This is a genomic window from Butyricicoccus sp. AF35-5AC (genome assembly GCF_003477715.1).
Lineage (GTDB): Bacteria > Bacillota > Clostridia > Oscillospirales > Butyricicoccaceae > Agathobaculum > Agathobaculum butyriciproducens.
The window spans coordinates 56,797-114,467 of the sequence record NZ_QUDX01000004.1 but is presented as its reverse complement, the minus strand read 5'-3'; the positions used below and the strand labels follow the sequence as shown (position 1 = coordinate 114,467).

Below are 57,671 nucleotides of genomic sequence, written 5' to 3'. Positions count from 1 at the left end.
GAAGATAAGTTTCGTCCGCTTGCCGTACTCTGCCTCAGGATCAACCATCCCCCGGCGTACTGTTTGTGTAATGTGCAGCGTGCCGCTCATCGCGTCGTAATTACCCCAACGTGCAGCACAGACTTCACCCAGACGCATACCGCTGTACAATGCTAAGATAATACCTGCATTATTAAGCGACAGATCAGAAAACAGCCACTTTTCGAGCACTTTTTGATCGCTATCACTCATAATATTGTGTTTCTTCGAGCGGCAATGCGTATATACGGTCGCAGCAACCGGATTTGCGGGCATCATACCGTCCGCAACAGCACGCTTACAGCAAACATCCAGCACAACGCGCATATTTTTGATGCTTTTTGCGCTCAGCGCGCCGCCGGTCCGCAAATTGCCATGCAGGGATTCCTCGTTGAGAAAGTGCTGTACCACGGCAGTAGTCAGACTTTTCAAGGGCATATCACCTAATTTCGGCAGGATATGTTTGTGCAGGTTATCGTAGTAGTGCTCGTAGCCGCTCGGCTTGGCTACCGGCTTAACGTAAACCTCCAGCCACTGCTGCGACCATTCCCGTAAAGTTATACCCATGACCTCGCCTCCTTGCTCGGGAAAATAAAATCTCCCATGCGCGGTGCGTGATGATGTTGATCGATATACTGTGTGTACTGCGTCTGTACCTGCCTGCTCTGGCTGTCCGTCAAACGGATTTGTCTGCCGTTCGGAAAGGTCAGCCGCTGACACTCGAACTCGTAGTCTTTCCAGTGCAACATTTGCATATCTGCGAAGGAATACTTCTTCATCGTAATTTCGCCTCTTTCTATATGTGATTTTGAGCGAAAATAAAACCGTGCAGGCAATATAGAGCCTACACGGTGTCAAAATCATACAGCAGAAAGAAGTATAAATATAGCACGAACAAAGGTCTTGTGCAACCCTTAAAAAAAGGGTATACTAATACTGCGGTGCGGAGTTTTCCGTTGTGTAGGTGGTCGAGTCACCTGCGCAGGCTGTCAAGGGTGCCAGCTCTTGGCAGCTGCTGTTTTATTTTCTGATTGTATTATAAATAATACGCGCGCGTATATCAAGGAGTATTTTTGCCAAATATACGCACGCGTATATGTTGATTCTGCACATTACCTACAATAGGGGGTATCCACCATGGCATCTGAAGCACAGCGTCGTGCTAACGATAAGTGGCGTGAAAAATTTGATGAAATACGTTTTCGTGTGCCTAAAGGCCAAAAAGCATGGATTCAAAATCATGCCATTGCTCAAGGAGAATCAGTAAACGCTTTTGTAAATCGTGCTATTCAAGAGGCTATGGAGCGGGATAATGCTGCAAAGTAAATAAATCTCTTAAAATTCAAAACACTTTCTCTTAGGAGTTCTTTATGACGTATGATTCGTTTCTCAAAGAATTAGTGAGGGACCCCGAAACCTGCACTTTTTCAGCAGTGCACCTTCTACGTCCCTGCCGTTACACATACCGTAGACATATTAAATCATATAGATATTTCAAAATCTCAATGGCATTTGTTCAATAATTATGTTATCCTGTATACACTTAAATTTTTTAAGGCTGTGGCTCCCCTACTTTTAAGTTGCATTAGAGAGATGGGAGCGCTCAGATCTCCTTACCCACGAAGGACCTGTACGTTTAGATACAGGTCCTTTATTATACCACGGAATATCTAATACTCTGGTGTTTTACTTTTATCTACATTTTATATATACTGTTGGCGAACACTAAATTTGTCAAAAAAATTTTTTCTTTTCGTATTTGCTTACGAAAATTTACTTTTTATGTTTTATTTTAGAACATATTTCTTGTACCTATTTTCCTATATAAAGTTATAAATACACTATATTTTCGATTTTTCATTACCCTTTTCTCATATATTAGTTTTTTCATATGCCATCTCAAAAAGATTCTCGCACTGGTGCTGGCGTTTGCTTGTGCATTCACCATGTTCGCTGGTGCAGCGTTCACGGATTCGGCTGACATTAAGGTTGACGCTGAAGTCGTGGACACTCTGGTTGCTCTGGGCGTAGTAAATGGCTACGACGATGGCTCTTTCAAGCCCAACGGCACCGTAACTCGTGCGGAGATGGCGAAGATGATCTACGTCCTGCGCACCGGTAACTCTGACGCTTCGGCGTACAACGACGACAAGACCTCTTTCACCGACATTGGCTCCCACTGGGCTCGTGGCTACATCAAGTACTGCCAGTCTCTGGGCATCATTGCTGGTAAGAGCAACACCAAGTTCTGCCCGAACGACAAGGTAACTGCTCAGGAAGCAGCTAAGATGCTGCTCGTAACCCTGGGTTACGATGCTGCTAAGGCTGGTCTGACTGGTCCGTCCTGGGCTGCTAAGACCAACGCACTGGCTGACGAGAACGGCCTGCTGGAGGACGTTAACACTTCCTTCACCGCTGCTTGCCCGCGTCAGTACGCTGCACAGCTGATTTACAACACCATCGACACCCCGACCGTTGTATGGCGCGACGATGCTTACACCAACGTAACCCTGCTTGGCACTGACAACAAGACCGTTGGCGAGAAGTACATGGGCCTGCAGAAGTGGATCGGTACCTTCGAGGGCGACAGCAGCATCGTATCCGCTAAGGATGGCGAGATTACTGTTAATGGCTCTATCGATGGTCAGCACAAGACCATTACCAACAGCACTTCTCAGGTTTCTGCTGTAGCTGCACAGTTCAAGGCTGACTTCGACAACAAGTATGTTGGCGAGGAAGTTTCCGTACTGTTCAAGGACGGCAACACCGGTACCAAGAACCAGCCGGACGCTAAGGACACCATCTTTGGTATCTATGTAACCGGCAACACCAAGGTTTACAACATTGTGAAGGGCGATCTGCAGTCCTGCTCCGATGCTGGCAAGATCAAGTTCAACGATAAGAAGTATGATGTTGCTGCACAGACTTCTAACAATGACGTAATCGTTACCAATTTTGATGCTACCATCAAGGCTCAGGCAATTCACACTGCAATCGGCAATACGCTGGCTACTAACGAAGTTGCTTCTGCTGCTGATGTTGCTACCTACATTACCCGCAACTACAAGGTAAACTCTAACGATGCTATCAAGTTCGTTACCAACGACGACAACAAGATCGTTAAGGCTTACGTTACCACTTCCAAGTTCGGCAAGGTTTCTTCCGTAACTTCTTCCAAGATTGGCGTCGAGGGTCTCGGCACCAAGGATCTGGATGACTGCGTAGTATACGACGGCATCAAGGCTGGCGATCTGGTTCAGTACGTTGAGGCTTATCAGTCCTCCGAGCGTAAGAACATCATCACCAAGGCTGAGACCGTTGAGGGCAAGATCGAAGCATTCAAGTCCAGCGATTCTCAGATTCGTGTAAACGGCAACTGGTACAAGTTCTCTGCTAACACTGCAGTAGCAACTGATTTCACCAATTCCGCTCTGACCGCTAACGACGTAGATGACACCTACGAGCTGATCGTAGACGGCAAGTACTACGTTGCTTACAACAAGGTTTCCGGCTTCAACGATTACGCTGTAGCTACTCTGGGTAACACCGAGTTTGGCGATACCCGCGTTAAGCTGCTGAAGGCTGATGGTTCTGAAGTTACTACCACTGTTGACGAGAAGAAGGATGGCGCTACTCTGCCGACTAACGCGCAGAAGGCTTCCGGCGTTCTGTACGGTTACAACCTGAAGTCCAGCGATTCCAAGGTTGACCTGAGCGCTAAGGATTACACCAATGTAGCTTCTATCGCTTCTGGTTCCTTCAATGGCGATGCTAAGACTGTAACCTACACTGTTTCTGGTAGCGCCGCTGTTTCCAAGATCGTAGCTTCTGATGCTGCTATCTTCGTATACAACACCACCGATAGCAAGTGGAAGGTTTACACCGCTAAGGATCTGGGTAACTTTGCTCTGACCGCTTCTACCAACGTTCAGTACATCGTTGACGACAACAAGATCGTAGCTCTGGCAGTTAAGGCTGGCAGCTTCCCGACCGGCGGTTCTGACTCTACCGCTTACGGTTACGTTACCAACCGCATCGACACCAAGCTCGGCGATGACACTGTTGTTCAGCTGACCATCTGGAACGGCTCTGAGGAAGTAACCCTGAATGTTGACGGTTCTACCTGCTCTGCATACCGCGGCGACTTTGTTGAGTACCCGATCATCGCTTCCGATGCCAAGGCTAACAACTCTGACGTTAAGGTTGAGCCGGCAGTTTCCGGTACCGCGTCTGTAGGTTCTACTTACTTCCAGGTAGTTAAGGTTAAGACTGTTGAGGATAAGCGCATCATCACCACCACCGATACCGTTGCTACTAACGGTCAGGTTGTTGATGGCGTAGATACCGCTTGGACCCTGACTTCTGACACCGTTAAGATCGGCGTTAACACCGACGACAAGAAGAAGTCTGACAACAATACCGTTGTTGCTTACACCAAGACCTTCGGCGATGACTACGCTAACGCAGCTATCTTCTACGAGCACAAGAACGGCTACGATGAGATCAAGGCTATCTTCATTGATTCCGACAACAAGCTGCAGTCCTACGTTCAGGATTCTGGTGCAACCGCTACTGGCAACGCTGTTGCTCACACCGTAGCTGCTCCGGCTGCTGCTGTTACCGGCAATGGCCTGACTGCTAACGTTGCAGTTGATAAGACCTCTGCTGTACAGGGCGAGACTGTTACCGTTACCGTAACTGTAACCGGTACTGCTGCTGCAGCTGGTACTGTAAACGTTTCTGGTGTAACTGCTACTGCACTGAATGCTGTTGGCTCGATGACCAATGCTACCGTTAACGGTACTAACGGTATCAACGTTACCGCTGCTGTTGCAACCAATGCTACCTTCACCTATACCTTTGTTATGGGTGCTGGCAACGCAGCTCCGACTGTAACGATTGCATAATCGTGTGTTAAATCTCTGATTTAACAGTCAGAAAACCCCGAGGAAATCCTCGGGGTTTTCCTTTTGCCATTACTTAATGGCCAGGTAGGTATATACACAGGTATTCTGGTTCATGGCACAACTGGAGTTATGCAGGACCTCAAAGCCTTCATCGGTAATGCCCAGCGCAATGCGTTCACCGTACATAACCGGAGAACCATCGGTTGCCAGACCGCCGTACATTGCATTGCCGTAACTGGTGTAATATCCCTCGCGGAACAGCAGTACAGCCTTCGGACGATAGCCCAGTTTGATTTCACGGTTGGCCTGACCATCGCCGATGTAATGCGATGCGGTAATCTCTGCCTTGCAGGTCAGGACCTGTCCGGCCTGTTCCAGACGCTGCTGCAGGGTGGCATCCATATTGCTGCGCGTGTGGGCTTCCGCCTGTACCGAGTTCTCGATTGCAGTGAAGCGGTCGCGCACGTCCTGCGCCAACTTGTCGCCGTCCACACAGCCGCTCGGCAGCTTGCCCACCGACGCGTCACGCACCTGCTTCTGCACGTTTTCAATCGCGCCCTGAACGGTCTGCGCCGGCACGCCTGCGCTTTCGTGGTAACCCATCTTGGCCGCCGCAGAGAAGTCGATCAGTGCATCGCACAGCCCATTGAACGACTGACGCAGTTCCTCTGCCGAGGAGTCAAAGTACGCTTTCAGATCGCGTGCGGACATGTCCGGCTGGTCCGGCAGATCCACAATGCGCTTGCTGAATACCTGCTGACGATTTGCTTCGAATCCCATAAAAATTACCTCCTAAACTCGCATGGTGTTTTGATGTGAGTTATAGAATAGCCGATTTTTCTGAAATTGCAAGAAAAACTTTTGGATTTTTACGAATTTTTTTGAGAAAGGGAAAACCCCCGAGGAAAATTTCCTCGGGGGTTTTGTTATGCCTTTAGATCAGCAGAACTGATTAAGACTTCATCTCGTTGTTAACGTCAACAACGATCAGGTTGATGTAATCCTCAGTGGACTCGGAGTAAACGATTACGTTATCCTCCTTGTGGCCGTCTGCGTTTACATCCTCAGCAACCTCGATGTCGAATGCGCCAACGCCAACCTTGTCGTCGGAGTTAACGTACAGGATCGTGGTCTCGCCAGCCTTGATCTTGTTCTTGCGGCTCTTGTCAGCGTTGGGATCCAGGAAGGTAATAGAACCAGTGCCCTCGTCGTAAGAAGTAATCTGGGTCTTCGCGTAGTACGCAGTAGCAGAAGTCTTGCCAACCAGCTTGGTCAGGTCAACAGTGCCGTCGGAGTTGTTGGAGTACTCGAAAGCGGTACGCTTGGTGATGCCGGTGTTGAGGTCCTCAGACTTGAAGGTAACTTCCTTGGTGCCGTCCCAAGCCTTGATGAAGGTGTACTTGGTGCCGTCGATGGTCTGCTCATACGGATCATCCAGAGCGTAAGCGTAAGTGCTGTCAGAAGAACCCGGGATCTTAGAGGTCATGGTGATAACAGCAACCTGTGCGTATGCATTGCCGGAAGTCAGCTCGCCCAGAGCCTCAACAGAGGTCAGAGCAGTGGAGTTCCAGTTAGCAACGTCCTTGCCGGTAACTACCTTGTAGTCATCGGTCTTGTACTTAACGAATACAACAGCGTCGCTCTTGAAGAACAGCTTCTGAGTGTTGGTAGAAGACTTGTCGGTAACGGATGCACCTGCAACGTTGCCATCAACAGTTGCATTAGCAGCGGTAGCGTAGATGTCGTAACCATTGCGAACAGTGCCGGAAACCTTCTTCAGAGTGTACTTGCCCTTGGATACCTCGTAGGTAGCCAGCTTCGGAGAGCCCAGAGTTACCTTAGTACCGCCGTAGCCGTACTCAGAATCAGAATCCAGATCTACCGTCTTGCGGGAGCCGTCAGCGAACATAACGTCAGCAACCTTGCTGCCGCCCAGGCCAGATGCGGAACCAGTCTCGATAACCATTACCATGTCAGCAGTGCCGGCGGTAACAGTGTCAACGAACTGAACAAAGCCGTTAACCAGAACAAGCTTTACAGTAGCGTTAGAAGACGGCCAGTTTTCGATAACATTGGTAGTGCCAGCCTTGTAGTCAGCGGTGTACCACTTGCCATCGATCATTACCTGATCGTTGCCCTTAGTACCAGTAACCTTGCCTTCAACAGTCTCAGCCTTGGTGATCAGGCCCTTGTCATCAGCATAGTTGCCCTTGGAGGAGATTACAGCGTAGTCATCCTTTTTGATGTCGGACGGATAGTTGTAGTCATCATCCTTGCGAGCGCCGCCTGCATTGATGTAGTCGGTGCCAACATAGGTAACCTTCTTAACGGTGTAAGTGGTAACCTTCAGAATGTTGATCTTGCTGCTGTCAGTGTTGGAGATAGCCTGAACAGAAGAAGCCTTGCCGATGTTGTCGCCTTCGGAGTTCTTAGCAACCCACTGAGCGATAGTAGCGTCCTTAGCACCAGTTGCCTTGGAGTTCGTGGTAAAGGTGTTACCGTTATCGGTGGTGTACATCTTATCGCCATCTACATATACAGTGGAGTCAGATGCGATGGAGTACTTGGTGCCATTGATCTTCAGCTTGTTGCTATCCATCTTAACGTTATCCATTACGTTGGAAACAACAGTGTTGTCATCGGTCATGGAGTAAACGCCAAATACGTTGTCCTTGTCCTTGTACAGAACCTTAACCTTCTGATACTTCAGAGCGGAGTAGTCCTTGGTAACCTTGGTGAAGGAGCCCAGCAGCTTGCCATTGCTCTCGCTTTTGTTAACATCTACAGTCAGGGAGTAGGTGTTCTTGTCGGTGTCCTTGGTTACATCGTTCAGAATACCAACGGTCTTGTTCAGACCCATGTACTTCTCGCCAATGGTCTTGTTCTCGCTGCCATTGTAGTTGTACTTGGTGTAAGCGTCATCACGCCATGCAACAGTTACAGCATCAATAGCATTGTAGATGAGCTGTGCAGCGTACTGACGCGGGCAAGCTGCGGTGAAGGAAGTGTTTACGTCCTCCAGCAGACCAGCCTCATCAGCCAGTGCGTTGGTCTTTGCAGCCCAGCCTGCACCTACCAGACCTGCCTTGGTTGCATCGTAACCCAGAGTTACCAGCAGCATCTTAGCTGCTTCCTGAGCGGTTACCTTGTCGTTCGGGCAGAACTTGGTGTTGCTCTTACCAGCAATGATGCCCAGGGACTGGCAGTACTTGATGTAGCCGCGAGCCCAGTGGGAGCCAATGTCGGTGAAAGAGGTCTTGTCATCGTTGTACGCAGAAGCGTCAGAGTTACCGGTACGCAGAACGTAGATCATCTTCGCCATCTGCGCACGAGTTACAGTACCGTTCGGCTGGAAGGAGCCGTCTTCGAAACCTTCGATAACGCCCAGCGATACCAGAGTGTCCACTACGTCAGACTTAACCTTAATGTCAGCCTGATCCGTGAACGCTGCACCAGCAAACATGGTGAATGCACAAGCAAACGCCAGCACCAGTGCAAGAATCTTTTTGAGATTCTTCATAGGGGAATTCCTCCTTATAAAATTTTTCGAGTTTTCACTCGTCGCTTAGTATATTACCATAGTCAAACACAAGGGTCAAGCGCAGTTCACCATCCGTAACATGAATGTAACATTACGTGTAATATTATAACTGACGCCGTTGCATTTCTTAATGTCTACGCTATACTATATATAATAAGGAATATGATAGTGAAAGAAATTGCTCATAAAATACAGGCTAAGTAACCGTCAAACCTTCCACATATCCCACCGTGTGAGATAATACAAGTAGCGGGAAGCTTCGGAACGATCCGAAACAATCCAGCACTGTTTCGGGAGAGATGGCAATGGCATCAACAGAATTAAACATCAGGCACACATTGCAAAATAGACAGAACTCATAAAAGAATGCCGCAGCAGCGGATTGCTAGTTAAAACGTGGTGCAAGCAGGCCCAAATTACACCGAGCGCTTATTATCGGTGGGAGCGGAACGTGTTGGCAAGTACCGAAACGAATTGCCATTCGGAGAAAACGACTTTCGCAGAAGTGCCAGTGTCGAAACTGGTGAGCCGAAACATTTGACATCTTCCACGACGCTCCGTATCGGTGAAGCCAGTCTGGACATTTATGCCGGATGCGATATGAATCAGCTGAAACTGCTAGTTGAAATTCTGAAGGCTTTTCTATTGACAAACACAGTGAAGCACGTTGCTTGTTATCCATAATATGGTTCATACTGTTAAGCACGCAAATGCACAAAATGTTTTCAATTCTCGATAATTTTCTTTGAAAACACGATTTAACCCCGATTTTTAGATTTTTATATGCCATCTCAAAAAGATTCTCGCACTGGTGCTGGCGTTTGCTTGTGCATTCACCATGTTCGCCGGTGCAGCGTCTTACAGCGACAAGGCTGACATCAAGGCAAGCACCGCTGTAGACATGCTCTCTTCTCTGGGCGTAATCCAGGGTTACGATGACGGCTCCTTCAAGCCGAACACCACCGTTACCCGTGCTCAGATGGCAAAGATGATCTTTACGATCATGAATGGCGGTAATGACAACGCCAACGCTTACGCATCCCTTCCGACTGCGTTCACCGATCTGCCGACCGCAGCTTGGGCTCAGGGCTACGTACGTTACCTGCAGAACACCGGCATCATCGCTGGTAAGTCTGCTACCAAGTTTGCTCCGAACGATACCGTAACCGGTCTCGAGGCTGCAAAGATGGTACTGGTAGCTGCTGGCTACAATGCTCAGAAGGCTGGCCTGACTGGCGCAGCTTGGGCTCAGAACACCATGAAGTACGGCCAGCTGAACAACCTGTTCGAGGACGTTGACACCGACCTGAACGCTGCTCTGCCGCGTCAGTACGCTGCACAGATCCTGTACAACGCACTGGACATGGAGCGCGTAGTCTGGTCCAACGATATCGAGGACTTCAAGCCGGCTACCGACGTTGATGACGACAAGACCATCGGCGGCAAGTACATGGACCTCGTTAAGACCGATGCTGCTCAGCTTCTGTCTGTCGAGAAGACCTCCGGCAAGGACACCTACGAGATCACCCTGGGCAAGGCTGTTAAGTACGGCGATGGCGATCACACCAAGGCTAAGTTCGACAAGGTTCCGACCGATGTTGCTGATATGATTGGCCTGAATGTTAAGGTTCTGGTTAAGGCTAAGGCTAACGGCGACACCAACGTTTACGGCGTATACGCTGACGACGATTCCAAGGTACTGGCTTCCGGTACTGTTGGTACTCTGGACACCGTAAAGAACGAGTCCAAGAAGTTCAAGGTTGACGGCACTGAGTACAAGGCTGAAAAGGCTCTGGCTGATGTTCCGGTTATCTACCCGAACAAGGAGTCCGTTCCGGCTGCTATCGATACTCTGGGCGAAGTTATCACCACGAAGGACACCTATCCGGCTTACTCCATCAAGGCTATTGATCTGAACGGCAACAACAAGGCTGATCTGGTTGTAGCTGTTCCGACCGAAGTTAAGGAAGTAACCTACGTTGGTTCTTCTGCTGCTACCATCGGCGGCAAGTCCTACAAGTTCGACGATGCTGACATCTATGACGGCATCAAGAAGGACGACTGGGCTGTAATCGTTTCCGGCGACTTCACCTCCTCTGGCGATCCGATTATCTCCAAGGCTACTGTAGTTTCTGGCAAGGTTACCGGCGTTAAGACTGGTTCTCCGGACGAGATCAAGATTGATGGCAACTGGTACAAGAAGTCTACTTCTGTAACCACTTCTCCGTCTGTTGATGATGAGGTAGCGGCTGCAGTTGTTGGTAACTACGTTTACAACATCGACACCACCGGAGCTTCTTCTAAGAACATCCTGTTCGTTTCTGACAACAAGAAGGCTGAAAACAATCTGGGTAAGGATTGGACTGTTGAGGCTCGCGTTTACTTCACTGATGGTACCAACAAGAAGGTTATCGTAGATAAGGTTAATGGTACTGATGTAACTGATTCTGTTGATGCACATGCTCTGCAGAACAAGCTGTACACCTACGCTACCGATAAGGACGGCAACTACGAGCTGAAGAATCTGGTTGCTTCCGGTGCATCCAAGAATCTGGCTGGTTACGATAACTATGTTACCGCTACCGACACTACTCCGGGCAGTTCGGGCGCTCCGTTCACTGGCACTGACTATGCTAACAAGCGTATCAATGGCACTCTGATTGCAGACGATGCTGTACTGTTCGTTGTAGCTAACACCGAGATTAAGGTTATTTCCGGCAAGACTGCTCGCGACTGGGCTAACACCGTAGCAGTCAAGAATGTTGGTTTCCTGACCAAGGAATCTAACGGTATTGACTACGTCAAGGTTGCTGCTCTGGTTAACAATGGTGACAAGGTTGCAAACGCTGATGGCGACAAGATGTACGCTTATGTAACTGAGGATGCTTTCGAAACCAAGAAGAATGGCGACACCGTAACCGCATTCAAGGCTATCGTAGGCAACACCACTGAGGCTGTTGACCTGTACGAGGATGGCACTTCTCACGTTGGCACTGCAGCTGGTTCTGTAATCATCTACACCGTTGACGGCGACGAGATCGACGTTAAGACCGTTATCGCTGCTGGCACCAAGGCTGATACCGTAAACAGCACCGTATTCGCAAACGGCGCTTACGCTATCAAGGGCTTTGATGGCAAGAAGAAGGGCGATATGTCCCTCGTTGATGAGAAGGGCGCTGTTATGAACGTAACTCTGGACGAGGATTGCGTATTCATCGGCGTTGACGATGCTAAGAACGTTGGCACTGTTAGCGAGCTCGGCGCTGTTCCGACCTCTGCTGATAAGGACGAGTTCGACCGTTACGATCTGAACGCATACGTTGTATTCAACTCTGACAAGAAGGTTATCGCTGTTGTATACGATACCGTAAACAATGAGCTGAATATCACCAACGTTAAGACTGCTTCTACCGCAGCTGCTAAGGCTCTGTCCGTTACCACCTCTGCTGTAACTGCTACCGGTTCCGATACCAGCGCTGCTTTCACCGTTACCACCGATCCGGTTGCTGGCGATGTTAAGTGGGGCACCACCGTTACCGTAAAGGTTACCCCGACCACCGCTGTTGCTGCTGGCAACAAGGCTGTTGTAACTGTTAAGGCTGGTACCACCACCGTTGGCACCCTGACCTTTGCAGCTGGCGCTACCGCAGCTCAGACTGTAACGTTCACCATGCCGAACGCTGCAACCGCAGTTTCCGCTGCTGCTGTAACTTCCGCAGTTGCTGCTTAATTAACTCTCGTTAGTTAAAGGCATACCTAAACCCCCGAGGATACCTCGGGGGTTTTCCTAACTTAACAACAAGGAGCAAAATTATGAAATTCGATACCAATGACTTGGTTTATGCCTACCTTACCATGCAGGAAGCCGATAACGATATTGCAAAATTCGAGTATTACTGCACAGATGATGACTTTCTCGAAAAATATGACGACCTGAGCAAAAATCAGAAGAAACACTTCTTCGAGCTGCTGGAGCAGGCCATTGAAACCATCGAGCCCGTGGGGGAAACCGTTGATTATTGCGATCCAGAGGACCAGCTGGACGATTTGCGAAGATTCCATAATCAATTGGATACCCTGTTTTACGAGTTTGGGTAAATTCAAACCTCCCGAGATATTTTCCAACGTCACTTGGTGACATTGCGATTGATATGCTCGGGAGTATTTTTATTTGAGGTCAACCGTTGTCATATTACAATTAAAAACCCTCGATTCTGATAATCGAGGGTTTCTTTTTGCTATTCAGCTTACTTAACAAGCATAAAGTACGCCAGCACGGCGATACCGAGGATAATTCGATACCAGCCGAACACCTTGAAATCGTGCTTCTTGACGAAGGCCATCAGGAAACGGATGATGAGCAGCGAGGACACGAACGCAGTGATTGTACCGATGCCGAGGATCATCAGCTCGGTGGATGTAAACGCAAAGCCGAACTTGAGAATCTTGAGCAGGCTTGCGCCGAACATGACCGGAATGGCCAGGAAGAACGTAAACTCCGCAGCCACAGTACGCGACACGCCGAGCAGCAGTGCGCCGACGATGGTCGCGCCGGAGCGCGAGGTGCCCGGGAACACAGCCGCGATCAGCTGGAACATACCGATCATAAATACGGTCGGGTAAGTAAGCTCAGTGAGTGCGTTGATGCGCGCCGACTTGCCCTTATGCGCGTTCTCCACCAGAATGAATGCTACGCCGAACACAATCAGCGCGATGGAAACCGTCTGGTAATTGTAGAACAGCTCTTCAAACAGGTCGTTCCACTTGAGACCGACGATTGCCGCCGGAACGCAAGCGACCAAAATCTTGATCCACAGCTTGACGGTATCCATATTCAGCACGATGGATGCACCGCCGTGACGGCCCTTTCGCCGCTCAAACGGGAAAATCTGTCCCCAGAACAGGACAACAACCGCGAGTATCGCACCGAGCTGAATGACCACCTCGAACATGCTGTAAAACGCTTCCGACACGTTCAGCTTCACAAACTCATTGAGCAGAATCATGTGTCCGGTACTGCTGATCGGCAGCCACTCGGTGATGCCCTCTACAATATAAATGTGAAGTTGATCCGCTTGGAACAATCCGAAAAATCACGAAACCTGAAAAGCGTCTGGAATTTCATCTAAAATGACTTATCACTCCCTGGTTACCATAACATTAATTATTAAATCCAGAATCTAATTTATATCTTTGCAATTTAAAGTTGCAAAGATATAAAATTTCTGCTATACTATCATTAATAAATATGTTCCCCGCATAAGCGGGGGTGACCCGGCAGCGATAAGTTGTTATTTTCACAATGCATTTATCGTAAGTATCGGGGAGTGTAGACAACTTATTTTCCCCGCGTAAGCGGGGGTGATCCTTATGCTGATCCTAAACAGTTGTCTCCACATCAATTTCTCCCTGCGTCAGCAGGGTATTAAAAACGAAGAAAAGGTTTTTATAAACTGATATGTACCCCCTTTACTGGACACCCAGTAGAGGGGGTATTATTATGCGGTACACATATGAGTACAAAAGGAAATGTGTAGAACTGTATCGAGAAGGAAAATGGCCAGAAACGCCGGAAGGTGTTAGCGATAAATCCTTTCGGAATAAAGTGAGACTATGGGTAAGAGCAGAGGATAGCCGCGGTCCAGAAGCACTGAAACACAAAAATTTCAACAGGAACTGGACACCAGAAGAACGGCTGGAACTAGTATCCCAAGTAATATCCGGAAAATCCTGTGTGTCAGTGGCGATCGAGGCCGGTATTCAAGATAGATTATTGTATCAATGGGTTCAAAACTATAAAACAAAGGGGTATAATGGCCTGGTAGAAATGAAAAAAGGTCGTCCAAGTAAAGGGGTATCCCAAATGAAAAAGGAAGAAGCAAGGCCACTGAATGAATCCGAACGAGAAGAATTGATCCGGCTTCGGGCAGAAAACGAGTATATAAAGGCGGAGAATGAAGTTATAAAAAAAGAGATCGCCTTGAGAGAAGAGAGGCACGCAGCGCAACTCAAGGCGAGAAAGCAGCGATCATCAAAGAGCTGCGTGAAAAAGGATACCAATTGAAATATCTGTTGAAATCTATGCAGACGGCACGGTCTACCTATTATTTTGAGTTGAGCAAGGCCGATCAAGTTGCTGTTCGAAACCATTGCTTGGCAGATGAAATCAAAGACATTTTCTCACAGCATAAAGGCCGCTACGGTGTGCGAAGAGTATATCAGGAACTGATAAAGCGCAGCCACAAGGTCAATCATAAGCGGGTACAGCGGCTTATGCATACTATGGGGTTGGCAGGAAAGCGCCCAAGGGAAAAGTATCATTCCTACAAAGGCGAGGTCGGCAAGGTTGCTGAGAATATCCTTGACCGGGATTTCAGCACGACAACTCCTATGCAAAAATGGACTACCGATGTATCTCAGTTCGGTTTTTCGTGGGGGAAGTGTTATCTCTCTCCCATACTCGACATGAACACAAACGAAATCATTTCTTATGATTTATCTCAAAGTGCCAATATGGAACAGATCCAGAGAATGTTGGCCGGCGCCTTTACGAAGTTTCCCTCTGTAGATGGCCTGATCTTTCACTCTGATCAAGGGTGGCAGTACCAGCACGTGTACTTCAGGCAGGCACTTAAAGATCACAAAATCATTCAATCCATGTCAAGGAAGGGCAACTGTTACGACAATTGCATCATGGAGACTTTCTTTGGACGGATGAAAAACGAGATGTTCTACGGGCATGAAAAAGAGTATTCCTCTTTTGAAACATTTGCCAAGGCTGTTGACGGCTACATAAATTACTACAACAACGAAAGAATCCAAGAGAAAACAAAATGGATGCCTCCTACAAAATTCAGAGAGGCATCCATGTGCACCTAATTCAATTTTTCATGTGTCCAGAATTCTGGGTACATATCAGTTTTTATAAACTTTTTCTTCGCTTTATTTTTATATTTCCTTTAAAATAGCAAGTCTAACTACATTCATTCAAGCCTAAAGGCGCAGCTTTTGAGATACCTGCTCAAAAGCTGCGCCTTCCCTATTATTTAACTTTCGCACATACCGCTCTTATAATCTGACCACGCTTCATGCCCTCAATGCCTTTTGCACCGCGTCCCTTCTCTCTCAGCACACTAACGTCACGACACTGCGCATATCCGGAGTCTGACAACAGTAACACTGCCTGATCTGTATACAACACCTCCGCCAAGCGATCCGAACCTTCCACATACACCAAGCAAACGCCTTCTCCAACATGTCCTTGCGCTCTGAGCTGCGCCTTTTCTTCACTGTCCGCACGCAGCACAAGCAGCTTCCTCTGTTGAGAAACAGCTGTTAAACTACGCTTTGGCTGATAAACCAAACAGCAGCATAATCTATCGTCTGTACCTGTTTTCATACGCATACCTTTGGTCAGTCCACCGCCAATGTCTACGCGCTTGTACAAATCCGAAACATGCGTACGTAGTGCCTGTCCCTTTTCGCTAATCAGCAGAATATCATCAGTAGCCTTACAGAAGCAAGCTGCTGCCAGAGGTGCCTCGCCTATACGTACGACCTGCCGCTGGCCCTGCCATGCACACAGTTTGTCTGCTGGTAAGCGTACTATATCGCCATTTTTCGCTCCACAAATCAGCGAATCTGCATCCTTTTCACATGGAATCATGATACCGCCTGCTGCCAACGCTCTGCGGCATTCTTCCCACGCATCTGCCTGTAAAAATTCTTCTACACTGACCTCGGCTAGCAAATACCATGCCGTTCCTTCTCTGCTAATTACAATTTTATCCGCATATTGTGAAAACGGCAATATCGTTTTAACGCGGTCTATGGTCTTATCCGCAAAAATTTTCTCATCGCGGCGTGCCCTCTTTGTACCGTTATAAACGAATTCCTTTTTCGGCACTTCTTTTAAGACACCGCCTGGCAAAACTGCAATCAATGTATCTTCGCAAACCGCCATCTGCACTTCTTCAGACGAATCTGCAATCGGATCTCCATCCCCATTGGTGATTTGAGGCTTCCAATTGATCTGCAGATCGTCAATGGTCATCAATTCGCTCAGAGGATCATCACACTGCGCGATCATAACTGGCTTATCCGCCAGCTTTCCAGCTCTTACATTCTTTTCGGCCTCTGTCACAACCTGAGTCACTGCATTCACCATACTAAGCCCGCTCGGTCTTTGATACGGCAATGCGGTTGTCTTTCTTGCATCCTTCTTCATTAACCGGATATCGCCCTCAAGTTGAATCTGCATTGTGTCATACGGTTCCAGCGTGTCAATATAAAGATCAAACTCCTCGTCCTCTTGTGCGACCAAACGAGTCGATCCTCCGCATACTGCCGATTGACCCTTTTCAAGCGTAGTCTGCTCTATATCTGTCGCACCGCAAATATACCGGTATAACGGGCGCTGCATTAAAATATGCAGCAGTTCACGCTGACCGTCTGCATTGGCATAGTCAAATGCTTTTACATTAGGATCTTCGATTTTGTGACCCATCAGCACAGAAATTGCAGCCCGAGAAGCATCAGACGCTATTAGCTCCGTTGCAGCTTGATGCCGTAAAATGTAGGCTACTACTGTATTCTCGTACTCCACCCCTGCCTCTTTATCAATGGCCATCATTGCCTCGGCTTCAAAGAAAAAACCTTCTTCGACACCCACATCAATGCAAATATCCTTAAAAACGCGGTTCATTTCCTTTGCTGTACACCGTGTCAGCAGATTCGTACCTTGGCAAGCAAGCGGCATTTTGTCTATATCCAAGTCCGTATAGCCGTTTTCCTCCATGTACTCCTGCACCATACGCTTACGCTCTTCCAGCAGATCATAAAACTGCGGCAAAAGCGGCAAAAGTCTGTAACCGCTTGCGGTTTTACTGCCAGCTTTAACGGTTCTTGAGCTTTGCTCTTCTACTTCCCGTCGCTCTATGGAGTACAAATCATCTGCCATCTTACGGACATTTCCAAAGGACAAACCCGCAGCTTCTGATGTACGGCAGCCCAGCAAAAGCATGACCAGCAAAGCAATGCACTCTCCCTGCGTCGATGCCCGCTTGATCAACTCGTTATAAATTTTAATTTCTGCTTCAATCGTCAACGATTTTGGCCGCCACTTGCAAAGCTCAGCTGCTTCGCGTACTGCCAACAGCTGCTCCACAGTCAGCTGACTCAGGTCTGCCGGAATCACAAACGGCGCCAAGTCTCTGAACCGCATTGAGGAAAGTCCCGCTCGACATGCCTGCTCCACAAAGCTCACGAAAATACTCCGCGCTCTTTGATCCTGTGCATCACTGCCTTCAAAAATGTCAATTTTAGACGACCAAATCTGCTCCGCCGTTTCTTCTGTCAGCGAAGCATACTCAATGTCATTATAAATCTCAGCAATGTAATGGTAGAAAACACTATCATATGCCCTGCATGTGCTGTCAGCCCATTTGCGCGCATTCTGTATAGCCAAAATTACCCGCTCGTAAGCACCCCAAACGGTTAGTTTGCCATTTTTCGTTTTTTCGTTATATATTTTGCCCTTGCGTCTACTGCGGCATGGCTTAGTTCGCTTTGTATTATAACTACCGGTTTCTTTTCGCTGAGTTGTGAAAAATGCCATTTATTTCACTCCTTATTCTGCTGCTTTATATTTATATAATGACATTTTAGTAAATAAACGTCAATATAATTAACTCAAATTTCATTATGCAACATAAGGACCTATTGCAAGATACAATAGGTCCTTATCTGCAGGCATAAAAAAAGAGCCTCTCGGCTCACATATTACTATATTTTTTCAATTTTGATACCATGCTCCGTTTGAATTTGGACACTTGCCCCACGTTTCACCCGCAGATGCAGGTGCATGGCCACTTTCCATCTATCCCCCTTTTCCGCTAACAAATTATGGAATCTTGTAAGCTGTGCACATAGCGTTATCAGCGCAACCCTAGAATTGTAGTCCGCATACCACTCTTCGTACGTCTGACCTGCCTTACACCCCAATATCTTCTGTACTTGACCATCTGGCATACCGCATACAGCCCGGCAGTAATACTCAAAACTTGTACGAATTACGTCAGTTCGTGATATTTTCGCATATTCCGGTACTACTTTTTGCAGCAGCTCTTTTTCAAAAGCGCGCAGTTTCAACACATCCCATCGACGTCGATTTTCGTCTACAATCAGCGGAGCATCCACCTTTGCACCCGCTTCCAACCGCGACTTCAAAAGCACACTTAGTGCTGCTTGTGCTAAAGGGGTACACGGTATGCGCCGCAGCTTTCCGCTTTCACGCTCATATGGCTTCCACTCCGCAACTTTACCTCGATTTTGTACGGATTTTGCACCAATTTCGATATATATCACATCTTTATATCGCATCAAATCGCCAATATTTAGTCCACACAGCTCTCCTGTCTTTACACCCGTGGTCAGATGAAGCAGCACGGCCGCATACCTTATATCTGTCTTCATCCCCTCTATACATAAGTCAGTTAGCAGTCGCATCTCCTCAAAGGTAAGGATGCGCTGACGCATATTTCGATCCGCTTTTTCTACCTCGCTGCGCACCGTTACAAGCAACTTTTTTACCATATTTTCTTTTAAAAGTCTTTGTTCAACGGCTTCATCATACAGCCGATTCAGAGCACGCTTTAGTATGTCACCTTTCTCTTGGTTCGCGGCCACGGCTTTTACTGCGCGGAAAGTTACAGCTTCCATCTTTTCCTGTAGCTCAGGCAATGGCGGAAGCATTTTTACTGCCTGCCGCACCAACTCTCGATGCGCTTCATCACTCTTTCCGTATACGCGCTCTATGCTTTCTTCCGGCAGCACCAGAAGCAACAGCGTCGGTGTCGCTTTCTGCAGTCGACCAGCTCGTAACCACTCAAGCACCTGTCCACGATTCTTCCATATAATGTTTTCTGCAGCTTTTATGACAGCCTCAGCCTTCATACTCTTTGCCGTAACCAGTTTACTTACGCCTTCCCCATGCAGTATACTCCCATCTGGCTGCCTCATACTGATATAGCATCTAGCCTGCCCTTTAGTCGTCATCCCCATTTCTGTCACACGGAAAGGTACTCCATGCACCTTCACATTAGGCGAATTTTTGCATTTTCTCCCCACTATTCTCACTCTTTTCATGTATATACTCTCGAAAAATGGTATAAAAAATGACCAATAAGAAATTTACTTATTGGTCTTTCTCTTAACTTTTTTGATATACAAAAAGCTCCACTATCGCATCTTTTTGCGACAGCAGAGCCACTTTACCCACTTTTCGATAGTACTATTATACACCCGAAAGATTCTCTTGACAATCACCGTTTGATTCCAAGTTGTTCTACCTTTGTTCCACTTTGTTCTACTCCTGTTCTGCCTTTGCATATATCCAAAAACGATTAACTCCGAACCGCTTTGCAGCAAAACAATCCCGGAGCACAGACTCAACAAGCGGTGCTCCGAGAGCACGGCGTACCATTTCGTAAATTGTTCATATCATATCTTCCCGTGTTGTTTCTTCGCAAATTGTGCTGCCTGGAGGCAGGTCAATTTGCACAAATTCCCCTGAAATATGCTGCCTTACAACGGCTTTTCAAATGTCGTATTAGCAAGGTATTAGCAGGAACCCCTTGTGACAGAGGGCTTCCAGGGGTCATTTCAAAATGCTGTTAGCACAGATGGAGGATAATCTTATGAGCACCAACACACCCAACGAAAAAGGAACGCACCAAAGCAGAACATACACCGTGAGTGACATCGCAGCCATTCTCGGTATCGGCCGCGCTACGGCCTATAAGCTCGCCAACTCCGGAGCGTTCAAGACGATCCGCATCGGCAACATGATTCGTATCTCTAGGAAGTCCTTTGAGGATTGGCTGAAGATGGAGGAAGAAACCGAGTAAGAATAGCACTAGCACTAAAGAGGACCATGGTAGTTAAACCTATGGCCCTCTTTGCCTTTAAGGTGGGAGTTGTCTAAATCATAAATTGCAAGAATTTTATTTTCCAGCAAACTCGACTATAGCTAATCAAGAAAAATACAATTTATGCGTATTGGGAGCAGGAAGCTTTGTACGAACTCCGTCAAATGAATACTGTCCTAAATGCTGCCCATTTTTATCGAACACTTCAAATCCACCACTTTCAAAATCAAGCGACAAGTATGTTGGTGTTCTTGCGAATTTGCTATATATCGTTCTCAAACTCTTTTGCTTTTTTGAATTAAGCATACTCAAATGATTATTTTTACTGTATCCGTTACGAAAAGCTACCTCATCTCCAATTTTAGAGATGAGGGCTTTTCTGTCTTCAATATGCCGCCTTTTTAAAAAGTCGACATTCCGTAAGGAACAATAATGCTTATTAAGAAACAACTCATCAAAGGCTTGATTTATCATGATCGAGGCTATTTGACCACTACAATCTATCTCAGGATTAGAAATGGGAGTCACTCAAAGGTAATATACAAGAAGTATTTCCTAATAAGTCATTAACTTGATATATACTTGAATTACAAATGCGGTATTTTTTGCTCTGAGATACATCAAACAGCACATAATTTGTTCCGCTTGGATTCAATGAACTACGAAAACACAATCCATCAAAAATTGTCTGGTCGTTAGAGTCTTTTAAGTGTTTTATGTATTCGCTGATGTATTGTGTAGCTAAATAGTACGATTTTCCTCCATAGTTAGGTTGACCAAAATATCTGGATATTTCATCATAATCTACCCAATCAAAAGGATCCGACTTATCAGCTTCTAAAGAAGATGGTTTTATAAAGCTGTAAATTATTACGTCTTCAAGTAATTCGACCTGAGCAACGCTAACAAATTGAGTTGGAATTGGACGAACTTCTAATACGGCTGTTTGAATATCATTTGCCGCATAGAGATAACTGATACCATCAGGGTTTATTCTCCCAGGGGACGCGGTTCCTTTAGGTGGAGCATCAGATCCTTTTTCGTCGTATCCCCAAAAAGATATTTTGGAGTACTTTTCTAAGAGTTGTTCGTGTCTTTCCTGCCAAGGGGGTAAAGCCTCCGGATGATTTTTAACATATAGGCAGAATTTTATCCATTCTTCGTCGCCACCGTTTACATCAAATGTAGGAACGACTGCCTGAGCTAAAGAAAACCACTCAGTAGTTATCTTTGAAAACAGCAAATTTTCATCTTCCTTGCTAATCAACCGGCAACGATATAATGTGCTTCCCTTTTTTAAAGTACATAAAGATACCTTGGATAGATTTTTAATTGCATCGCACAATTTGCTCTCCGGAAAAAATCTATTTGAAAGACGCAAATCAGATTCCAATTTATTAAGTAGTTTCCGTGTGTTTGTCTGTTCTTGAAGATATAGATAAAACAAAGCCATCATGTATTCATCATCAAGAATGTTTTTATCTGCGTCCATACAAGTACTCCCTTCGCCAGTCTATTTTAATTTTAGACAAAATGTAAAGAACAATCAAGGAGGTAACAGTTTGAAACTTGTGATCTGTGAAAAAACGAGTGTAGCAAAGAGTATCGCATCAGCCCTGGGTGTCACATCCAGGACCGATGGCTATTTTGAGGGCGGCGGCTGGCTCATTTCCTGGTGCATCGGGCATCTGGTGGGGCTAGCAGACGCAGCCGCCTACGATGACCGCTATAAGAAGTGGCGGTATGAGGACCTTCCCATCCTGCCCGCCCCCTTCCGCTATGTGGTGTCCGAGGAAAAGGCTGACCAGTTCCACACTCTCCGTTCCCTGATGGAACGCCCCGATGTGACAGAACTGGTCAACGCCTGCGACGCGGGGCGCGAGGGTGAGCTGATTTTCCGGCTGGTCTATGAGGCTGCCGGATGTTCCAAGCCTTTCTCCCGCCTCTGGATTTCTTCGATGGAGGACGCGGCGATCCGAGAGGGCTTTTCCGACCTGCGCCCCGGTGGGGACTATGACCCGTTGTATCAGTCGGCGCTTTGCCGCCAAAAGGCGGACTGGCTTATTGGGATCAACGCAAGCCGCCTGTTCTCTGTCCTCTACCACCGCACCTTGAATGTGGGGCGGGTGCAAACGCCCACCCTGGCGATGCTGGCCGACCGGGACAGCAAAATCGTCCTGTTCCGCAAGGAGAAATACCATCATGTGCGCCTGACGTTGGAGGGAGCTGCGGCGGTTTCTGAAAAAATTCCGGCCATGGAGGATGCCCAGGCCATCCGGGACGCCTGCGACGGACAGCAAGCCGTGTGTGTATCCCTGGTGCGGGAGAAAAAGACGGAGCAGCCGTCCAAGCTGTACGACCTGACCACCTTGCAGCGGGAGGCAAACCGGGTATTCGGCTACACGGCCAAGCAAACTCTGGACTACGCCCAGTCGCTCTATGAAAAGAAGCTGCTGACCTATCCCCACACGGACAGCCGGTATCTGACGGGCGACATGACGGAAACCGCCTCCGTGGTCCTGCATCTGGCGGCGCGGGTGCCGCCCTTCGACGCCTGCCCGAAGTTTTTTCCCGATGTTCTGGCGCTGGTGAATGACAAGGAGGTATCTGACCACCACGCCCTGATTCCCACCCTGGAGCTGGAAAAGGCGGATGTTCCTGCGTTACCTGTGGGCGAGCGCAATATTCTTCTGCTGGTCTGCTGCAAGCTGCTGTGTGCGGCGGCGGAGCCTTTCGTGTATGAGGCGGTCACAGCCGCCTTTGATTGCGGCGGCCACACTTTCACGGCAAAAGGAAAGCAGGTGCTTTCCCAGGGCTAGCGTGCCATCCAGGAGGTGTTCCGTTCCTCCCTGAAGGAGAAGCCGGAGGATGAAGATGCCGAGGGTGTTCTTCCCGCCTTGACCGAGGGGCAGGTCTTTGAGCCGGTCTCCGCCTCCGTCACCGAGCACTTCGCTTCACCTCCCAAGCCCTACACCGAAGTTATATGCTATGAAAGGGGGATAAGAAATCGCCCATAGAAAGGAGATGTCTTAATGAAAGCAAGGAAAACCGATAAAGGCAAAATAACCGCATTATATGAGCGGTTGAGCCGCGACGACGACCTCACAGGCGACAGCAACAGCATAATCAATCAAAAGAAGCTGCTTGAAGATTATGCAAGGGAACATGGCTTTACGAATTGCGTCCACTTTACCGATGACGGCTGGTCTGGGGCAAACTTCGAGCGTCCGAACTGGAAACGCATGATTGCGGGAATTGAAAGCGGCGAAATCGGCTATGTACTGGTAAAGGATTTAAGTCGTGTCGGCAGAGATTATCTGCAAGTGGGATTTTACACAGAAGTCATGTTCAAGGAGCGGGGCGTCCGTTTTATTGCCATAGCAAACGGAGTTGACAGCGACAAGCGCGAAAGCAGCGAGTTTGCCCCGTTTTTGAACATTATGAACGAATGGTATGTGCGTGACAGCAGCCGAAAAATAACAAGCGTTCTCCGCGCAAGAGGAATGTCCGGCAAGCATACAAACAGCCATTGTATCTATGGCTATAAGAAAGACCCCAACGACAAAGACCACTGGATTATCGACGAGGAAGCCGCCGAGGTAGTACGCCGGATTTACCGCATGGCGTTGGAGAGCAAAGGTCCGTATGAAATTGCCCGTATCCTTGCTTTGGAAAAGGTTGAAAGGCCGTCCTATTACCTTGCACAGCGCGGCGTGGGGAAACATCAGTCTAATTTTAACCCCGCTGAACGGTACACATGGCGCGGCGGCACAGTTGCCGATATTCTGTCCAAGCCGGAGTATATGGGGCATACAGTAAACTTCCGTACCTATAAAGAAAGCTACAAAGACAAACGCTCCAGAACGACACCCAAAGAGGATTTAGTCATTTTTGAAAATACGCAGGAAGCCATTATTGACAAGGAAACATGGGAGCGCGTCCAGAGCTTACGAAAAACAATACGCCGGACGGACACCATAGGCGCGGCAAATCCTTTAACGGGCTTGATGTTTTGCGCGGATTGCGGGGCTAAGATGTATAACCACAGGGGCGGGGCTGGACTGGCGCGGGACTGGGCGGGGCGACCCAACGGCAGGAAGCGTCCAGAACGCGACGAGTACAACTGTTCCCGTTATGATTTAGGCAACCAGCACTATGATAGATATTGCACGACGCACCTTATCCGCACAGCCGTTGTAAATGAGCTTCTGCTCGAAGCTATCAAGGAAGTATGCGACTACGCGCTGAACAATGAAGCGGCATTTATGGAGCAGGTCTGCTCTGCTTCCAGCGAGCGGCAGGCGAAAGCGGCAAAGGCAATCCGGCAGAGAAAACAGCGCAGCGAGAAACGAGCCGACGAATTGAGCCGCTTAATCCGCAAGCTCTATGAGGACAATGTAAACGGCAGACTTTCCGATAAGCTCTTTGAACAAATGCTGCATGATTTTGAAGCGGAATTAGAGAGTTTAACCGAGAGCGTTACCCAAGACGAGCAGGAGCTTGACCGTATAAGCTGGGAAACCGTCAACGCTGAAAAATTTCTTGCCCTTGTCAAAAAATATACGGATTTTTCCGAGCTTACCCCCGCCATGATAAATGAATTTGTTGAAAAAATCCTTGTCCACCAAGCAGAGGGAAAAGGGGCGAGCCGCACACAGGAGGTTGAGATTTTCTTTAACTTTGTCGGCAAGGTAGAAATCCCCCATGAGGAAATCGTACTGACAGAGGAAGAAAAAGCGGCATTGGCAGAGCAGGAACGGCGCAGAGCAAAAAAAGCCGAATACAACCGCCGCTATATGGAGAAAAAACGCAGACAATGGAGAGAACAGCGGGAACGGGAGCAGGAACAAAAGCCCCATGAACTTCCCCCTGTCGCAGACAAGAAAGGAGAAAAAAGCGCATGAGAAGATTGATTGACAATGGCACTACCCCGCCCGCCAGATTGCCCCATATCGGACATTACGGACACTTGCGGAAATCCTATCTTGAGGGCTACCGCCCCGACCTCTATACCGCCCTTGCCGCCAGTGAAAAGTTGTATGAGCATTGTGCGGAGATCGACGCAGCAGCGCGGAGCCGGATTGACCTTATCATGCCGCAGCTTGCAAGGAGCGCGGGAGCTACCGAAGCACTCAAAGCTACCGACCCCATGAAATGGGTGGGACTGATGAACGCTTGCAGGGCGCAAGCGGAGGAAATCGCCAAGTTTGAGCTAATCTATGTTTGACGGTCAAGAACCGGAAAAAACAGAAATCTTGCGATAACAGCCGCCCCAACGAACCATTCCCTGTCTGAGCGGTTTCTATTTGAAAATCCTCATTTTCCCCAAGTCAAGAGCCGGGAAAAACACCCGAAAAATGCCCCTATTGCGTAACAGGGGCGCAGAAAGGAGAGTTTATGAAAACAGGGCTTACCAAGCAGGAAAAGACCACCGATATATGGTTTGACGAGAAAGACACCCTTATCCATATCCGCACCCACAACACCGCCTTAAAGAAGCGTCTGCTTGCATACAGCCGCCGTTATCCGGCAATCTGCCAGCAGACGGACACAGACCCGGAAACGGGCTGCATGGAGTTTGATATTGCAAAGGGGCGTTTCTCTTTCCGTCTGACCGCCCCATACAGCAAGGAACGACGGAAAGCCGCCAGCGAAGCGGCAAAAGCTACTGCAAGCAATCTCCGGCGAAGTGTGATATAATTTTTTTGAAAAAGTTTGAGATTTGATGTAGTATTCGCCGCTAAAACCGTAGTATATAGGTGAAGCCAGAAAGGAGGCGGTGCGATTGATAGACGATGAAAAAATCATAGAAATGTTTTTCGAGCGTTCAGAACAGGGCATACGGGAATTGGACATAAAATACGGAAAAGTCTGCCACAATCTTTCCTACCATATCGTAGGGAGCAGACAAGACGCGGAGGAATGTGTAAACGACGCTTATTTAGGCGCATGGAACGCCATTCCCCCGGCGCGGCCTAACCCGCTTCTGTCCTACATAGTGAAAATTGTTCGGAACATTTCACTCAAAATCTATTGGAGAAAGGAAGCTGCAAAACGGAGTAGTCACTATACGATTGCTTTAGAAGAAATCGAAGCCTGTATCGCAGACCAGAAAACCGTTGAAGATGAAATTGAAGCCAGAGAGTTAGCCCGTATTATCGAGGACTTTTTGGACACGCTGACCGTTGAAAATCGCGTTATCTTCATGCGCCGCTATTGGTTTTCCGATAGCTACAAGGATATAGCCGAGCTTGTGGGACTTTCGGAGAAAAATATCTCCGTCCGGCTGACCCGTATCCGCGAGAAGATGAAGCAATACTTAATTGAAAGAGAGGTATTCGTATGAACGCAAAGAAATTCTCCGACGCTATGAGCGAGCTTGATACAAAATATGTTGACGAAGCACTCAACTACAAAAAGAAAATGAAAAAGCCTGTGTGGATAAAGTGGGGAGTTATGGCAGCCTGTCTTTGCCTTATAATTTGTGTAGCTACAATTCCTCGTTTACTTAATGGCTCTAATCCCCCTGTTTCTGGAGATTTGGCTCCTATGGTTTATGTAAATAACAAGTTGTATCAATATGCTGATAGTCAACCCAGTCTTACAGACAAAGAAAGCCAGTTCATTTATTTAGGGGAAATCGAAAGCAAAGTTAGTTCATCACAAGAGCCAAAAGAAAATTTCCAAGCTAATGACGATATTGTAGGCGCTAAAGTATATCAATATGAAAATGATATTGTGATTTTAATTGATGGTAAATATTTCTTATATAGTAATTTGGAAAATGCAGAAAATGAAACAGTTGAATTTGAAGGACAGTTATTTAACAAATCGGACTTATCCGAAGAAACCCTTAAATGGCTTGAGTGGTATAATTCATTACCGCCAGAAAAACAGCTTACTGTCAGTTCAATTCCAGCCGAGCTATATATTGATGACGGTGCCGGAACGGTTGACGCAGACCAAGAAAAATAACTTTGATTGACACCCACAAGGGACAGCCGAGAAAATCGACTGTCCTTTTCCATGCCTACGGGCAGAAAGGAGCGACACCCATGACGAAACCGAGAGAGAAAACCCGCGAGGAGTTGCAAGCCGAGATTGAGGACGGAAAGAAGAAAATCCGGCAGTTTGAGAACCGGGAAAAGATGTTGCGGCAGAAGCTATCCAAAGAGGAACGCAGAACGCGCAGCCACCGCCTTATTGTCCGGGGCGCGGTCTTTGAAAGCATTGTGCCGGAAGCAAAGGACATGACCGACGAGGAAGCTGCCGCGCTTCTCCGGCTTGCACTGACGAGTGAGCCGGTACGGGAATATCTGAAAAAACGAGACGAGGGAACGACAAGCTGAAAATCCCTTAGGAACTAAGGGCGCACTTATACACCCTTGCGGGCGTGTGCGCTCTGCCGAGGGCTTGTCGGCACAGAGAGAAAGCAGTTTGCTTCCCCGTCTGACCGACATTGGCGGCTTTGCCGCAACAAGGGGCTGCACCCCTTGCGCCGCTTCGCGGCTATCCCTGCACACCCGCAAAAGCAGTACACCCGCCGTTGGCGTCTGTACCATTTTTGCGGGTTTTATTATCCTATCCGGGAGGTGATACCCATAGCCATTTACCATTGGAACATCGGCATTGTGAGCCGAGGAAAAGGCAAATCAGCCGTTGCCGCAGCCGCCTACCGAAGCGGCGAAAAGCTGACAAACGAATGGGACGGAATGACCCATGACTACACCCGCAAAGGCGGCGTTGTCCATACAGAAATCATGCTGCCGCCCCACGCGCCACCCTCATTCTCTGACCGTTCAACCTTGTGGAACAGCGTGGAGCTTTACGAGAAAGCCGGGAACGCCCAGCTTGCCAGAGAGATTGACGCGGCGCTCCCCATAGAATTATCCAGAGAGGAACAGATCCGGCTTGTCCGGGAATACTGTTCCTCTCAATTTGTTTCCAGAGGAATGTGCGTTGATTATGCCATTCACGACACCGACAGCGGCAATCCCCATTGTCATATCATGCTGACTATGCGACCCCTTGACGAGCGCGGCACATGGGCAGCGAAGTCCAAAAAGGAATATGACCTTGATGAAAACGGGGAGCGCATCCGCTTGCCAAGCGGCAGATACAAAACCCACAAAATTGACCTTACAGGCTGGAACGACAAGGACAACACCCTCTTGTGGCGCAAGGCGTGGGCTGACTATACCAACGACTTTTTGGAGAGAAACGGAAGCCCGGAGCGTATCGACCACCGCAGCAACGCCGAGAGAGGAATTGACGAGATACCCACCGTCCACATGGGCGTGGCGGCTTGCCAGATGGAGAAGAAAGGTATCGCCACCGAGAAAGGCGAACTGAACCGCAATATCCAAAAGGCAAACCGCCTTATCCGGGAAATCCGGGCGCAGATTGGGAAGCTCAAAGAATGGATTGCCGACCTGTTCAAAGCGCGGGAAACCGCCCCAGAACAGCCGCCGCAATCTCCCAACCTCGCAAATCTGTTGATGAAGTATTTGAGCGTTCAGAGAGAAAAGAGCCGGAAGTATTCACAGCGTTGGCAACAACAGCACACAGCCGATGAACTGAAAACCATAGCGGCGGCGGTCAACTATCTTTCCGAGCATGGTATCTCTAATCTTGATGAGCTGGACGCTTCTCTTTCCTCTGTCAGTGATGAAACCTTTTCTATCCGGGAGGGAATGAAAGCCGCCGAGCAGCGCATGAAAGAGCTGCAAAAGCTAATTGAATACGGGAAGAACTACACAGAGTACAAGCCCATTCACGATGAACTGAAAAAGCTGAAAAACGGCTGGACGAACAAACGGGATAAGTATGAGGAAGCCCACCGCGCCGAGCTGACCCTATGGAACGCGGCAAGCCGCTATCTCCATGCAAATCTGACGGATACAAAGACGCTGCCTATCTCCAAATGGAAACAGGAATACGCCGACCTCAAAGTGCAGAGAGATACCGACTACACCAAGCTGAAAGCTACCCGCGCTGATGTTTCCGAACTTCAAAAAATCCGCAAATGCGTGGATATTGCGCTCCGCGCCGACCAACCGGCACAGACGCAGACCCGCACCAAGCGGCAGGAACAGGAGCGATAAAGAAAAGGACGGGCAAGCTACTTTGCCTGTCCGTCCTAAATGTTTTCCGATAAAATGGACGCTATTGATTCCTAATATTAAAACCAACTTGCTCTTTCGTCCCTAAATTCGGGCAGGTCACTATGCTCATAAGGATTATAATTATTCAAATTGCAGCCAAACTCTTTCAATGATTTTATTTTATTATCCTTTGTCCATTCAACCAGGGAAATTCCATCAAATTCCTCTATGCTCCCATTGTTCATTTCATTTTTGAAATACCACTCCACAATCGTCTGATTTCCTTTGTGGAAAAATTGTTTGATTTCCCAAGCAACGACTTTGACACGAGTATTCCATTCCTGAAACCAGTGTTTTACGATTTGACGGTTATTATATTTTGGACTCCAACTTTCAGTATAAATTACATCTTCTGCAAAAATATTATCAATACCTAAATCCTGTTTTGTAAGCCACATTTCAAACCATAAGTGAATAATTCTTTCTCTTTCATTCACAATCCAGCACCTCACTAACTTCCGATTTTTCGGTTTCATTCTACATCAAAACTATGAACAATTCAACCACAGAAAGAGAGGTATCAGCCATGTATTACACCCAAGAACAGATAGACCACGCCAACCAAGCCGACCTTGTTTCTTTCCTGCAATCACAGGGCGAGCAGCTTACCCGCGCCGGGAATGAATACCGCTGGAAGCGGCACGACAGCCTGACCGTCCGGGGAAACAAATGGTATCGCCACAGCCAAAGCAAAGGCGGCGGCCCCGTTGATTTTGTCATGGAGTTTTTCGGCAAGAGCTTCACCGAAGCCGTTGAACTGCTGACAGGAGAAAAAGGCGCAGCACCGCCAGACCGCCCTTGCCCCACGCCCCTCTCCGACTTCCGACTGCCACCCCGCAGCCCCGACAACAAAACAGCGAGGGAATACCTCACAGCCGCCCGTCACATTGATGAAGATGTGTCGGGCTTTTTCTTTTCCAACGGGGATATTTACGAGGAAGTCGCCCACCACAACGCCGTATTTGTCGGGCGCGACGAAAGCGGCATACCGCGATACGCCCACCAGCGCGGCACAGCCGGGAGTTTCCGGCTTGATGTGAAAGGCAGCGACAAAGCCTTTAACTTCTGCTACCGTGGCGAGGGCGAAAGATTGTTTGTCTTTGAAGCCCCCGTTGACCTGCTCTCTTTCCTCTGCCTGTTCAAAAAGGAGTGGCAGAAGCAAAGCTACCTGTCATTGGGCGGCGTGGGCGAGAAAGCCCTGCTCCGCTTTCTCTCTGACCGTCCGAACATCAAGACCGTTTATCTCTGCCTTGACAGCGACGAAGCCGGAAACGACGCTTGCAGCCGCCTTGTGAAGCTCATGCCGGAGGGCTTGACCGTCCATCGGCTTATCCCTCTTTTCAAGGACTGGAACGAGGTGCAGACGCGCCGGGGAGAAATCACAGACGGGAAGTATCTCCGCGAAGCGGTCTATGGATTGAAAGAGCCGCCGCAGGAAGAAACCGTTGAGATTATCCGCATGAGCGAGGTTGACACACAGACCGTCGAATGGCTGTGGGAGCCGTATATTCCCTTTGGGAAAGTGACGATTGTGCAGGGCAACCCCGGCGAGGGAAAGACCACCTTTGCCCTACGCTTTGCCGCCGCCTGCACCACAGGCGGGACGCTTCCGGGCATGAAGCCCATACAGCCATTCCAAGTGATTTATCAGACCGCCGAGGACGGACTGGGCGATACCGTCAAGCCCCGCTTGATGGAAGCAGAAGCCGACCTTGACCGCGTACTTGTGATTGATGAAGCAAAACGGGAGCTTACTCTGTCCGACGAGCGCATAGAGAAAGCAATCGTACAGAACGGGGCGCGGCTGATTATCCTTGACCCCATACATGCGTACATGGGAGAAAAAACCGACATGAACCGGGCAAACGAAGTGCGCCCCATGTTCCGCCGCCTTGCCGATGTTGCCGAGCGTACCGGGTGCGCCGTTATCCTTATCGGACATCTCAACAAAGCTGCCGGAGGGCAGAGCGCATACCGGAGCTTAGGTTCTATCGACTTCCGCGCCGCAGCAAGGAGCGTCCTGCTGATCGGGCGCGTGAAACGAGAACCGAATGTGCGCGTTATCGTCCATGACAAATCTTCCCTTGCGCCGGAGGGCAAGCCCATAGCCTTTTGCCTTGACCCGGAAACAGGCTTTTCGTGGATAGGCGAATACGACATCACCGCCGACGAGCTGCTGTCCGGCGCGGGCGGCAACAACGCCACCAAAACCGAACAGGCTGAAAGGCTGATACTTGACCTGCTTGCAGACGGGAAAGAGCTTGCCAGCGAGGACATTGTAAAAGCCGCAGCCGACGCGGGGATTTCTGCCCGTACTGTCCGGGCGGCAAAGAAAAACCTTGACGGGCGCATTACCTCAAAGCGCATTGGCGCGGCATGGTATCACGCTCTTAAAAAGTGAAACGGCAAAATCCAAGTGGCAAAACCCAGATACCTTGCCACTTTGCCACTTCGCCACTTCAACCTCAAAACCACCGCCCCATGTATGACCGCATGGGGCTTTTCTCATGGAAAGGAGAGCCTATGAACAACGACACCAGCAACCGCAGCACCCCCGCAACCGCTTCCCCTCTGACCGTAAAGGAAGCCGCGCCACCTGTAATGATAAAGAAAATCGGAAAGACCACCTACCGCGTCAAAATCCATTTCAGTGAAACGAGCAAAGAAACCATGAGCGACAAAATCAAGCGTCTGATTTTGAATGACAGCGAAAAAAGTTCTTAAACACCCTTGACAAAACGTATCAGAGGACACCCTTCTGTCGGCCATGGAGAATGCGGGCAAAGAAGATATGCCGGACGAGGCAGAACGCAAGGGCCTAGGCCCCCCGGCAACCAGGGCGGCCATTATCGAAAAGCTGGTGTCCGGCGGATTTGTGGAGCGCAAGGGCAAGAACCTGATTCCCACAAAGGCAGGCGTCAACCTGGTCACGGTGCTGCCGGAGCTGCTGACCTCTCCCAAGCTGACAGCGGATTGGGAGCAGCGGTTGAACGAAGTGGCAAAGGGCCAGGTGTCGCCGGAGGACTTCATGGACGGGATCGAGGCAATGGCGGCGGAGCTGGTGCGGAAATACTCCCACATTTCCGAGGATGGGCAAAAGTTGTTCCAGCCGGAGAAGGAAACGGTGGGCCTCTGCCCACGCTGCGGCAAGCCGCTTTATGTGGGCAAGAAGAACTTCGCCTGTTCGGACCGGGCCTGTCAGTTCGTCATGTGGAAGAATGACCGCTTTTTCGAGCAGCGCGGGAAGGTTTTTACTTTCAAAATCGCCGCCGCATTGCTCAAAGACGGAAAGACAAAGGTCAAAGGGTTGCGCTCCCTGCGTACCGGGAAAACCTATGACGGGACAATCGTTCTGGCCGACACCGGAGGAAAATATGTGAATTACCGCATCGAGAAATAAATTCAAAATCGCAATTCTCCAAACCTAAAGTGACCTGTATATTTCACCTTGTGCTATTCATGACAAAGGCAAACTCTGTTATAATGATGTATGAAAATAGAATTAGGGAGGATGCGTAATGCCTTTATCAACTGAGATAAAAGATGCAGTATATCAATATTGCAACAATCATTTAGCAGATGAAGCATGGTATAACGGTGAATTTGAATTTATAGAAGATCAAGCCTTACGCAAGCGGCTTATTGAAGAATTCAAGGGTATAAGATTTGCTTACAAACTCTACGAAGGAATTGAAGCAAAAGACGAAAATCTTATCTTTGAAATTCGACATCAGATATTTTCATACGCCACAATATACGAAGCCGTAATTCATTCCGTATTATACACTTATTATGAAGATACCCCGGAATTTCATGAGTTACAATACCATTTTGCTCCAGCGAAAATAGATATACCAAGAGCAAAATTGGCTACGCTAAAAAAGGAACTCACTCATAACGGTGAAGAAATCCTGACTTATCATATACAAGAACGAAAAAAAGAAGATACACAGATCAGGTTTGACGATAAGTGTAAAGCGGCTGAAAAGCTTGGCCTTCTACATAGCTTTATTAGCAATGATGGCAGCACAATTGACTTGACTTCCGAAATCATTGAGATATATGGCTATAGAAATGCAATCCATCTTGTTGCAGAACAGCGGAAAGGTATCGAGTACGAACTTGAATTAAGCAAGCGTGCATATCGCCGTATGCGTCCTTTTATCGATCAAATTAAAGAAAAGTTAAAAATGGACAGAAAAGGCATCTATGCGGACTAATACAGTCTTTTCAGAGAAGCAACAAATTAATACCATTCTACTACTCATGAGCAGGAAACACACAAAGTTCCCTGCTTTTCTTTTACCCATTTTCAGAAAGGATGATGTCTTTGAGCAAAACCGAACCCAATTTCATGGAGCATTTGAAACCGCTGCTACCCGCAGGCGGTGACGCAAGCGAGCTGGAGACAGCGACCCAGGCGCTTGCCGGACTTTCCCCCGAAGACCGTAACCTCTTGGCCGCTGTGCAGGAGTCTCCCTTCCGCCTGACCACCCTGGAACAGTTCCGGGAGTTTCCCGCTAACACGGAGTATTTCATCCTGGAGCCCAACATCCGCAAAGTGGAGGATGTGGGCTGGCGCTATCTGGCACAGCATTTGGACGTCCTTCTGCCTCCGGCGCTGCTGGACGCCATTGATCCCGTTCCCTTCGGCAACCACGCCATTCAGGAGGAACAGGGGTGCTTCACCAGCAAAGGGTATCTCACCCTCTCCGGCGACGAGTGGGAGCATGAGCGCCCCAGGGAGAGGCAGACGGAAAAAAAGCCCTCCATCAAAGAACGGCTGGAACAGAGCCGGAAGGAATGTGCCAACCAGAGCAAGGCGCAGCCCCATCGGGAAAAGCCTGCGCCGGAGCGATAAGGAGGTGTCGCTATGCCCCATTATGACTATGACAAAGAGTATCCCTTTGCCGCTTTCATCATCAACCTGGGCAAATACAACGAGGGCGCCCTTGTGGGCGAATAGGTGAAGTTCCCCACCACGGCGGAGGAACTGAAAAAAGTCTTTGAGCGTATCGGGATTGGGTCGAAGGACGAATTTGGGCAGATCTATGAGGAATGGTTCATCACGGACTACGATTGCTATGTGGACGGCCTCTATGACCTGCTGGGCGAGTATGCCAACCTGGATGAACTACCTGGCCTCCAAACTGGATGATATGAGCCAGGATGAATATGAGCGGTTCCAGGCTGCTATGGAAATCGGCGACCACACGGGCAGCATCCAGGAGCTTATCAATCTGACGGAAAACCTGGACTGTTACGACGTTTATCCCGACATCCACGACCACGACGATCTGGGACGGTATTACATTGAGGAACTGGACGCCATGCAGGTGCCGGAGCATCTGCGCAACTACATCGACTATGAAGCCTACGGGCGGGACATCGCCCTGGAGGAAAGCGGCCAGTTCACCGACCTGGGCTATGTACGGGATACCGGGGACCGCTTCGACGAGGTGTACGATAGACACCGGGAGAGCATCCCGTGGGAGTACCGAGTCACCGTTACACAAGAGGAACAAGAATTTCTGGACGAAAGTGCAAAGTCGGATATGGCAACCGACCTTGCCTATGATATGGACGAGTTTTTCCGGCAGCACGACCCGCAGTATGCCGCTGAGTACCCGGAGGAACATGCGGCGAAGGAAGAAATCTACGAGAATCTGATGGCCGAGCGCATCTCCGCCCTAGACGAGAAGCTGGCTGCCCTGGGGCAGACCCAGGAGGACTATCTTCCTTCGGAGATTGGGAAGTTCAAGGGCGCCACCGGCTATGAAGAATTTCTGGATATGGACCCCCAGGTAATCCGGGAAGCCATCGAAAACCCGGATCAGTCCCATGTGGACGAGATGCTGGCCTTTGCGGAACAGGCAAACCTGGAGTATAAAGCGGAGTTGTACGGGCAGCAAGCGGCGTCCACCCCGGACGACCGGGAGACCGGTGAGACGGTGCGGACTCCCAGGGGCACCTTCCATGTGACGGATATGAGCCGGGAACAGATGGAGGCGGCTGGATACGGTTTTCACCATGAGTCCGAGGATGGGAAGTATCTCATCATGGCCAACGGCAGCCGTGCCTTTGCCATCCCCAGCGGATCCGCCCCCGAACATACCGCGCCGGAGAAGTTGACTGTTCTGGTGGTGGAGCCTATGAAGGAACCCTATGTGAAGGAGATCGACCCCGGCCTCCATGCGCTGCAAGCGAAGGTGGGCGGTGATATTGCCGCCTCCTATCCCTTTGACGATCCGGTTGGGCTGGTGCTGAACGATGAAGGCAAGCTCATTGGTCTAGACCTGAACCGTTCCCTCCGGGACGAGCATGGGGAGATTTACGACATCGTGGCAGGCACCTTCCTGGTTATGGGCCTGGGGCCGGAGAGTTTTTCGTCCCTGTCCCCAGACATGATCCAGAAGTACACCGAGCAATTCAAGCGGCCGGAGCTGTTCGCCAGCATCAACGGGCAGATCGTGTCCGTCCCCGTGGAGCCGGAAAACCCGCTGCGCACGGCAGAAATGACCCTGGAGGACGACTATGGGATGATCGACGGGATCATCAATAACGGCCGCCGTGGGGAGGAATTGGAGAAAGCCCAGGCCGAGGCGTGCAGGACCACGCCGGAGAAAAAGCCTTCCATCCGGGAGCGGCTGGAGGACGCGAAACGGGAGTGCGTGGAACGGAAAGGCCCGGAAAAGCCCGCCCCGCAGAAGAAGCCCCCGGAGCTGGGCGACTTATGAGCCGGAGCAAGAAATGGCGTCTGGAATGGTCGTTCTTCCGGGGCAAGAATGGCAGGCGCCAGTATAATAAGCTCTGCAAAGGCTGTGTCTATCCCTGCAAGCAGAGCTTCCGGGCAGTGGTGGTGTCCTGCCCGCACTATCTTTCCCTCCGTTCCCAAAAGTGCAGAAATTAGGGTTCAAAATGGGCGAAGAAACCGCCTGTGCCGGCTTTCCCGTATAGGGACAGTATGATTTCCCATATGGGGCGGTAGGGCGTTTCTGCATAGGAAAAATGCTGGATTTATACCTTTTGTAAACAAGAAAAGAGCGCCGTCATCGGATATTTGTCCGGTGGCGGCGCTCTTTGTGTTTAGAGAGTTATTTCAGTCTAAACTTGCATATAGCCCATATGTGTTTTTGCGATAACGCTTGAAAACAGTCCTTTGATATGTGCGATAAGTAATTTGATCGGCAAAATTTTTAATACCTTTCCAATTAAAAAGACTTTCTTCGGGTTTATTTCCACTAGGAGAACGCTGCTCTAAAAAATCACATATTAACTGAGTCGTTACAGCAGACGGGAATAGTTTTTTCCCCTTACCACCGACGGCTTTGGTTTTTATATCATTAATAATGTCACTCATTTTCTGGCGTAGCGTTATCGAAATGTATGGGCAATTATGAAAAATTAAGACATACCAGAACTCTACTTGCATCATCGGTTCTTTATCTGATATTCTAAGTATTTGCCTTTCGACAATATTTTCAACTTTTTTTGATAGTTCATTAAAAAAGGGCTGATAATACTGCGAATAGAGCAATAAATTTGCCCAAATAATTGGGTCATTGCATTCTTCGGCGGCTTGAATTAAATGGTTTTCTGTTTTGGTGTCAAGCACAATATTATATTCGTAAAAAAAAGGAAACCAATCACATAAATCAAATACATTTCCCGAGCAAAAAACAAATGAATACCTATTAATTGTTCTACTTAATTTTGTGTGAGCTTTATCGTCACCTTTAAAATCAATTTCACTATTCATGTAAGCAATAATGGAAATGATTTTTCGGGCTTGATCAAATGAAGGGTAAAATGCGTATACATATAGGGCCATATCAATTAAGAGCAGTGCCTTACCTAAGCGCTGCTTGCCAAAGAGCGTATACCCATTTTTCTTTTTACTGATATTGTTTAGCAATGTTGATAAAAGAAACGAAACAATAGTTCTCCTATTTTCAGAATGTTCTTTAACCAGAACAGCAATTTCATCTTTTATTCTATCTACAGAAATAAACTCTGTCTTTACTATGAACTGCTCATCTTCAGGCAATTTATCGTAATCAGATTTTTTCCCTTGATGGAAAAAGTTTCTAATAATATCAGACAATTGCCTGGTTTTTTCAAGCCATTCTTTGGGGACACAAGGCGTACTTCCTTTTGTCAACTTCAACTCATTTAAGCGTAGCAGGTATCGTTCGCCAATCATTTTATATTTGGATAGTATTTGTTCAAGAACCTGTGGTTGATTGGCAAACAGAAAAATATCATCAACATATCGAAATGCAACATAATCGACATTATAGATAATGTTTTCTTTAGATAGGGAAACGGAGATTACATTATCAATATGCTGCAGTAAAACTTCAGCCATCATTCTAGAAAACTCTGGACCAACAACAATGCCATTTGATGACCGCCCGTTTATATTTTGGAGTATTCGATCTATGGTGACAAGTAAATGAGAGTTAACGGCATCTTTTGCATCAACAACATTTCTTTCTATAATCCATGTAAATGCGTGTGTATATATGCTGTCAAAGCAAGCCTTATAGTCGAGTTTTGCATAATATTTGTATTTAAAGTTACACATTCGCCATACCCGTGAATCAGCAAAAGAATTTATTGATTCAAAGGGCCCTATTTTGAAATAATTTCCAGCTTGTTGAATAGCTCCACGTCCTGCACGAAAGGATTGGTCTTGAAAGTATTGTGTTACTCGTCCAGACTTTGCCTTATAATATAAATCTGTGCTTTTTTTGTGATAACGAATGGAATAGTCATGATGCTTTTCAAAATAGTTCAATATTTCCTTTTGATAGCATTCGATAAAAAGGAACAAGTTCAAGGCAGAAAATGGTTGAATAACACTCATTTCTCTCATTGTGTCAGTTCCCTTAAGAATTTTGTATTTTAAAGGTTTTGTGCTCCAGCCATTTTCAAACATTCTAGAACTGCTCTGAGCTTTATTTTGTTTGATTTCTTGGATAAGCGCGTCTAAAATCTTTTGGTTCTCTTTCTTTAAAAGAAATGCGTAAAGTTGAGAAAAAGAAAATAATTCCGATATTTCAACAGGTAGTAAATCTGTCAGAATATAGTCCAGCTTATTCCTTTCTAAGCCACTCCACCCCATTGACTTTTTCCTCCATCTTTTTTATTATAAGAGAGCAGACAAGTTGTTTGCAGTGCAGAAATGCACACACATCATCGGCACAATGCTGAAATCAGCCTTGCTGAGGAAGGACATTGTGTTTAGAACATAGCTGCGGCAAATGTTCCGGAACGGCAAGGGCAACCTTGCCGTTTCGTCATTTAGTATCCGACCCGAATTTTTATTAAATAGTCCCTTACAAGTGTTCCATAGCCCCGTCGTTTGCCATTTGCATCAGTGCTGTTGATTCCAACCTGCTTGCATAGAGCCACGAGAGATTTATAGTCATACCCAATACGATCAACAAGCAAAATCGTTTTATTGGCTTTCATGTTCCCATATAGATTATAGCCACAATTTAATTGGGCGCCCCCCATCAAAAAATAAGGTTTATCAATCTTTGCTCTGTCAAACGCATCGTCAATCATATTCTTCAAATACTGTTCTGTATTGGTCTCGACAAGCCCAGTATCTAGAAAATATCGAAGTTCGCCATAATTCGAAATAAATCCTTTTACTCTCCAGATGTTTGAACGAAAATGTTTTGTCATATAAACTTCGCGTGAGGAGAATGCAGCTATTCTATGCCGTAGTAACTCCATTTTATTATAATCAGGCGATGACAGGTCTGTATAAGAAGCAATCAATTTATCAATGCGATCTTCATATTTTTTTCGCTTATCATCAGTAATGCCATATTTAATTTCAATTTTGGCTTTACCATTCGCTGAAAGCCAAAATTCATAGCCAAGAAAGTCTACAGAGCAACTTCCTTTTAATATGTTTCGGCGAGAAATATACTTGAATTTTTTCTTGTTAAATTTTGTATGGCATTTTGGCGCTTTTATTGTTTGATCATGAAATATTTTTAAAAGAACGGTTTCCAGTTTCTCTTTAACTTCAGTTTCCTCCATGTGCTCGTTTAGAATCAGAATGCTATCATCTATATACCTTTCATAATATATAATGCCGTTAGAAAAGAACATCTGTTTGACAGCTTCATCAAAGTATCCAGCTATAATTTCCGCGATTGCATTTGAAGTACAAAGTCCCGCATACGCATATTTAGTTGAATAAGCGAAAACCTTTATCAGGTCAATCTCGTGCCGATCAAGAATATTATATTTTAAGTATTTTTCAAAAACATAAATAGACGAAACAGAATTGAAGTAATCTTTAAAATCAAATTTTACAATTGTAAAATCCGACATTTGAATTGCAGCAGAGAAAACACTGAAAAGCGTCCGAGTTGTTTTGTTTCGATTAGGATATTTTATTTTAAATGCTCTATCCAGAATTTGTTTGATGCTTTGACATAGGATATTTTCAGGTGAATATAAATTATCATATTGTTTAACCAACCGCTTTTTACCGCTTTGATTTAACATAAGTGACTTCGAGTTTTCAAAATGGAAGGTAGCGTCATTAAGGGCGCTCTTTATATCCGAAATAATCTTTTCTTGTTCCGCAGCAGATTTATACGGGGTGTCTTTATCAAGGGCTATAGTTCTTTTTACAGCGCGCTCAATCTCTTTTTCAATGCTCATTTTTCTTTCCCCCATGTAAAAATGTGCCCTGCAAAAACCTGGCAGGGCACATTTAATCATTGTACAGCTACCTTTGGCAATTGACGCTACTACACAATAGCAATTTTCTATTGTAAGAGGATTTTATGGATATTCTATCATATTATGGAGAAATACTCAACATAAAGCAGATATATGCAGCAGGATATAAAAACTACTCTAGGCCGGTTATGTGCTCTCGTCGATGTTCTTGATTCTGCTCATCAGACCTTTCCAGCAGTGAGTCCACATTCTGGCGGAGGGTGTCATATTCCTTTTCCTCCCGCCGTATTTTGCGAAGTTCCGCTTGCAGAGCGGTCTTGTGGGCGGCAAGTCCATCCAGTTCTGCTTTCAGCTTTTCGGAGGAAGGAAGTCTGGCAAGTCCGGCCTTCTTGATCTCTCTGGCTGCCGCCTCGAACAAGATGATTTCGCTCTCAAACCCGCGAAGAAATTTTTCCTTATCCTTTGACACCTTATATCGGTCATAGACGGGCTTCAGTTTGCGGTAGGTGTCAATCTACTTGCCCAGGAGGTCAAGGTCGGCAATCTGCTGTTCCGTATCCCGCAGGCTCTCCTTGGTGCGGATGGAGGCGGCGGACACGGCGTCGCACCGTTCCACCAATTCCTCATAACTGCCGATGCCGGGGACTGAACCCACCTTGACAAAGAGAGCCTTCGGGCAGCATAAGGCAGACGGATACGATCTGTCTGTGTGGAGCCGGTCGGCCGGTGCGCCATGACCCTGTTGCAAGTCCGCAGGACGGGACCCCTACCAAACAGGTGAGCGACAAAACTAGGCCGCGAAACAGGTGTGGCAGCCTGTGGGCGAGGATACACAGACAGGATAATGAGACTCCCGCGTTGAACGCCCTCAAAGCATTGCGCGGCGCACCCATCAGCATGGGCCGGGGTGAGATTCCCGTGGAGCTGCGGCCAGCAGCCATCCGTTTTTTGCCTCTTTAATTTTCAGATAAATCTTCTGCTTTTCTGTTTACAGATAGTTCGTAAACTTTTCATTAGCAGCAGACAAACCCGAAACGGCGCGGTACAATGAGTGTGGAAGTTATGAATGAACACCCTTTTGCGTGCCGTTTCTGACTGGAAAGGAGGCTGCTGTGTCAGAGATTCAGAACGGTACGGAGAAAAGGCCTTTGGAGTGCCGCACCTATACGGTCAATGACATTGCCGTGATCTTAGGTGTCAGCCAGGCACGGGCATATAGCCTTGTGCGGGAGGACCTTTTCAAAAGCGTACGAATTGGCAACGCCATACGGATTTCCAAGCGGTCGTTCGACCACTGGCTGGAGTCACTTGACCTGTGACACAAGAAAGGAAGATTCGTTATGGCATCCATTATCAAAAGAAAGAAAAACTATTCCATCGTCTACACCTATGTGGACGAGAACGGCGAGACCAAGCAGAAATGGGAAACCCGCACTTCCTACCAGGAGGCATTGAAGCGCAAGGCAGAGATTGAGAGTCAGAAAAGCTCCAACTCCTTCCTTCCGCCCACCAATCAGAATATTGCGGAGTTCCTGTCGGACTTCGTCTCCCTCTATGGCGAAAAGCGGTGGGGCGTGTCTATGTACGACAGCCAAAACTCGCTGATTGCCAACTACATCAACCCCATCATTTGGGATATGAAGGTGCAGGACATCACCACGCGGGTAGTGGATAAGTACATCCAGACTTTGCAGAAAACCCCTGCTGTGAACACCAGGACGCACCACGCCAAAACGGAGTTTGTCACCAACGCTACCATCGAAAAGATCATCAAACTTCTCCGCTGCGCCTTCAAACAGGCGGTTCGGTGGGAGCTGGTTGCCAAGAACCCATTTGACAATGTGGTGCTGCCCAAAGTGGAATACAAGAAGCGGGACATCTGGACCGCCGATATGATCCGCACCGCCCTGGATCCGTGTACGGATAGCAAACTCTATGTGGCAATGAATCTGGCCTTTGCCTGTTCGCTGCGCATGGGTGAGATTCTGGGGCTGACCTGGAGCAATGTCCACATCTCCGATGAAGATATTGCCGATGACAACGCCTATGTCTACATCGATAAGGAGCTGGCGCGGGCCTCCAAGCGGGCCATTGAGATGCTGGGGCAAAAGGACATCTACCATATGTTCACGCCGCTGTTTCCCAACACCAGCACCAGGATCATCTTGAAAAAGCCCAAGACCGATTCCAGTATCCGCAAGGTGTGGCTGCCCAAGACCCTGGCTTATATCCTGCGGGAATGGAAGTCCGCGCAAGACGAGCTTCGGGCGCTGCTCCGTGACGAGTATCAGGACTACGACCTGGTGGTGGCGTTGGCCAATGGCCGCCCCTGTGAGGACCGTATCATCCTAAAGTCGTTTGAGAAGCTACGGGAGAAAGCAGGGCTTCCAAAAGTGGTCTTTCACTCCCTGCGACATTCCAGTACCACCTATAAGCTGAAGCTCAACCACGGCGATCTGAAGGCCCCCCAGGGTGATACGGGCCACGCTCAGATCGATATGATTACCAGCGTGTATGCGCACATTCTGGACGAGGACCGCAAGATCAATGCCCAGAAGTTTGAGAGCGCCTTCTATGCCAATCCCGACCTACGCTCGGTTCGTCCCCCGGAGGAACCGAAGGAACCGGCGCCCGCCACATTGGATTTGGAGGCCCTGGTGGAACAGCTCCGCAACTCGCCGGAATTGGCCAACACGCTGGCCGCATTGCTGGCGTCGGCCCCATCCGAAAAATAGGGCAGGAAAATCGTATTAGCAAATCGGCGTTTTTTATTAGCAAGGCCGGAAAAATAGTTTGAAGCCAATTAGCAGGCATACAGCGGAAAATGTATAAAATCGTTCCGGCAGAGCGGCAAGAATGCTTCGAGGAAATGATAACAAAAAACGCTGTAAACCATCGAAAAACGGCTTACAGCGGTCATTTTTGGCACCCCCGGCTGGGTTCGAACCAGTAGCCTGTCGCTTAGGAGGCGACCGCTCTATCCAACTGAACTACGGGGGCTTATACAGAAATTATTCAATTTTACAGGGCTCCAGGATTCGAACGATTCGATTTTTAGGAGCCTTTAGATTAAATTTTCCAGTATTACTCTACCAGTCAACCGTGAATTTTTGTCTCTTCATTATCCTTTATACGCGCGATAGAGGAACGCCACAATCTGTGCGCGCGTACAAGTGTTGTTCAGTATAAACAGGTATCGCCGATGCCATCAGCAATATCCTTCTCAACGACTCACTCGACCGCCCCGTAATAATAGGCAATCATTCAATATGTCGTAGAAGAAGTTCCGCACACTGGTCTTCCTTAAAGGCTGCTTTGGCGGTGACTGTGCCGTGCGCAATCGAGCAGTGCTGCTGCCATGATCGCATTCGCGCCACCTATGCATACAGTGTCCAGTTCTCCGCCTGTCAATAATCGCTAGTGCTTTTGCCATTGCTGTCGCCATCACCGGCATCATACCAACCGACAAAGACGCTGCCTCACCGTGTCGGCATAAGGTTCAGAGCAAGCGCCTCATAGATGACAGTCATGGTCTTTGACGTTACCTCACTGCTGCTGTTGGAATCGAAAGTACCGTGTAGGTGTTGATACATCCCCCGCTTAATAGTATTGGTTTTATATCTCCTTGACGTTTTTCGCCTGCTGCTCGAAGTATACTCAGAATTTTGATTTCAGGTATCAAAAAAAGCACCTTCACGTTGTGCATTTTTTTGATACCACTGCCTTTCCATACGACTTTCCACTTTCGGGGTCGCCTGCCCGGAGGTTTTCTAAGTGCTCTAAAAATACAAAAAAACCGCTGATTTCTTACGAAATCAGCGGTTAAACGTGGTTGCGGGGACAGGACTTGAACCTGCGGCCTCCGGGTTATGAGCCCGACGAGCTACCAACTGCTCTACCCCGCGATATAGATTTTATCGCAGCTCTCTTTCAGAGTGCTTATATACTATACCATAGGATAGCACAGTTGTCAAGCATAATTTTCAATTTTCTATTCGACAAATTCAGTCTTTTATCTTGCTGTCCTCCGCGGGCAGCAGATCCGGCAGCTCAAACCAGAAGCAGATACCGCCTTCGACGTTCTCCGCGCCGCAGGCGCCGTGCAGGGTATCCGCTATGGCGCGGACAAGCGACAGACCGATGCCGGTGCCGCCGGCCTCTCGGGTACGGGCGCGGTCGGTGCGGTAGAATTTCTCCCAGATCTTCGGCAGCTCCTCCTCCGGCAGACCTTCACCTTCATTGAACACGGACAGGCGCACGCTGTTTCCGGTTCTTGCCGCCGAAATCTCAATGTGCTTGCCCTCGGGCGTGTAGCGGATGGCGTTGGACAGGTAATTCATCAGCACCTGATCGAGCAGATCACCGTCCGTGCGGACCGTAATATGCGTGTCCTCATATTCCACGGTCAGACCTCGGTTTTCACACAAAACAGCGGTTTTTCGCACCGCTTCCGCACAAAGTGCATGCAGATCAATATCCTCGTCGAACGTCTGCTCTGCACCCAGCTCCAGCCGTGAAAGACTGAGCAGCTGCATGACCAGCTTGTTCATGTGGTCGGCCTCATCGGCGATGGTGTCACAGTAGAACTTGCGGTCCTCAGGGTCATCGGCCACGCCGGCCGTCAGGCCCTCAGCATAGCCCTGAATGAGCGCGATCGGCGTTTTCAGCTCATGCGACACGTTCACGATGAACTCCTGCCGCATATTGTCGATACGCTCCTTCTCCTCGATCTCCTGTGCCAGCTGATCGTTGGACTCCTTCAGCTCACCGATCGACTGCTCCAAATACGCAGACAGGCGGTTGAGCGACTGTCCCAGCTGGTCAATCTCATCGCCGTCCCCCTTGCCGGTGTACTGCATAGAGAAATCCAGCTCACTCATCCGGTCAGCCAGTCCCGCCATTTGAATAAGCGGGCGCGTAAACTGACGCGAGATAACATAGCCGCACCCCAGACAAATCAGCAGCGCACAGCCGCCGGCAATCAGCAGAAACACCAGATTCAGCGAAGAATTCTGTTCGATATACGCATAGGGCATATATGCGATCAGATATTCACCGTGTTCCGCATTCAGCACGCCGATCAGACACAAATACTGGTCATTATCGCGCAGACTGATCGTCATAAAGCGGTATTCGTTTTTACCCAAATCTACCCAGTCACGATTCTGTACCACGGACGCCAGCACCGCAAAGCTGCGGAACTTCTGCTCCATGTGCCCAAAATCAAACCCTACGTCACCCTCCTGCATGGCAGACGAGGTAATCACATCGCCGTTATCGGTCACCACTGCCAGACGAATGGCACTGCGGCTCTCATAGCTGTCCAGCAGCGCGGCAACATCCGAGGAATCACTCGCGTAGCTGGTACAGATGCTGCCGTAGGCATCACGCAGCTCGCTCCGGCGTGTCATCATATAGTAATCCTGATAGAAAAACACGTTGAGCAGCACAAGAATACCGATAAACACCAGCGCGATAATGCTGATCGCAGCAAAAAACGTAACCCGGATTGACCGATGCTTCAGCTTCATACCTCAAAGCGGTAACCGTAGCCGCGCACGGTTTCGATCATGGTGCCGCACTCGCCGAGCTTGGCGCGCAGCTTTTTAACGTGCGTATCCACGGTACGCAGGTCGCCGAAGTAATCGTAACCCCAGACTGCATTGAGGATGCTCTCACGCGACAGCGCAATCGCACGATTGTTCTTGAAGTAGATAAGCAGCTCGTACTCCTTGGGGGTCAGGTCGATCGGCTTGTTCTCCACCATGACCTCACGGCGCAGCTCATTGACCGACAGCTTGCCAAGCTGTTCGAGCGGTGCACCGGCACGGCCTTCTCTTTTGAGCAGTGTGCGCACGCGGGCCGCCAGCACGATCGGCGAGAACGGCTTGGTGACGTAATCGTCCGCACCGCCTTCCAGGCCGCGCACCTGATCCGCGTCCTCGGCACGGGCGGTGAGCAGCATAACCGGCAGGTGGGTTTCGCCGTGCTCCTGCTCGCGCAGCTCCCGCAGGACTTCAAAGCCGTCCATCCCCGGCATCATCACGTCCAGAATGGCCATATCCAGTCCCGGACGGCGGTTCTCCAGAATATTCAGCGCTTCCTTTCCATCGGCGGCCTCGACGATGGTATGACCGTCCCGCTTGAGAAAGTCGCTGACCAGACGACGGATACGCGCCTCATCGTCTGCGATTAAAATAGTAGACAATATAATTCCACCTTACATTCTTATAATACCGCAAGTATACCGCCGGTGTTTGTTCGTTGTGTGAACAAAATCATGGGTTTTCAATTTTTGTTGAACGGGAGGTTGCTGCTTGAGAAGCGAACGGGTCTTGCCTACCCTACTGCTGCACATATCGGCTACTCAACGCAAAGGGCGGCGTAACAGCGCCGCCCAGAGGTTTTATTGGTTATTATACTCAGCACCGCCGGATTAGGCTGTATACAACTCGTAGCTATACGGAATCCACAGTGCGGGCAGACTGCTGTCGGCTGTTGCCTTGTGCATGGTCAGCTTGACGTATTTGCCGTTCTCTTTACCGGTATTCGGGTCGGTAAACCGGTACAAAAGCGCAGCATACTCATTATTATCGCCGAAATAATACTCGGATTTCTCATCCGGTTTACTGTACATGCCGCCCAGTGCAAGTATCGTCGATGCACACCAGTGCGGATTGCCGAGGGTCTCCGGATGGTCCTTCCAGTCGTTTTGCAGATTTTTCAGTTCATCATCAGTATAAACCGGCAAATCGAGTTTGCCATACAGCAGGTCGAACTGCTCCGCTGTGGCGCCATCGGTCGAATCCGCCAGATGCTCTACCTTTATCGGCTCTGTGTTTGTTATATCCTCGAAAGTTACACGATCCACGGCGTATTCTTTTACGTTCACCGGGAAAACCATACGGCTGACATAGACCTCACAGGAATTATTATCCGTATTAACAGCAACCTGATACGGCTGGTCATGCTGTGCGCCCATATGCAGGACCGCATAATGTGCACCGAGACTTGTCAGCAGCTGCGCACGGCGAACGGTACCGTCCTTATCCGTCAGGTCGTCGAGTACAAAATCCTCCGCGGTGATATTCTGCGCGGCAGTGAACATTTCCTTGTACTTGGCGGCAATCTCCTGATTGGACGGGTCATACTGCACATCGGACACATACGCCAGATAATAGGTCAAACCGTCCTTTTCGGCAAGCTGCTTGACCGGAGACGGATAGTTCTCCGTCCAGTTATCGCCGTATGTACTATGCAGAACAGCAGTCGCATCCGCGCGTAATGTCATAATTACACCGTCCTCGGTCGGGTCGCGGCTGTCATCGCCCATGGCGTTCTTCATGCCGAACAGGATACTGTCGTCCTCCGGATTGCGCTTGGCGTAGCCGTTATCAACGAAGGACTGCGGCAGCTTGAGGCTGTAATTCAGCGAATCGTTGTAGTAATCCGTTGAAGTAATATCGCTGTCCTCGTTCTCGTCCGCACTGTCGCTCCCGCTTGTATACACTGCGGTTGCCTTATGCTGAATATGGCTTGCGTCCGTGTATTCCAGCGTGACAGCATGGTAGAACGGATAGCTGATGGTACTCGAGAGCATCTCGCCAAGACTTGTCGGCACGGTATAGACCCAGCCATCGCCGGATTTCTGCAGCGTGATCTGCTCGTCGATCACACCGAACTTCGAGCCGTCCTCCCAGTTCACCAGCCGATTGGTGATTTCCACACCGCCGACAGGCTCGGTCTCAAATGTGAAGGTGATGGTATCGCCAACCTGCAACAGCGGTGTATCACCGCTCATAATAGCATCCAACGCATTGACACCGGCGTACAGCTTCTCTTTTCCGCTCTGCACTGTGATGTCCTCGGTGATACCGATTGGCTGCCAGTAACCTGCGTCTGTCTGCTCCATGACTACATAAGCCGGCGCGAGATTATCTCCAAATGTCAGCTTGACTTGCGCAAGCTGTATGCCGTCCGCGCTGTCGCCCTGCCACATCGTATTTGTGTCCTGCAAAAGCATCAAATAGGAGTCGCCGTGCAGCGCCATGCCGAAATACTGCATGGCCGCCTGTGCCGGATCGGCGTAGCCTCTTATCATCTGCGTATCCATGCTGTCGATGTACTGCGGCACGGTCGGCCACGACAGACCGGTCGCATAGTACGTCCGGAACAATTCGCTCTGCGTCATGCCGTCCGTACTGAGTTCGCGGATATAGCCGATCACCGAGCTGTTTTTGTTCTCGCGGATGGTCTGCACGATGTACGCCGAGCGAACATCGTCCGGTGCGCTGCTCGTGTATCGGAATACGACCGTGTAGTCCTGCTCGTCATCGGTGGGTACAAGCACGAAATCCGTTGCAGACGGCGAGGACGGACCGTATTTCCACGTCCACTGCTCACCGCCGGTCATAGCCATCTGCTGCGTGATAAGGTCTTTCTGACCGTCCGGCGTCAAAATCGGGAAGATATACTGTGCGCTCTTGTGCAGAACTGCGCGTGCGTACTGCTGCGCGAGATCCGCCGCCGTGCGGGAACGAACGCCGCTGCCGTCCGTCCAGTCCTGCGGCAGCCAGCCCTGACCGAACTGATTTATCATGGTGACAACAACCTTGCTGTTATCTTTAAACGTGAATGTCGCCTTGCGGATGTCGTTGTACGGTGCGGCATCTTGGTTGCTGCCTTCCACCTGACTGGCCGCCGGGAAAATACCGAGCAGCACTTCTGCTGCATTTACCGGGTCGCTGATATTGTAGCCGTTTGTGATTTTCCACTGGTTGCTGTCCGAGAGAAAATCCGGCAGACCGAGGTCATTCTCATACAACAGCTTAAATTCATCCAGAGAAGTCACGCGGCCGTTTTCCGGCACAATTTCGCTGTTCGATACGGCCCACTCTCCATCCTGTTTTGCAAAGGTCAGCTTTTGTACCACACGTCCGGGAATGGTTTCGCCCGGATTATCGCTGAACTCTCTATCCGTGATCAAATAGGTGTCTTTCCCGTCCAGTTTGACCGTATAACCGATATTTTCCGCCTCATTCGCCTGTTTTTGTGCCAGCTGTATACGCAGCTCTTTCGTTAGACCCTTATCGTTATCACCGACCGCGATCGTGCAGCTAAGCGAACCGACCAGTAGCACGATCATCACAACGAGCGCGACACCGCGTTTTTTGACCGACTTGTCAAACAGTCCCTCAAACCGGCGCATGAGCGTCTTTTTGTCATCACCGAAGCAGGACACCAGAGCCTTTCTCTTTTGCGACTGCGCAATAGCCGACCGCAGGATGGTCTCGCCATAGGCTCTGCGGTACGCGCCGTCGTGTCCGCGAACAACCGCGTCGTCGCACGCCGCCTCAATGTCCTCCTGCGCGAATCGCGCGATCAGATGCACCAGTGGATTGAACCAGTGCAGACAGCGTGCCGCCAGAAGCAGCAGCTTGAGCCACAGATCGCCGTGCTTGTAATGCGTCAGCTCGTGGCGGAAAATGAACACTGCATCCGTCCGGGAAATGCGCTCATCCGGCAAATACAGCGTCGGATGGATAAATCCGGCCAGCATCGGGCAGTCCGCCGCCGCAGATACCCGCAGTGGGATTTCCCGGTCAATAACCAGATCGGCGCACTGCTCCTGCAAAATCGTGTGCAGATCCGCGCGTTCGACCGAACGGGACTTACCTTTCAGGCTGCGTATCAGCCGGTAATAGCCAATCCCCTGCCAGAGTATACAGGAAATCACACCGGCCAGCCACAGCGTCAGCAGAATGTCGGTAATATCCACGGTCTTGACCGTGCCGGTGTCTGCCGCGCTGAGCATTTGCGCCTGCGTGCCCGTCACCCATCGGGCTGGGTTCTGCGCAACCGGCAGTCCGGCCTGCCGGAACGCCGTTTGGTCGCTCTGCACCACATAGCTGGTGCGCGGCATGACCTGCACCGGCGCCTGCGGCAGTGTCAGCTGCACCGGAACGAGCAGCCGCAGCGCGAGAATCGCCCACACCACACATACCATACGGGCCGGATAGCGTTTTTTCATCAGCCGCCGCAGAATGAGCGGCACGAGCGCCGCCAACGATACGGTCAGGCCGATCTGCATCAGATTGTTGAGCAGTTTTTCCGAGAATTGCAGCATAAGATCCCCTCCTTAGTGCGCCTGCCTGTCGAGGAACGCGCGCAGCTCGTCGATGTCCTGCTCGGTCAGTGCGCCCGCATCCGACAGACTCGCGACCAGATTTTTCACCGAGCCGCCGCACAGCCGGCGCAGAAAACCGACGCTCTCGCGCTGACGGTAGTCCTCCTCGCTGACGAGCGGCGTGTACAGGTTTTGCCGTCCCTCCTTCGTGCAGGAAAGAAATCCCTTGTCGCACAGGCGGGACAGGAACGTGAGCACGCTGGTCATTTTCCAATCCTTATCCGCGTGCTGCTGCACCTCGGCCGCCGTGACCTGTGTGCCCAGAGACCAGATTGTCTGCATGACCTCCAGCTCCGCATCGGGCAATCGCTTGTCATTTCGCATAGTCTAACCCTCCTTCTATTCTACAAATGTAAAACACCTTTTATTGCTTATATTCTACAATAGTAGAAGATGGTTGTCAATCCTTATTGCACAAATTCCCACAAAGTGCGCTGACATATACAAATTGTTTACATTTTGTAATTTTTATTGCGTTGACAGTGCTGTTTTTTTAGGATATGCTTTAATTAGATGAATTTGATTTATCAATTCGGCACGAATTTTTCTGCACCGGCTGACCGGGGTATGCGAACTGCGTAAGCGTGTTCGCCCCTAACGGGCGGGAGGTTTTTCGCTGAACCTCAGCGGGGGATTCGCCGCCGCTGCGGCGGGAACGTCGCGGCACCCGCCGCGGGGGCAAAAAGGAAGGGACACCTGCGGTTTCCCTTCCTCTTTGAACTCCTACCTTTCCCTTGTTAGATAGTCTGGCGCAGATTGCCGACATGTGACCGCTTCGAAAAGAAGAACGGCAAAGGATTTTTACTACCGTGTCGTTCTCAACCTGTTCACAGGGTCAGATACCGTTCTGCTACACAGGTCGGAGGGTCAACGCAGGCGCGACACAAGGTGAATTGCCCGAAGGGCAAGAGAGGGTCCCCTGGGGGATACCCGTGTCGCGCAACCCGTAGGCACGTTGTAACGCCCAGCACCTACGAATCTATCTGCTTAGTAGAATTTATCTGCGCAGGTGCTGTCTATCATAAACCGCTCACGAATCGTGCGGCACTGTCATCCCCCAGGGGACCTTCTCTTGCCCTTCGGGCAATTCACCTTGTGCCGCACCCAGCGGAGGTGAAACCACATATGTAGCAGAACGGTATCCGGCACTGCGTATAGGTTTCGACATGGGAGCACACTGTGCTCCCCTACGGTAGAAAAAATCCTCTGCCGTTCCCCTATCTCGCAGCGGTCACATGTCGGTAATCTGCGCCAGACCCTCCCAAAAGGAAGTGGGAGTTAAGAGGGTAGAAACCTTGGTGTCTACCCTCTTGCCCCGCCGCGGGACGCAGCGAACTCCCGTGCTCTGCTTGATTTCAGGCAAAAAACCTACCGTTCACAATCAAAAACCTGTTTTATATAAAACCCAAAGGAGTTACTTTCCCATGCGAAAAACCATTTCGCTCGTGTTGGCCATCTGCGGCACGCTGCTGCTTCTGCTGCTGTTCGCCACCGGACGTTTGATCTATACCCACGTTTACAGCCAGGACTTTTCCGACATAGCGGAAACCGGACCGCAATCCACCATCACCCTCACCGAGAATGACGTGGAGGTACCACAAACCGACGACAACCAGAAAACCGCTATCATACAGCTTCTCAGTGAGCAGACCTACACCGCCTATCCGCACTTTATCAAGCCCAGCCAGAACAAGCTGACTGCCAACCGCCTGACCGTGACTTTCCAGAACGGCAACTCGATCGGCGTAAATACAGACGGCTATGTGTTCGTCAATGGCAAGCTGCGCGCCATCAAGAGCGGTGACGGACGCAATCTGTACCACGATCTGTTCGTGCTGTTCTATCCTACGGCGAAGGAGTAACAGCATATGAAAAAATTAACCGCTTTATGGCTGTCCCTGCTGCTGGCGTTCGGCACGCTGACCGGCTGCGCCGGTCAAATCGGCATCATCGGCGGGGCGGACGGACCGACCGCCATCATCACCTCGGACAGCGCTTCCGCTGTTTCCGTCACCGAGGATGGGCAGTATGACAGCAAGGACGAGGTTTCCGCCTATCTGACCGAATATGGGCACCTGCCCTCCAACTACATCACGAAAAAGCAGGTACAGGCACTCGGCTGGCAGGGCGGCTCGCTCGAGCCGTATGCACCCGGCTGCTCGATCGGCGGCGACCGGTTCGGCAACTACGAAGGCACCCTGCCGGACGGCAGCTATCACGAGTGCGACCTCAACACCCGCGGAGCCGACAAGCGCGGCGCGGAACGGCTGGTCTACGCGGACGACGGCCGAATCTACTACACCGCCGACCATTACGAGAGTTTTGAGGAAATCACAGAATAGCTTTTACAATAATTCAATTTCGGGGGAAATGAGAATGAAAGAACTGCTTTTGGACGCGGAAACGCTGTACACGCGCGAGCAGCTGCACGATGTGCTGGCCAAGGTGTGCGGCTTTCCTTCCGACTACGGCCGCAATCTGGACGCGCTGTACGACCTGCTGACCGCCTATCCGGCGGCGCGGCTCACGCTGCGGCACCCGGAGATGCTGGTCGCGCATCTCGGCAATTACGGCGAGCTGGTGCTCCGCGTGCTGGCAGACGCGGCCGCCGAAAATCCGGCGTTTACGCTCAATGTACAGTAAACAGGCAAAACAAAAACCGAGGCATCCGCCTCGGTTTTCTTTTTATTCCGGCTTGCTTGCAAGCCGCACCCGCATGGCAGGATTTCGTCCAGAAATCCGAGCCATTGGCTCCGCCGCAGCGGACAGCGCGTAAGCGCGCATATAATAGAAAAAGGCGGTCTATGCCGCCTCTTTTCATAAAACCCCGCGACATGTGCGTGGGATTTTATACAAGTAAGGGATTCTGTGTGCCCGCAAAGCGGGCGCGCAGAATCCCGCCCCAGACATGTCCGAGCTATTGCTCGGCATGTCCTCCTCGATCACGAGCGTGGTCGTGATCGAAGTTAGAATACGGTTACGACTGCACCCTTATAGGTCTCGTCAACGTACTTCTTAACATCGTCGCTCTGCAGCGCCTTCTTCAGCGCCTGAATCTTGTCGCTGTTCTCCTCACCGGAACGGCAAGCAACTACGTTTACATACACCTTAGCGTAGTCCGGGTTCTCGGTGATGAGGGAGTCCTCAGAGGCGTTCAGGTCTGCCTGCAGTGCATAGTTGCCATTGATAACAGCAAGGTCAACGTCTGCCAGAGAACGCGGCAGCTGCTCAGCGGCGATCTCCTGAATGTCCAGGTTCTTCGGATTCTCGGTGATATCCAGCTTGGTAGCATCGGAGGTCGGGTCAATGCCGTCCTTCAGCTTGATCAGACCGGCATCCTGCAGCAAAAGCAGTGCGCGGGTCTCGTTGGAGCCGTCGTTCGGAATGGCAATGGAAGCGCCGTCCTTCAGCTCCTCGATGGAAGCGGTCTTGCCGGCGTAAATGCCGAACGGCTCGTAGTGCATATCGAATGCAGAAACCAGATCCGTGCCGTTCTCCTTGTTGAAGTTGTTCAGGTACGGGGTGTGCTGGAAGTAGTTTGCATCCAGATCACCGTCAACCAGTGCGGTGTTCGGCTGCACATAGTCGGTGAACTCAACAACATTCAGGGTGTAGCCCTCAGCCTTGAGTGCATCCTTTGCCGCATTCAGGATTTCAGCGTGCGGAGTCGGGGTAGCGCCAACGGTGATCGTCTTGTCGTCGCCTGCTGCAGCGCTGCTGCTGTCAGCTGCAGCGCTGTCGGTCTTGCTGCCGCCGCAAGCGGTCAGTGCGGTCAGGCACAGGGCGCCTGCCAGGATTGCTGCGATTGTCTTCTTCATGGGAATTCGCTCCTTTTCTGATATATATCATTTTTAATGATAACAAAATAAAATTGAGAATGAAAAACGATTATCTGTTTCTCTTATCCAGATGGTGTGCAAGACGCATGCCGACCTCCTGAAAAATCTGAACAACGATAACGATAATGATAACCGCTACCAGCATGATCGGGAAATTATAGCGGTTATAGCCGTAGTTTACGGCTACGGTACCCAGACCGCCGCCGCCGATAAAGCCTGCCATTGCGGAATAGCCGAGGATGGTAACGACCGAAATCGCGCCGCCGACCATCAGGGACGGCTTTGCCTCCGGCACGAGCACCTTCCACACGATCTGCCACGGGCTTGCACCCATGGACTGTGCGGCTTCGATCACACCAAACGGCACCTCCTTGATGGAGGATTCGACCATGCGGGCTACATACGGTGCTGCCGCAAAGGTCAGCGGAACGATCATCGCAGTGGTGCCGATGGCCTTGCCGACAATCGCGCGCGTAATCGGCGTAATCATAACGGCAAGAATCAGGAACGGGATAGAGCGCATGATATTGACAACCACGCCCAGAACCGTGTTGACGACCGGCATCGGACGGATGCCGCCCTTATCGGTAACAACCAGCGTCAGACCAAGCGGCAGACCGATCGCATACGAGATAACGGTCGAAACAATGACCATATACAGGGTTTCCCAAAGGCTCTGCGCCCAAACATTAAACGGAAGCATAATCGGCTACCTCCTCTGCGTGTACGTTCTGGGTTTCGAGGTACGCCAGTGCGCGTTTTGCCGCGCGTTCGTCCTCGGGAAGCTGCAGGATCATCTGACCGTAAGCCTTGCCATCCATGTTCTTGGTGTCCGCGAACATAATATTTACCGGCGCCTTGCACTCGAGCACCATGTTGGATACCACCGGCTCGAACGACGAATTGCCGTCAAATACAATGCGGCAGTACCGCTTGCCGGTCGCAAGAGAATTGCGCTTGCCGTCCGGATAGATAAGCTGCTTGGCCATTGCGGATTTCGGTCGGGTGAACACCTCGTCCACCGTGCCGACCTCGGCAATACGGCTGGAATCAATGATCGCAACTCTCTGGCAGATCTCCTCGATGACCGCCATCTCATGCGTGATAACGATGATGGTGATGCCGAGCGTCTTGTTGATCTCCTTGAGCAGCGCGAGAATGGAGCGCGTTGTCGTCGGGTCGAGTGCGCTTGTCGCCTCGTCGCACAGCAGGATTTTCGGGTTGGTCGCAAGTGCTCGTGCAATCGCCACACGCTGCTGCTGACCGCCGGACAGCTGGCTCGGATAGTTATCCGCTCGGTCTGACAGACCGACGATCTCGAGCAGCTCACGCGCCCGTTTTTCCGCATCTGCTTTGCCGGTTCCCGCAATCTCCAGCGGAAAACAGATATTCTGCAGTGCGGTTCTCTGCTGCAGCAGGTTGAACTGCTGGAAGATCATACCCATCGACCGGCGAGCCTCGAGCAGCTGCTTTTTGCTCAGTCTGCCGAGTTCCTCTCCGTCCACCGTTACCGTGCCCTCGGTGGGCTTCTCCAAAAAGTTGATACAGCGTACCAGTGTGGACTTGCCTGCGCCCGAAAGACCGATAATGCCGAAAATCTCGCCGCGATAGATATCAAGGTCGATACCGTTCAGCGCAACTACCGTTCCGGCTCTGCCGCGAAAGGTCTTGTTCAGGCCCTGAATCCGGACGATCACATCCTGTGCCACATTCATTCCTCCTTACATTTTCAAAAGAAAAGCGGAAAGCAGGTTTCTGCTTTCCGCCCGTTTTCTGTATCAGCCGCATGAAAAGCGGCCCGCCTATGCGTTTCAGCCTTACGGCTGCTTCGCAGAAAAACGAGCAGAACCACACATCATGCACATTTCCATTCGAACTGCACGCACTGTGATTTCCTCCTTTTCCTACGATTTTATAAATAATCTAAGCTGTGGGATAAGTATAGCCTTTTGCAGACGGTTTGTCAAGTAGTTTTGTCCAAACAGAACACAAAATACGATCACTCGATCAAATACTGCTTAACCAGACGGGCATAGAACATATTGCCGTAGGCATAGCGCCAGCCACCGTTTTCCTTCACCGCCATCGGATTGTCGTACTGGACAGTGTTGCCGCCGGACTGCTCCTCCGCGAACTTTTCCGCCAACTCGGTGCTGTAAACGCCGTTGAACTTGGCTGCGTAATCGAGAAAACCGCTGCCGTAATTATACGCCTGAATGATGCAGTCCAGATCACAGTCCAGCGATTTACCCTTGCGCAGCAGGTGTGCAAAATAGGTGCATCCCTGCCGGATCGAGCTCTCCTCCTCGAGTGAATCGTTCGGCAGACCCGCGCTGCCGGAGGACTGCATGATATCGGTCAGCTTGCCGCCGCTCTCCACCTGCATGATAGCCAGCAGTACATCCGTGTACTCCGGAATGCTGTTCTGTTCGGCGTATTTCTGCACCACCGGCTGATAATACATAACCGACTGATAGACATTCACTGCCTTGGCTACCTGCTTGACCTCCTCGGTCGCGCTCGTGCCGGAATTGCCGGTATCACCGTCCGCGCCGCTCTGCTGCGGTGTGCTGATCAAATGCCGAAAGGCGAAAATAAGCACAATGAGCAGGACTGCCAGTCCGAGCAGCGCAAACTGCCGACGGCGTGCCCGCTGTCTGCGGCGCACTTCCGCCTCGGGCAGACGGCGTCTGACCGTTTTCTGCGTTCTTACCGGCTGCATATGCCGCGTACTGCGATGTGCATGGGCGGTTTTCCGCCGATCGCTGCCTCTGTTATGTCGTTTTTGTTGCTTTCTTGCCATGTTATCACTTTCCTGTGACAAAGTGGTTGCTCTCGCCGGTGACCGGGCGGAACCTTCCCTGTCACCATTGGCATTATTGGCTATTTTACCACAACATTGCGTTTTGAGCAACATTTCAGGCGATCATCATGTAATATTTTCCAATTCTGATTTGCTCCGCAGCAGCCCCTCCCGCTGTGCCCAGTCGCGCAGCACGCGGTTTTTTTCGTTAACCGGACCGAACAAATCCAGACAGCAGACCGCATTTCCGCACTGCCGTACAAGCGCCTGCGCACGCGCGTAAGCGTCCTCGCCGATCGGCTGGTACGCCCGCTCGGTGACGGTCTCGACCGCCAGAGCACGAGCCGTCGGCAGCTCTACATCGTTCTCCGGCAGAACGCCTGCCGCGAACGGAATGCCGCGCCGCTGCAGTCTGCGGTACAGTGCCGTTCCGCCTCCGCCGCCGCCGATAACGAATACGCGCGGCTCGCCTGTCACCCGCTCGAGCTCCAGACTGCCGAACTGCTCGTTATAGGTGCCGCGCTCGAGGTCATACAGGGTGCGGATGTAGTCGCCGGTGAATACCTGCTCCGG

The 57,671-nt window shown here is 49.7% G+C and carries 47 protein-coding genes, 2 tRNA genes and 3 pseudogenes (2 of these 52 only partly in view); 27 read left to right on the top strand and 25 right to left on the bottom strand.

The features are described 5' to 3' along the window. Both DWZ82_RS07265 and DWZ82_RS15145 read right to left on the bottom strand, forming a co-directional pair. Window positions 1–585, bottom strand: the 5' portion of a protein-coding gene (locus DWZ82_RS07265) for a tyrosine-type recombinase/integrase (protein WP_158575122.1). It extends 513 nt beyond the left edge of the window; the window shows 585 of its 1,098 coding nt (coding positions 1–585); the start codon lies at window positions 583–585; the stop codon falls past the left edge of the window. Further along, window positions 576–767 (bottom strand): hypothetical protein, encoded by a 192-nt coding sequence (locus DWZ82_RS15145; RefSeq protein ID WP_158575120.1) that lies wholly within the window; start codon window positions 765–767, stop codon window positions 576–578. The genes DWZ82_RS07265 and DWZ82_RS15145 overlap by 10 nt, the downstream gene beginning before the upstream one ends. Window positions 768–1,155: 388 nt before the next feature. Between DWZ82_RS15145 and DWZ82_RS07260 the strand changes: the two genes are divergently transcribed. Then, the gene (locus DWZ82_RS07260; RefSeq protein ID WP_118479804.1) at window positions 1,156–1,344 is read left to right on the top strand and encodes a hypothetical protein; all 189 of its coding nucleotides are present in this window, start codon (window positions 1,156–1,158) and stop codon (window positions 1,342–1,344) included. Window positions 1,345–1,937: 593 nt separating this feature from the next. Then, window positions 1,938–4,925, top strand: coding sequence for an S-layer homology domain-containing protein (locus tag DWZ82_RS07255; protein ID WP_118479802.1), 2,988 nt, complete (start codon window positions 1,938–1,940; stop codon window positions 4,923–4,925). 69 nt (window positions 4,926–4,994) lie between these two features. On the opposite strand, the gene DWZ82_RS07250 is transcribed toward DWZ82_RS07255, so the two are convergent. Together DWZ82_RS07250 and DWZ82_RS07245 are read right to left on the bottom strand one after the other, a co-directional pair. Further along, complete coding sequence (locus tag DWZ82_RS07250; RefSeq protein ID WP_118479800.1) at window positions 4,995–5,705, bottom strand: hypothetical protein; 711 nt, start codon at window positions 5,703–5,705, stop codon at window positions 4,995–4,997. A gap of 172 nt (window positions 5,706–5,877) precedes the next feature. Next, complete coding sequence (locus tag DWZ82_RS07245; RefSeq protein ID WP_118479798.1) at window positions 5,878–8,445, bottom strand: S-layer homology domain-containing protein; 2,568 nt, start codon at window positions 8,443–8,445, stop codon at window positions 5,878–5,880. A 379-nt stretch (window positions 8,446–8,824) separates the two neighbouring features. Here DWZ82_RS07245 and tnpA point away from each other — a divergent pair, with 379 nt between their 5' ends. The 3 genes from tnpA (at window position 8,825) to DWZ82_RS07235 (ending at window position 12,564) form a co-directional block, all read left to right on the top strand. Further along, window positions 8,825–9,007, top strand: coding sequence for an IS66 family insertion sequence element accessory protein TnpA (gene tnpA / locus DWZ82_RS16035; RefSeq protein ID WP_442861223.1), 183 nt, complete (start codon window positions 8,825–8,827; stop codon window positions 9,005–9,007). Between the two features lie 270 nt (window positions 9,008–9,277). Continuing rightward, window positions 9,278–12,196 carry an S-layer homology domain-containing protein gene (locus tag DWZ82_RS07240; protein WP_118479796.1) on the top strand — a complete coding sequence of 973 codons (2,919 nt, stop codon included), beginning with the start codon at window positions 9,278–9,280 and terminating at the stop codon, window positions 12,194–12,196. 83 nt (window positions 12,197–12,279) lie between these two features. Then, window positions 12,280–12,564, top strand: a complete 285-nt coding sequence (locus tag DWZ82_RS07235; protein WP_118479794.1) for a hypothetical protein — start codon at window positions 12,280–12,282, stop codon at window positions 12,562–12,564. A gap of 149 nt (window positions 12,565–12,713) precedes the next feature. Here the strand turns inward: DWZ82_RS07235 and DWZ82_RS07230 are convergent, their stop codons facing one another. Further along, complete coding sequence (locus DWZ82_RS07230; RefSeq protein WP_118479792.1) at window positions 12,714–13,550, bottom strand: undecaprenyl-diphosphate phosphatase; 837 nt, start codon at window positions 13,548–13,550, stop codon at window positions 12,714–12,716. A 416-nt stretch (window positions 13,551–13,966) separates the two neighbouring features. Here DWZ82_RS07230 and DWZ82_RS07225 point away from each other — a divergent pair, with 416 nt between their 5' ends. Then, window positions 13,967–14,530 (top strand): helix-turn-helix domain-containing protein, encoded by a 564-nt coding sequence (locus DWZ82_RS07225; protein ID WP_243022906.1) that lies wholly within the window; start codon window positions 13,967–13,969, stop codon window positions 14,528–14,530. Further along, window positions 14,494–15,345, top strand: coding sequence for an IS3 family transposase (locus DWZ82_RS07220; protein ID WP_118479788.1), 852 nt, complete (start codon window positions 14,494–14,496; stop codon window positions 15,343–15,345). Before DWZ82_RS07225 ends, DWZ82_RS07220 begins: the two co-directional genes overlap by 37 nt. A gap of 163 nt (window positions 15,346–15,508) precedes the next feature. Here the strand turns inward: DWZ82_RS07220 and DWZ82_RS07215 are convergent, their stop codons facing one another. Continuing rightward, window positions 15,509–18,082, bottom strand: a complete 2,574-nt coding sequence (locus DWZ82_RS07215; RefSeq protein ID WP_118479786.1) for a site-specific integrase — start codon at window positions 18,080–18,082, stop codon at window positions 15,509–15,511. Window positions 18,083–18,249: 167 nt separating this feature from the next. Further along, window positions 18,250–19,419, bottom strand: coding sequence for a site-specific integrase (locus DWZ82_RS07210; protein WP_147356914.1), 1,170 nt, complete (start codon window positions 19,417–19,419; stop codon window positions 18,250–18,252). Window positions 19,420–20,132: 713 nt separating this feature from the next. Here DWZ82_RS07210 and DWZ82_RS07205 point away from each other — a divergent pair. Continuing rightward, entirely contained in the window at window positions 20,133–20,372 is a 240-nt protein-coding gene (locus tag DWZ82_RS07205) for a helix-turn-helix domain-containing protein (protein WP_243022905.1), read from the top strand. 126 nt (window positions 20,373–20,498) lie between these two features. Here DWZ82_RS07205 and DWZ82_RS14970 read toward each other — a convergent pair whose 3' ends face one another. Then, on the bottom strand, window positions 20,499–20,867 hold the full coding sequence (locus DWZ82_RS14970; protein WP_147356913.1) for a hypothetical protein: 369 nt from the start codon (window positions 20,865–20,867) through the stop codon (window positions 20,499–20,501). A gap of 37 nt (window positions 20,868–20,904) precedes the next feature. Next, entirely contained in the window at window positions 20,905–21,885 is a 981-nt protein-coding gene (locus tag DWZ82_RS07200) for an RES family NAD+ phosphorylase (RefSeq protein WP_118479780.1), read from the bottom strand. A 70-nt stretch (window positions 21,886–21,955) separates the two neighbouring features. On the opposite strand from DWZ82_RS07200, the pseudogene DWZ82_RS07195 reads away from it, so the two are divergent. From DWZ82_RS07195 to mobQ, 8 genes and pseudogenes are all read left to right on the top strand, one after another. Then, window positions 21,956–23,371, top strand: a pseudogene (locus tag DWZ82_RS07195) (DNA topoisomerase); the annotation flags it as partial. Between the two features lie 54 nt (window positions 23,372–23,425). Beyond that, entirely contained in the window at window positions 23,426–25,297 is a 1,872-nt protein-coding gene (locus DWZ82_RS07190) for a recombinase family protein (protein WP_118479778.1), read from the top strand. Next, window positions 25,294–25,620 carry a TnpV protein gene (locus DWZ82_RS07185; protein ID WP_118479776.1) on the top strand — a complete coding sequence of 109 codons (327 nt, stop codon included), beginning with the start codon at window positions 25,294–25,296 and terminating at the stop codon, window positions 25,618–25,620. Before DWZ82_RS07190 ends, DWZ82_RS07185 begins: the two co-directional genes overlap by 4 nt. Window positions 25,621–25,790: 170 nt before the next feature. Then, the gene (locus tag DWZ82_RS07180) at window positions 25,791–26,093 is read left to right on the top strand and encodes a hypothetical protein (RefSeq protein ID WP_015540944.1); all 303 of its coding nucleotides are present in this window, start codon (window positions 25,791–25,793) and stop codon (window positions 26,091–26,093) included. Between the two features lie 85 nt (window positions 26,094–26,178). Next, on the top strand, window positions 26,179–26,739 hold the full coding sequence (locus tag DWZ82_RS07175) for an RNA polymerase sigma factor (protein ID WP_117510400.1): 561 nt from the start codon (window positions 26,179–26,181) through the stop codon (window positions 26,737–26,739). Next, window positions 26,736–27,368, top strand: coding sequence for a hypothetical protein (locus DWZ82_RS07170; protein WP_015540945.1), 633 nt, complete (start codon window positions 26,736–26,738; stop codon window positions 27,366–27,368). The genes DWZ82_RS07175 and DWZ82_RS07170 overlap by 4 nt, the downstream gene beginning before the upstream one ends. Window positions 27,369–27,448: 80 nt before the next feature. Continuing rightward, window positions 27,449–27,742: a DUF3847 domain-containing protein gene (locus DWZ82_RS07165; protein ID WP_118479774.1), complete on the top strand. Its 294-nt coding sequence runs from the start codon at window positions 27,449–27,451 to the stop codon at window positions 27,740–27,742. A 243-nt stretch (window positions 27,743–27,985) separates the two neighbouring features. Continuing rightward, on the top strand, window positions 27,986–29,497 hold the full coding sequence (gene mobQ, locus DWZ82_RS07160) for a MobQ family relaxase (protein WP_118479958.1): 1,512 nt from the start codon (window positions 27,986–27,988) through the stop codon (window positions 29,495–29,497). A gap of 77 nt (window positions 29,498–29,574) precedes the next feature. Here the strand turns inward: mobQ and DWZ82_RS07155 are convergent, their stop codons facing one another. Then, window positions 29,575–29,994, bottom strand: coding sequence for a nuclear transport factor 2 family protein (locus DWZ82_RS07155; protein WP_118479772.1), 420 nt, complete (start codon window positions 29,992–29,994; stop codon window positions 29,575–29,577). A gap of 89 nt (window positions 29,995–30,083) precedes the next feature. Here DWZ82_RS07155 and DWZ82_RS07150 point away from each other — a divergent pair, with 89 nt between their 5' ends. The 6 genes and pseudogenes from DWZ82_RS07150 (at window position 30,084) to DWZ82_RS07125 (ending at window position 36,294) form a co-directional block, all read left to right on the top strand. Continuing rightward, window positions 30,084–31,958 carry an AAA family ATPase gene (locus DWZ82_RS07150; RefSeq protein WP_118479770.1) on the top strand — a complete coding sequence of 625 codons (1,875 nt, stop codon included), beginning with the start codon at window positions 30,084–30,086 and terminating at the stop codon, window positions 31,956–31,958. Between the two features lie 122 nt (window positions 31,959–32,080). Further along, on the top strand, window positions 32,081–32,281 hold the full coding sequence (locus DWZ82_RS07145; RefSeq protein WP_022473970.1) for a transposon-encoded TnpW family protein: 201 nt from the start codon (window positions 32,081–32,083) through the stop codon (window positions 32,279–32,281). Between the two features lie 19 nt (window positions 32,282–32,300). Next, window positions 32,301–32,957, top strand: a pseudogene (locus DWZ82_RS07140) (DNA topoisomerase); the annotation flags it as partial. 118 nt (window positions 32,958–33,075) lie between these two features. Next, entirely contained in the window at window positions 33,076–33,777 is a 702-nt protein-coding gene (locus DWZ82_RS07135; RefSeq protein ID WP_118479766.1) for a hypothetical protein, read from the top strand. 104 nt (window positions 33,778–33,881) lie between these two features. Continuing rightward, on the top strand, window positions 33,882–34,418 hold the full coding sequence (locus DWZ82_RS07130; protein ID WP_199667419.1) for a hypothetical protein: 537 nt from the start codon (window positions 33,882–33,884) through the stop codon (window positions 34,416–34,418). A 12-nt stretch (window positions 34,419–34,430) separates the two neighbouring features. Then, window positions 34,431–36,294: pseudogene (locus tag DWZ82_RS07125) on the top strand (antirestriction protein ArdA). A 362-nt stretch (window positions 36,295–36,656) separates the two neighbouring features. Here DWZ82_RS07125 and DWZ82_RS07120 read toward each other — a convergent pair. From DWZ82_RS07120 to DWZ82_RS15575, 4 genes are all read right to left on the bottom strand, one after another. After that, window positions 36,657–38,684, bottom strand: coding sequence for an RNA-directed DNA polymerase (locus DWZ82_RS07120; RefSeq protein ID WP_118479764.1), 2,028 nt, complete (start codon window positions 38,682–38,684; stop codon window positions 36,657–36,659). Between the two features lie 179 nt (window positions 38,685–38,863). After that, entirely contained in the window at window positions 38,864–40,249 is a 1,386-nt protein-coding gene (locus tag DWZ82_RS07115) for a hypothetical protein (RefSeq protein ID WP_118479762.1), read from the bottom strand. A 193-nt stretch (window positions 40,250–40,442) separates the two neighbouring features. Continuing rightward, the gene (locus DWZ82_RS15580; protein ID WP_243022904.1) at window positions 40,443–40,739 is read right to left on the bottom strand and encodes a hypothetical protein; all 297 of its coding nucleotides are present in this window, start codon (window positions 40,737–40,739) and stop codon (window positions 40,443–40,445) included. A gap of 45 nt (window positions 40,740–40,784) precedes the next feature. Then, window positions 40,785–41,018 (bottom strand): hypothetical protein, encoded by a 234-nt coding sequence (locus tag DWZ82_RS15575; protein ID WP_243022903.1) that lies wholly within the window; start codon window positions 41,016–41,018, stop codon window positions 40,785–40,787. Between the two features lie 364 nt (window positions 41,019–41,382). On the opposite strand from DWZ82_RS15575, the gene DWZ82_RS07105 reads away from it, so the two are divergent. Both DWZ82_RS07105 and DWZ82_RS07100 read left to right on the top strand, forming a co-directional pair. After that, complete coding sequence (locus DWZ82_RS07105) at window positions 41,383–41,589, top strand: helix-turn-helix domain-containing protein (protein ID WP_065533846.1); 207 nt, start codon at window positions 41,383–41,385, stop codon at window positions 41,587–41,589. Between the two features lie 21 nt (window positions 41,590–41,610). Beyond that, window positions 41,611–43,005 (top strand): site-specific integrase, encoded by a 1,395-nt coding sequence (locus DWZ82_RS07100; RefSeq protein ID WP_199667417.1) that lies wholly within the window; start codon window positions 41,611–41,613, stop codon window positions 43,003–43,005. Between the two features lie 188 nt (window positions 43,006–43,193). Here DWZ82_RS07100 and DWZ82_RS07095 read toward each other — a convergent pair. The 6 genes from DWZ82_RS07095 to DWZ82_RS07070 form a co-directional block, all read right to left on the bottom strand. Further along, window positions 43,194–43,270: transfer RNA gene (locus DWZ82_RS07095), tRNA-Arg, on the bottom strand. Between the two features lie 829 nt (window positions 43,271–44,099). Continuing rightward, window positions 44,100–44,175: transfer RNA gene (locus DWZ82_RS07090), tRNA-Met, on the bottom strand. A 99-nt stretch (window positions 44,176–44,274) separates the two neighbouring features. Further along, window positions 44,275–45,801, bottom strand: coding sequence for a sensor histidine kinase (locus DWZ82_RS07085; RefSeq protein ID WP_118479760.1), 1,527 nt, complete (start codon window positions 45,799–45,801; stop codon window positions 44,275–44,277). Beyond that, entirely contained in the window at window positions 45,798–46,478 is a 681-nt protein-coding gene (locus tag DWZ82_RS07080; RefSeq protein ID WP_110435724.1) for a response regulator transcription factor, read from the bottom strand. The genes DWZ82_RS07085 and DWZ82_RS07080 overlap by 4 nt, the downstream gene beginning before the upstream one ends. A gap of 228 nt (window positions 46,479–46,706) precedes the next feature. Beyond that, window positions 46,707–50,396 carry a M56 family metallopeptidase gene (locus DWZ82_RS07075; RefSeq protein WP_118479758.1) on the bottom strand — a complete coding sequence of 1,230 codons (3,690 nt, stop codon included), beginning with the start codon at window positions 50,394–50,396 and terminating at the stop codon, window positions 46,707–46,709. Window positions 50,397–50,408: 12 nt separating this feature from the next. After that, window positions 50,409–50,780, bottom strand: coding sequence for a BlaI/MecI/CopY family transcriptional regulator (locus tag DWZ82_RS07070; RefSeq protein WP_118360575.1), 372 nt, complete (start codon window positions 50,778–50,780; stop codon window positions 50,409–50,411). Between the two features lie 1,100 nt (window positions 50,781–51,880). Between DWZ82_RS07070 and DWZ82_RS07065 the strand changes: the two genes are divergently transcribed. The 3 genes from DWZ82_RS07065 to DWZ82_RS07055 are packed head-to-tail and all read left to right on the top strand — an operon-like array spanning window position 51,881 to window position 53,099. After that, window positions 51,881–52,318, top strand: coding sequence for a hypothetical protein (locus DWZ82_RS07065; protein WP_118479756.1), 438 nt, complete (start codon window positions 51,881–51,883; stop codon window positions 52,316–52,318). Window positions 52,319–52,324: 6 nt separating this feature from the next. Further along, the gene (locus DWZ82_RS07060; RefSeq protein ID WP_118479754.1) at window positions 52,325–52,798 is read left to right on the top strand and encodes a ribonuclease domain-containing protein; all 474 of its coding nucleotides are present in this window, start codon (window positions 52,325–52,327) and stop codon (window positions 52,796–52,798) included. A 34-nt stretch (window positions 52,799–52,832) separates the two neighbouring features. Next, the gene (locus DWZ82_RS07055; protein WP_158575118.1) at window positions 52,833–53,099 is read left to right on the top strand and encodes a barstar family protein; all 267 of its coding nucleotides are present in this window, start codon (window positions 52,833–52,835) and stop codon (window positions 53,097–53,099) included. Window positions 53,100–53,422: 323 nt separating this feature from the next. On the opposite strand, the gene DWZ82_RS07050 is transcribed toward DWZ82_RS07055, so the two are convergent. From DWZ82_RS07050 to DWZ82_RS07030, 5 genes are all read right to left on the bottom strand, one after another. Beyond that, entirely contained in the window at window positions 53,423–54,274 is an 852-nt protein-coding gene (locus DWZ82_RS07050) for a MetQ/NlpA family ABC transporter substrate-binding protein (RefSeq protein ID WP_118479750.1), read from the bottom strand. A 70-nt stretch (window positions 54,275–54,344) separates the two neighbouring features. Beyond that, window positions 54,345–54,998 carry a methionine ABC transporter permease gene (locus DWZ82_RS07045; protein WP_118284818.1) on the bottom strand — a complete coding sequence of 218 codons (654 nt, stop codon included), beginning with the start codon at window positions 54,996–54,998 and terminating at the stop codon, window positions 54,345–54,347. After that, window positions 54,985–56,010: a methionine ABC transporter ATP-binding protein gene (locus DWZ82_RS07040; RefSeq protein ID WP_118360570.1), complete on the bottom strand. Its 1,026-nt coding sequence runs from the start codon at window positions 56,008–56,010 to the stop codon at window positions 54,985–54,987. The genes DWZ82_RS07045 and DWZ82_RS07040 overlap by 14 nt, the downstream gene beginning before the upstream one ends. Window positions 56,011–56,294: 284 nt before the next feature. Beyond that, a complete protein-coding gene (locus tag DWZ82_RS15570) occupies window positions 56,295–57,017 on the bottom strand; it encodes a lysozyme family protein (RefSeq protein ID WP_243022902.1) in 723 nt (240 codons plus the stop codon). A 207-nt stretch (window positions 57,018–57,224) separates the two neighbouring features. Further along, on the bottom strand, window positions 57,225–57,671 hold the 3' end of the coding sequence (locus DWZ82_RS07030) for an ABC transporter ATP-binding protein (protein WP_118479748.1). It continues 675 nt past the right edge of the window; the window shows 447 of its 1,122 coding nt (coding positions 676–1,122); its start codon lies off the right edge, out of view; its stop codon occupies window positions 57,225–57,227.

Bases quoted from the DNA above. Each gene is read 5' to 3' on its own strand.
- DWZ82_RS14970 (WP_147356913.1), bottom strand. From the start codon at position 20,867: ATGATAAATCAAGCCTTTGATGAGTTGTTTCTTAATAAGCATTATTGT.
- DWZ82_RS07250 (WP_118479800.1), bottom strand. From the start codon at position 5,705: ATGGGATTCGAAGCAAATCGTCAGCAGGTATTCAGCAAGCGCATTGTG.
- DWZ82_RS07135 (WP_118479766.1), top strand. From the start codon at position 33,076: ATGCCTTTATCAACTGAGATAAAAGATGCAGTATATCAATATTGCAAC.
- DWZ82_RS07200 (WP_118479780.1), bottom strand. From the start codon at position 21,885: ATGGACGCAGATAAAAACATTCTTGATGATGAATACATGATGGCTTTG.
- DWZ82_RS07225 (WP_243022906.1), top strand. From the start codon at position 13,967: ATGCGGTACACATATGAGTACAAAAGGAAATGTGTAGAACTGTATCGA.
- DWZ82_RS07070 (WP_118360575.1), bottom strand. From the start codon at position 50,780: ATGCGAAATGACAAGCGATTGCCCGATGCGGAGCTGGAGGTCATGCAG.
- DWZ82_RS07040 (WP_118360570.1), bottom strand. From the start codon at position 56,010: ATGAATGTGGCACAGGATGTGATCGTCCGGATTCAGGGCCTGAACAAG.
- DWZ82_RS07245 (WP_118479798.1), bottom strand. From the start codon at position 8,445: ATGAAGAATCTCAAAAAGATTCTTGCACTGGTGCTGGCGTTTGCTTGT.
- DWZ82_RS07045 (WP_118284818.1), bottom strand. From the start codon at position 54,998: ATGCTTCCGTTTAATGTTTGGGCGCAGAGCCTTTGGGAAACCCTGTAT.
- DWZ82_RS07055 (WP_158575118.1), top strand. From the start codon at position 52,833: ATGAAAGAACTGCTTTTGGACGCGGAAACGCTGTACACGCGCGAGCAG.
- DWZ82_RS07165 (WP_118479774.1), top strand. From the start codon at position 27,449: ATGACGAAACCGAGAGAGAAAACCCGCGAGGAGTTGCAAGCCGAGATT.
- DWZ82_RS07145 (WP_022473970.1), top strand. From the start codon at position 32,081: ATGAACAACGACACCAGCAACCGCAGCACCCCCGCAACCGCTTCCCCT.
- DWZ82_RS07235 (WP_118479794.1), top strand. From the start codon at position 12,280: ATGAAATTCGATACCAATGACTTGGTTTATGCCTACCTTACCATGCAG.
- DWZ82_RS07170 (WP_015540945.1), top strand. From the start codon at position 26,736: ATGAACGCAAAGAAATTCTCCGACGCTATGAGCGAGCTTGATACAAAA.
- DWZ82_RS07150 (WP_118479770.1), top strand. From the start codon at position 30,084: ATGTATTACACCCAAGAACAGATAGACCACGCCAACCAAGCCGACCTT.
- DWZ82_RS07120 (WP_118479764.1), bottom strand. From the start codon at position 38,684: ATGGGGTGGAGTGGCTTAGAAAGGAATAAGCTGGACTATATTCTGACA.
- DWZ82_RS07060 (WP_118479754.1), top strand. From the start codon at position 52,325: ATGAAAAAATTAACCGCTTTATGGCTGTCCCTGCTGCTGGCGTTCGGC.
- DWZ82_RS07260 (WP_118479804.1), top strand. From the start codon at position 1,156: ATGGCATCTGAAGCACAGCGTCGTGCTAACGATAAGTGGCGTGAAAAA.
- DWZ82_RS07075 (WP_118479758.1), bottom strand. From the start codon at position 50,396: ATGCTGCAATTCTCGGAAAAACTGCTCAACAATCTGATGCAGATCGGC.
- DWZ82_RS07215 (WP_118479786.1), bottom strand. From the start codon at position 18,082: ATGGCATTTTTCACAACTCAGCGAAAAGAAACCGGTAGTTATAATACA.
- DWZ82_RS15570 (WP_243022902.1), bottom strand. From the start codon at position 57,017: ATGCAGCCGGTAAGAACGCAGAAAACGGTCAGACGCCGTCTGCCCGAG.
- DWZ82_RS07050 (WP_118479750.1), bottom strand. From the start codon at position 54,274: ATGAAGAAGACAATCGCAGCAATCCTGGCAGGCGCCCTGTGCCTGACC.
- DWZ82_RS07130 (WP_199667419.1), top strand. From the start codon at position 33,882: ATGTCTTTGAGCAAAACCGAACCCAATTTCATGGAGCATTTGAAACCG.
- DWZ82_RS07185 (WP_118479776.1), top strand. From the start codon at position 25,294: ATGAGAAGATTGATTGACAATGGCACTACCCCGCCCGCCAGATTGCCC.
- DWZ82_RS07100 (WP_199667417.1), top strand. From the start codon at position 41,611: ATGGCATCCATTATCAAAAGAAAGAAAAACTATTCCATCGTCTACACC.
- DWZ82_RS07065 (WP_118479756.1), top strand. From the start codon at position 51,881: ATGCGAAAAACCATTTCGCTCGTGTTGGCCATCTGCGGCACGCTGCTG.
- DWZ82_RS07210 (WP_147356914.1), bottom strand. From the start codon at position 19,419: ATGAAGGCTGAGGCTGTCATAAAAGCTGCAGAAAACATTATATGGAAG.
- DWZ82_RS07085 (WP_118479760.1), bottom strand. From the start codon at position 45,801: ATGAAGCTGAAGCATCGGTCAATCCGGGTTACGTTTTTTGCTGCGATC.
- DWZ82_RS07180 (WP_015540944.1), top strand. From the start codon at position 25,791: ATGAAAACAGGGCTTACCAAGCAGGAAAAGACCACCGATATATGGTTT.
- DWZ82_RS07190 (WP_118479778.1), top strand. From the start codon at position 23,426: ATGAAAGCAAGGAAAACCGATAAAGGCAAAATAACCGCATTATATGAG.
- DWZ82_RS07115 (WP_118479762.1), bottom strand. From the start codon at position 40,249: ATGAGCATTGAAAAAGAGATTGAGCGCGCTGTAAAAAGAACTATAGCC.
- DWZ82_RS07205 (WP_243022905.1), top strand. From the start codon at position 20,133: ATGCTGTTAGCACAGATGGAGGATAATCTTATGAGCACCAACACACCC.
- DWZ82_RS15145 (WP_158575120.1), bottom strand. From the start codon at position 767: ATGTTGCACTGGAAAGACTACGAGTTCGAGTGTCAGCGGCTGACCTTT.